Origin of the sequence: Paenibacillus sp. FSL R7-0340, assembly GCF_038002205.1 — a bacterium.
GTDB classification, from domain to species: Bacteria; Bacillota; Bacilli; order Paenibacillales; family Paenibacillaceae; genus Paenibacillus; species Paenibacillus polymyxa_B.
Map to the genome: position 1 here is coordinate 346027 of NZ_JBBOBY010000002.1, position 57671 is coordinate 403697.

General features: G+C 45.3%; 54 protein-coding genes (1 of these 54 running past the window's edge). 37 read left to right on the forward strand and 17 right to left on the reverse strand.

Annotation, left to right across the window (positions count from 1 at the left end; all coding sequences use genetic code 11):
• Nucleotides 1–545: the 3' end of a helix-turn-helix domain-containing protein gene (locus MKX59_RS24420; protein ID WP_049828369.1), read on the forward strand. The gene continues 850 nt to the left of window position 1, outside the view; 545 of the gene's 1395 nt are visible here — the last part of the coding sequence; the start codon falls outside the window, past its left edge; its stop codon occupies nt 543–545.
• Nucleotides 546–1010: 465 nt separating this feature from the next.
• A complete protein-coding gene (locus MKX59_RS24425) occupies nt 1011–1319 on the forward strand; it encodes a DUF2500 family protein (protein ID WP_028541043.1) in 309 nt (102 codons plus the stop codon).
• Between the two features lie 503 nt (nt 1320–1822).
• Here MKX59_RS24425 and MKX59_RS24430 read toward each other — a convergent pair.
• Nucleotides 1823–2257, reverse strand: coding sequence for a hypothetical protein (locus tag MKX59_RS24430; protein ID WP_254349252.1), 435 nt, complete (start codon nt 2255–2257; stop codon nt 1823–1825).
• A gap of 173 nt (nt 2258–2430) precedes the next feature.
• Here MKX59_RS24430 and MKX59_RS24435 point away from each other — a divergent pair, with 173 nt between their 5' ends.
• Nucleotides 2431–3477, forward strand: coding sequence for a hypothetical protein (locus MKX59_RS24435; RefSeq protein ID WP_028541041.1), 1047 nt, complete (start codon nt 2431–2433; stop codon nt 3475–3477).
• 277 nt (nt 3478–3754) lie between these two features.
• On the opposite strand, the gene MKX59_RS24440 is transcribed toward MKX59_RS24435, so the two are convergent.
• Nucleotides 3755–7054: a DUF5695 domain-containing protein gene (locus MKX59_RS24440; protein ID WP_340859158.1), complete on the reverse strand. Its 3300-nt coding sequence runs from the start codon at nt 7052–7054 to the stop codon at nt 3755–3757.
• A gap of 151 nt (nt 7055–7205) precedes the next feature.
• On the opposite strand from MKX59_RS24440, the gene MKX59_RS24445 reads away from it, so the two are divergent.
• Nucleotides 7206–7844, forward strand: coding sequence for a pentapeptide repeat-containing protein (locus MKX59_RS24445; protein ID WP_053324610.1), 639 nt, complete (start codon nt 7206–7208; stop codon nt 7842–7844).
• Nucleotides 7845–7853: 9 nt separating this feature from the next.
• On the opposite strand, the gene pdxR is transcribed toward MKX59_RS24445, so the two are convergent.
• Complete coding sequence (gene pdxR / locus MKX59_RS24450) at nt 7854–9368, reverse strand: MocR-like pyridoxine biosynthesis transcription factor PdxR (RefSeq protein ID WP_340859160.1); 1515 nt, start codon at nt 9366–9368, stop codon at nt 7854–7856.
• 115 nt (nt 9369–9483) lie between these two features.
• On the opposite strand from pdxR, the gene MKX59_RS24455 reads away from it, so the two are divergent.
• The 7 genes from MKX59_RS24455 to MKX59_RS24485 all read left to right on the forward strand — a co-directional run bounded on the left by MKX59_RS24455 (nt 9484) and on the right by MKX59_RS24485 (nt 15116).
• Nucleotides 9484–10095, forward strand: coding sequence for a pyridoxamine 5'-phosphate oxidase family protein (locus MKX59_RS24455; RefSeq protein WP_023986938.1), 612 nt, complete (start codon nt 9484–9486; stop codon nt 10093–10095).
• A gap of 254 nt (nt 10096–10349) precedes the next feature.
• The gene (locus tag MKX59_RS24460; RefSeq protein WP_023986940.1) at nt 10350–10934 is read left to right on the forward strand and encodes a TetR/AcrR family transcriptional regulator; all 585 of its coding nucleotides are present in this window, start codon (nt 10350–10352) and stop codon (nt 10932–10934) included.
• Between the two features lie 113 nt (nt 10935–11047).
• On the forward strand, nt 11048–11149 hold the full coding sequence (locus MKX59_RS24465; RefSeq protein ID WP_023986941.1) for a hypothetical protein: 102 nt from the start codon (nt 11048–11050) through the stop codon (nt 11147–11149).
• 342 nt (nt 11150–11491) lie between these two features.
• Nucleotides 11492–11947 (forward strand): MerR family transcriptional regulator, encoded by a 456-nt coding sequence (locus MKX59_RS24470; protein WP_023986943.1) that lies wholly within the window; start codon nt 11492–11494, stop codon nt 11945–11947.
• A 40-nt stretch (nt 11948–11987) separates the two neighbouring features.
• Entirely contained in the window at nt 11988–13199 is a 1212-nt protein-coding gene (locus tag MKX59_RS24475; protein WP_023986944.1) for an MFS transporter, read from the forward strand.
• Between the two features lie 27 nt (nt 13200–13226).
• Nucleotides 13227–13655, forward strand: a complete 429-nt coding sequence (locus MKX59_RS24480; protein WP_023986945.1) for a universal stress protein — start codon at nt 13227–13229, stop codon at nt 13653–13655.
• A 42-nt stretch (nt 13656–13697) separates the two neighbouring features.
• Entirely contained in the window at nt 13698–15116 is a 1419-nt protein-coding gene (locus MKX59_RS24485) for an aldehyde dehydrogenase family protein (protein WP_340859165.1), read from the forward strand.
• A gap of 112 nt (nt 15117–15228) precedes the next feature.
• Here the strand turns inward: MKX59_RS24485 and MKX59_RS24490 are convergent, their stop codons facing one another.
• The 3 genes from MKX59_RS24490 to MKX59_RS24500 all read right to left on the reverse strand — a co-directional run bounded on the left by MKX59_RS24490 (nt 15229) and on the right by MKX59_RS24500 (nt 17536).
• Entirely contained in the window at nt 15229–16023 is a 795-nt protein-coding gene (locus MKX59_RS24490) for an SDR family oxidoreductase (RefSeq protein WP_340859167.1), read from the reverse strand.
• A 162-nt stretch (nt 16024–16185) separates the two neighbouring features.
• Complete coding sequence (locus tag MKX59_RS24495) at nt 16186–16536, reverse strand: nuclear transport factor 2 family protein (protein WP_023986948.1); 351 nt, start codon at nt 16534–16536, stop codon at nt 16186–16188.
• Between the two features lie 88 nt (nt 16537–16624).
• A complete protein-coding gene (locus MKX59_RS24500) occupies nt 16625–17536 on the reverse strand; it encodes a helix-turn-helix transcriptional regulator (RefSeq protein ID WP_023986949.1) in 912 nt (303 codons plus the stop codon).
• A 423-nt stretch (nt 17537–17959) separates the two neighbouring features.
• Between MKX59_RS24500 and MKX59_RS24505 the strand changes: the two genes are divergently transcribed.
• A complete protein-coding gene (locus MKX59_RS24505; RefSeq protein WP_028541035.1) occupies nt 17960–18526 on the forward strand; it encodes an NAD(P)H-dependent oxidoreductase in 567 nt (188 codons plus the stop codon).
• Nucleotides 18527–18704: 178 nt separating this feature from the next.
• On the opposite strand, the gene MKX59_RS24510 is transcribed toward MKX59_RS24505, so the two are convergent.
• From MKX59_RS24510 to MKX59_RS24520, 3 genes are all read right to left on the reverse strand, one after another.
• Entirely contained in the window at nt 18705–19223 is a 519-nt protein-coding gene (locus MKX59_RS24510; RefSeq protein ID WP_076265261.1) for a hypothetical protein, read from the reverse strand.
• 219 nt (nt 19224–19442) lie between these two features.
• The gene (locus MKX59_RS24515) at nt 19443–19949 is read right to left on the reverse strand and encodes a hypothetical protein (protein ID WP_076265262.1); all 507 of its coding nucleotides are present in this window, start codon (nt 19947–19949) and stop codon (nt 19443–19445) included.
• A 420-nt stretch (nt 19950–20369) separates the two neighbouring features.
• A complete protein-coding gene (locus MKX59_RS24520; RefSeq protein WP_023986953.1) occupies nt 20370–20834 on the reverse strand; it encodes an AbrB/MazE/SpoVT family DNA-binding domain-containing protein in 465 nt (154 codons plus the stop codon).
• Between the two features lie 321 nt (nt 20835–21155).
• Here MKX59_RS24520 and MKX59_RS24525 point away from each other — a divergent pair, with 321 nt between their 5' ends.
• Together MKX59_RS24525 and MKX59_RS24530 are read left to right on the forward strand one after the other, a co-directional pair.
• Entirely contained in the window at nt 21156–21731 is a 576-nt protein-coding gene (locus MKX59_RS24525; RefSeq protein ID WP_023986954.1) for a hypothetical protein, read from the forward strand.
• A gap of 115 nt (nt 21732–21846) precedes the next feature.
• The gene (locus tag MKX59_RS24530; protein ID WP_076265263.1) at nt 21847–22218 is read left to right on the forward strand and encodes a MerR family transcriptional regulator; all 372 of its coding nucleotides are present in this window, start codon (nt 21847–21849) and stop codon (nt 22216–22218) included.
• Nucleotides 22219–22294: 76 nt separating this feature from the next.
• Here MKX59_RS24530 and MKX59_RS24535 read toward each other — a convergent pair whose 3' ends face one another.
• Nucleotides 22295–24295, reverse strand: a complete 2001-nt coding sequence (locus MKX59_RS24535; protein ID WP_053324616.1) for an oxidoreductase — start codon at nt 24293–24295, stop codon at nt 22295–22297.
• 207 nt (nt 24296–24502) lie between these two features.
• On the opposite strand from MKX59_RS24535, the gene MKX59_RS24540 reads away from it, so the two are divergent.
• Nucleotides 24503–25096, forward strand: coding sequence for a TetR/AcrR family transcriptional regulator (locus MKX59_RS24540; protein WP_340859179.1), 594 nt, complete (start codon nt 24503–24505; stop codon nt 25094–25096).
• Between the two features lie 133 nt (nt 25097–25229).
• On the forward strand, nt 25230–25994 hold the full coding sequence (locus tag MKX59_RS24545; RefSeq protein ID WP_023986957.1) for a MerR family transcriptional regulator: 765 nt from the start codon (nt 25230–25232) through the stop codon (nt 25992–25994).
• 98 nt (nt 25995–26092) lie between these two features.
• Here the strand turns inward: MKX59_RS24545 and MKX59_RS24550 are convergent, their stop codons facing one another.
• The gene (locus tag MKX59_RS24550) at nt 26093–26569 is read right to left on the reverse strand and encodes a hypothetical protein (RefSeq protein ID WP_023986958.1); all 477 of its coding nucleotides are present in this window, start codon (nt 26567–26569) and stop codon (nt 26093–26095) included.
• A gap of 89 nt (nt 26570–26658) precedes the next feature.
• Nucleotides 26659–27138, reverse strand: a complete 480-nt coding sequence (locus MKX59_RS24555; protein WP_023986959.1) for a GAF domain-containing protein — start codon at nt 27136–27138, stop codon at nt 26659–26661.
• 341 nt (nt 27139–27479) lie between these two features.
• On the opposite strand from MKX59_RS24555, the gene MKX59_RS24560 reads away from it, so the two are divergent.
• The 8 genes from MKX59_RS24560 (at nt 27480) to MKX59_RS24595 (ending at nt 37201) form a co-directional block, all read left to right on the forward strand.
• On the forward strand, nt 27480–27785 hold the full coding sequence (locus MKX59_RS24560; RefSeq protein WP_028541032.1) for a hypothetical protein: 306 nt from the start codon (nt 27480–27482) through the stop codon (nt 27783–27785).
• Between the two features lie 218 nt (nt 27786–28003).
• On the forward strand, nt 28004–28600 hold the full coding sequence (locus MKX59_RS24565) for a GNAT family N-acetyltransferase (RefSeq protein WP_023986961.1): 597 nt from the start codon (nt 28004–28006) through the stop codon (nt 28598–28600).
• On the forward strand, nt 28584–29342 hold the full coding sequence (locus MKX59_RS24570; protein WP_023986962.1) for an energy-coupling factor transporter transmembrane component T family protein: 759 nt from the start codon (nt 28584–28586) through the stop codon (nt 29340–29342). The genes MKX59_RS24565 and MKX59_RS24570 overlap by 17 nt, the downstream gene beginning before the upstream one ends.
• 157 nt (nt 29343–29499) lie before the next feature.
• Nucleotides 29500–30087: an ECF transporter S component gene (locus MKX59_RS24575; RefSeq protein ID WP_023986963.1), complete on the forward strand. Its 588-nt coding sequence runs from the start codon at nt 29500–29502 to the stop codon at nt 30085–30087.
• Nucleotides 30088–30143: 56 nt separating this feature from the next.
• On the forward strand, nt 30144–31703 hold the full coding sequence (locus tag MKX59_RS24580) for an ABC transporter ATP-binding protein (RefSeq protein WP_340859185.1): 1560 nt from the start codon (nt 30144–30146) through the stop codon (nt 31701–31703).
• A gap of 175 nt (nt 31704–31878) precedes the next feature.
• Complete coding sequence (locus MKX59_RS24585) at nt 31879–33393, forward strand: MDR family MFS transporter (RefSeq protein ID WP_023986965.1); 1515 nt, start codon at nt 31879–31881, stop codon at nt 33391–33393.
• Between the two features lie 609 nt (nt 33394–34002).
• A complete protein-coding gene (locus MKX59_RS24590) occupies nt 34003–35502 on the forward strand; it encodes a glycoside hydrolase family 68 protein (RefSeq protein ID WP_023986966.1) in 1500 nt (499 codons plus the stop codon).
• Between the two features lie 106 nt (nt 35503–35608).
• Nucleotides 35609–37201: a glycoside hydrolase family 32 protein gene (locus tag MKX59_RS24595; RefSeq protein WP_068941392.1), complete on the forward strand. Its 1593-nt coding sequence runs from the start codon at nt 35609–35611 to the stop codon at nt 37199–37201.
• Between the two features lie 175 nt (nt 37202–37376).
• On the opposite strand, the gene MKX59_RS24600 is transcribed toward MKX59_RS24595, so the two are convergent.
• Nucleotides 37377–37841 (reverse strand): MarR family winged helix-turn-helix transcriptional regulator, encoded by a 465-nt coding sequence (locus tag MKX59_RS24600; RefSeq protein WP_013369372.1) that lies wholly within the window; start codon nt 37839–37841, stop codon nt 37377–37379.
• Between the two features lie 290 nt (nt 37842–38131).
• On the opposite strand from MKX59_RS24600, the gene MKX59_RS24605 reads away from it, so the two are divergent.
• Together MKX59_RS24605 and MKX59_RS24610 are read left to right on the forward strand one after the other, a co-directional pair.
• Nucleotides 38132–38566 carry a hypothetical protein gene (locus MKX59_RS24605; RefSeq protein ID WP_023986968.1) on the forward strand — a complete coding sequence of 145 codons (435 nt, stop codon included), beginning with the start codon at nt 38132–38134 and terminating at the stop codon, nt 38564–38566.
• Nucleotides 38567–38772: 206 nt separating this feature from the next.
• Nucleotides 38773–40110: an amino acid permease gene (locus MKX59_RS24610; protein ID WP_340859191.1), complete on the forward strand. Its 1338-nt coding sequence runs from the start codon at nt 38773–38775 to the stop codon at nt 40108–40110.
• 20 nt (nt 40111–40130) lie between these two features.
• On the opposite strand, the gene MKX59_RS24615 is transcribed toward MKX59_RS24610, so the two are convergent.
• Nucleotides 40131–40763: a LysE family transporter gene (locus MKX59_RS24615; protein ID WP_023986970.1), complete on the reverse strand. Its 633-nt coding sequence runs from the start codon at nt 40761–40763 to the stop codon at nt 40131–40133.
• Between the two features lie 317 nt (nt 40764–41080).
• Here MKX59_RS24615 and MKX59_RS24620 point away from each other — a divergent pair, with 317 nt between their 5' ends.
• From MKX59_RS24620 to MKX59_RS24645, 6 genes are all read left to right on the forward strand, one after another.
• Entirely contained in the window at nt 41081–42049 is a 969-nt protein-coding gene (locus MKX59_RS24620; RefSeq protein WP_053324625.1) for an SIS domain-containing protein, read from the forward strand.
• Nucleotides 42050–42077: 28 nt separating this feature from the next.
• Entirely contained in the window at nt 42078–42890 is an 813-nt protein-coding gene (locus tag MKX59_RS24625; protein ID WP_028541027.1) for a PfkB family carbohydrate kinase, read from the forward strand.
• A gap of 96 nt (nt 42891–42986) precedes the next feature.
• On the forward strand, nt 42987–43700 hold the full coding sequence (locus tag MKX59_RS24630) for a GntR family transcriptional regulator (RefSeq protein WP_028541026.1): 714 nt from the start codon (nt 42987–42989) through the stop codon (nt 43698–43700).
• Between the two features lie 135 nt (nt 43701–43835).
• Nucleotides 43836–45419, forward strand: a complete 1584-nt coding sequence (locus MKX59_RS24635) for an amidohydrolase (protein ID WP_053324626.1) — start codon at nt 43836–43838, stop codon at nt 45417–45419.
• Nucleotides 45420–45421: 2 nt separating this feature from the next.
• Nucleotides 45422–46852 (forward strand): YfcC family protein, encoded by a 1431-nt coding sequence (locus tag MKX59_RS24640; protein WP_340859195.1) that lies wholly within the window; start codon nt 45422–45424, stop codon nt 46850–46852.
• A 112-nt stretch (nt 46853–46964) separates the two neighbouring features.
• The gene (locus tag MKX59_RS24645) at nt 46965–48635 is read left to right on the forward strand and encodes a ribonuclease J (RefSeq protein ID WP_028541023.1); all 1671 of its coding nucleotides are present in this window, start codon (nt 46965–46967) and stop codon (nt 48633–48635) included.
• Nucleotides 48636–48847: 212 nt separating this feature from the next.
• Here MKX59_RS24645 and MKX59_RS24650 read toward each other — a convergent pair whose 3' ends face one another.
• Nucleotides 48848–50107, reverse strand: coding sequence for a BaiN/RdsA family NAD(P)/FAD-dependent oxidoreductase (locus MKX59_RS24650; protein ID WP_340859197.1), 1260 nt, complete (start codon nt 50105–50107; stop codon nt 48848–48850).
• A 290-nt stretch (nt 50108–50397) separates the two neighbouring features.
• Between MKX59_RS24650 and MKX59_RS24655 the strand changes: the two genes are divergently transcribed.
• The 3 genes from MKX59_RS24655 (at nt 50398) to nadE (ending at nt 53624) form a co-directional block, all read left to right on the forward strand.
• Entirely contained in the window at nt 50398–52137 is a 1740-nt protein-coding gene (locus MKX59_RS24655) for a two-component system sensor histidine kinase NtrB (protein WP_028541021.1), read from the forward strand.
• A 141-nt stretch (nt 52138–52278) separates the two neighbouring features.
• A complete protein-coding gene (locus tag MKX59_RS24660) occupies nt 52279–52713 on the forward strand; it encodes a BrxA/BrxB family bacilliredoxin (RefSeq protein WP_023986978.1) in 435 nt (144 codons plus the stop codon).
• Nucleotides 52714–52814: 101 nt separating this feature from the next.
• Complete coding sequence (gene nadE, locus MKX59_RS24665; RefSeq protein ID WP_025722646.1) at nt 52815–53624, forward strand: ammonia-dependent NAD(+) synthetase; 810 nt, start codon at nt 52815–52817, stop codon at nt 53622–53624.
• A gap of 211 nt (nt 53625–53835) precedes the next feature.
• Here the strand turns inward: nadE and MKX59_RS24670 are convergent, their stop codons facing one another.
• Entirely contained in the window at nt 53836–54663 is an 828-nt protein-coding gene (locus MKX59_RS24670; protein ID WP_069080781.1) for an alpha/beta hydrolase family protein, read from the reverse strand.
• Nucleotides 54664–54847: 184 nt separating this feature from the next.
• On the opposite strand from MKX59_RS24670, the gene acpS reads away from it, so the two are divergent.
• Both acpS and mutY read left to right on the forward strand, forming a co-directional pair.
• Nucleotides 54848–55252, forward strand: a complete 405-nt coding sequence (gene acpS / locus MKX59_RS24675) for a holo-ACP synthase (RefSeq protein ID WP_023986981.1) — start codon at nt 54848–54850, stop codon at nt 55250–55252.
• 4 nt (nt 55253–55256) lie between these two features.
• Entirely contained in the window at nt 55257–56489 is a 1233-nt protein-coding gene (mutY, locus tag MKX59_RS24680) for an A/G-specific adenine glycosylase (protein ID WP_340859204.1), read from the forward strand.
• A 250-nt stretch (nt 56490–56739) separates the two neighbouring features.
• Here mutY and MKX59_RS24685 read toward each other — a convergent pair whose 3' ends face one another.
• Nucleotides 56740–57633, reverse strand: a complete 894-nt coding sequence (locus tag MKX59_RS24685; protein ID WP_029515796.1) for a TetR/AcrR family transcriptional regulator — start codon at nt 57631–57633, stop codon at nt 56740–56742.
• Nucleotides 57634–57671 lie beyond the last annotated feature (38 nt).

Below are 57671 nucleotides of genomic sequence, written 5' to 3' on the forward strand. Positions count from 1 at the left end.
TTTTGGAGAAGGACGAGGACACCCAATACTGGATGGGCTTGTTCCAAAACTGGGCAGAAGGTAACACGTACGTATATAAGCTTTTATCTGGAGATGTAAGCGTGCTAAACGATTATGTTCAATATATTATTGCATCAAGTGATAAAGTCGATAAGGAAATGATCGTAAAGCTTTTGAACGTAATGTTTGCAGCTAACCGATTTCAGTTAGACGTGAATGATATACTTAAACGGTTTGAAATGATTATTGATTCTTTTGTACAACAGCCATCATCGGATATGTATACCTATCAGGTAGTACCAGAGCAAACAACACGTTTTAAATATGAACTTGCTAAATACTACTTGAACAGAGGCAATTACTCTTATGGCTTCAGATACCTGCTAGACGTTTTATCTAAATCATTAGCCAATAACAAAGAATCCTTCTTCATTAGATGCATAAGATTATTTGAGCAGTTTAAACAATTTGCTGACGTTAGAACTTTTATAAAGTATGAAAGTTTAGTTAGTGTAGGGCAAAGAGAAAGATTATTTTACTATTAATATTTATGCCCTCTATTTTAGAATGAATGGTTAGACAATGTTAAAAAAATGGTACTGCTAATGATTGCAGCTAGTTTTTTGTTTATTGTTACTGTACCTGCCCAGACGCATGATATACAGCCTCATGTACAGCATGGAGGTGCTTAAGCGTAAGCAAACAAATCACCGCCATCCAGTGGTTGGCGGTGATTTGTTATTTTGGAGGAATTAACACATCAATCACCGAATACCTATCTTGAGGTGATCAGCATGAACCATACATATTGTATTTACAAATTTATCCAAACCAATCGTATTGATAAAACGAATACGGAAGTACTGTTGTGCAATCCGAAAGCATCGGTGACACCCTACTGGCTAAGCTGGTGGGGTGTTTTTATATTCATTTTTCAATCGATATCAAAATAAACAGTTGAAAAGCCGATATCATAATTACCAACTAATGAATACTTAGGAGGATTATAGATGGTCTTTTGGATTCTTTTACTTATAGTCGTGGGACTTATTCTTTCAGCGTTTATAGGCGGTTCTCGGATTGCGAGCAATAATCGTAAACAACCGAGAATAGAACGTATAGGTGAGGTGGTTGATAAGCGGGTAGATTGGACTGAAGGATCGTCTTCAAAAACATTTTATATAACTTGCGAGTTCGAAAGCAATGAGCGCAAAGAAATTTCAGTTAGTAACGATAAATATGGCCTTTTTGTCGTAGGGGATAAAATCAAAGTAACAAGCCAAGGTACTTGGAACTGGGTAGAACGTGTCATAATATGAGGGGATCAGCTTAATCTATATATTTATTTACATAATCACCCAAACGTTATATACTTCCCATATAAATCCGAAAGCATCGGTAGCACCCTGCTGGCATACGCTGGTGGGGTGTTTTAATAAGTTGGGAATTTAAATATGCTACGTAATATAAAAAGCCTTCCATTAATGGAGGGCTTTTGTTAGACGCTGAGTATGAGAATCATAAATCAATGTGGCTTATTACGCCTTTTCAAAAGTTTTATAACAAGTAGTATGCAGAAAAATACTGCAAAAGCAATCACAATCCACCACTGAGTATCAATTATATACAACACGACTCCGATAAGCAGGACTGTTATTATTGTAATTCTCACTTTCAACATCGTACCTTTGTCCACTCTTGTTTCCAATATTGGCATCTTTATAAGGATGATTGCAGTCAGTGCCGGAAAGAATATGGAGGTAAATGAATTATAGATAATACCAACTCCTTGATCTAATTACTCACCCCGGATTGTTCGGATTTAATGTATAAAACAACAACCTCCGCTAAGACAACTTTCACTTCGAGAAAATGCTGATAATAAAAATAAAAGTGAAATGATGATCAAAAATAGATATATACTGGAAATCCGTTTTCCGATTGTAGCTCCAAACTCCTTAGGATTTTTATATCCAATGATTAAACTGGGAATAAAAAAAATACTGGATAGAAAAATGGTGTAGTGAAACCTAGTATTATCAACACTGTTAGACCAGGCGGGCAATCCTAAAAAGGAAAGCAACTGGTCTCCCAATATGTAATTGCCAAATTCGAAAGAAACAGCCATACCAAGAAGAGATAAAAGCAGTGAAAGTGATCCCCAGCCTATTTTTTTTCTGTTATTTCTCAACAATTCAAAGATAATCAGTAAAATTACAATTGCTTGTATGCTATATGTCAACATGATTGAAAACATAAAGTACCTCCTTGAACACCAGAATCAAATGATAAGATGTCAATTTCGGAAATGAGTATACCATTTTTTGGAATGTTTTCATATGCCTTTCAATACAGCGATCGTATGATCAAATGGAACGCGAAGCGGCCTTAGCCATACAATATTTCATCTGAATGTAAAAGGAGATGATTATGTTGGCTACCTTCTCGGCCGCGCTTCAGGTGAAAAAGCGGATGGCCAAGCGAGTTTTAAAAATGTCCGGTGTCCACGGCATTGGCGTAGGGTACAGGGACCCTGCTCATCCCAAAAGAGGAGCCGCTGTCATTGTGTACACGGACCGTTTAGCGTCGGCCTCTACTGGACTCCTGTCGGCCACCGCATTAGGAAAGAAAACGAACGTTCCAGTCCGAATTGTAAAGACTGGAAAGATCAGAGCCAATGCCACGGACTACAAAGTGCGCATACGCCCGGTCATCGCCGGCTACAGTGTCGGGACGATTGAAGGCTCCGGTTCAACCGGACTCATCGTTGCCCCAACTGGAGCGCCGGCGACACGTTATCTTTTTAGCAATAACCATGTCCTCAATCCCTCCAATACAGACAATCGAGAGGCTACAATTCAGCCAGGCGGAGCCGATGGGGGGACGGTTGCCCAGGATCGTATAGGACGGCTTTATCGTTACGTACGCTTGAATCCCACCGGAACGAACCTGATTGATGCGGCGCTTTCGCTTCCGACCCGTAACAACTTGCTCAATCCGCGTTATGCTACAGTAGGAGCGATTCCGGGTCATGTGACCGCTTATCGCATAGGGGAAAGATTGAAGAAGGTAGGGCGTACGACCGGGCGGGTCAATGGCACGGTAGAGTCCGTCTATACGGACTTGCAAATCAATTATGGTGGAGAGTTGGGCTTACTGACCTTCGAAGATCAGACGGTTATTAGAGGTACGACTCCCGTATCACTACCTGGGGATTCCGGCTCTGTATGGCTCAGACAGTCAGATAATTATGCAGCTGCGGTCAACTATGCAGGCACGGCAGATGGTCGCTTATCCATAGCCTTTCCGGTGCAGTGGGCCATGCAGGTATTCAACACACGGGTAGCCCGCCCCAACGGGGCAGGCAGGGTGCTCAGGGTAGATACAGGATCTTCCCCTCGCTCTTATACTAGGCAGCTCACCAGTGAGGAACTGGTTCGCCTAAGACCAAGGACGACACGCATTAGACGGAGCTAAACGCCCTCCAGATGGAAAAGTTGCCGCTGATCGTCCCGGTAAGGCGGTCGCTTTAAATGCTTTCCATAGGGTGGCTCGCTCCGAAGCATCATCTCCCCGGATTTCTTCCCTGATTACAGACTTAACTTAAGAAATCCGGGGGTAGAGCTAATATAAGCAAGAATCATTCACGATACCAATCATTTACGACGCAAATGATTCACGACACAAATGATTCACAGTACAAATCATTCACAATCTAAAACGTTAACGGCATGAATGAATGCGTAAATGTATTCTAATCTGCTCCTTCGGCATATGAACGGGCTCCCTCATCATGGGCTGTAATGGTGCTGCTTGCCGAGGCCAAGCCCCGGATTTCCTGAGCGGTCAGGGCTCTGTTGTAAATGATCAGTTCATCCACTGCACCGTTCAGATAGGGATCATCAAACTGGGATTTCCCAATATAGTTCCGGTCTGTCAGTCCAAGGCTAGAAGGCTTCAGCGTCATGTTGGTGTTACGCGTCGCCTCTACACCGTCCACATACATCATTCCAGTATTGCCTGACAAAGTCACGGCGACATGCTTCCAAACCCCAGTTGCCAGCTCTGGCGCATTCAACTGTTGTTCCTCTCCGTTCCCCGAGACGGTGATAGCAAAGCGCATGCCAGTTCCCTCGGCCTTGGGTGTCAAAAACATATACCGATCCGTGCCTGCTCCAAAATCAAACAGGCGTGCCCAGCCGTTATGCGTGTTCACCCGTACCCACGCGGCAATCGTAAAGTCATTTATGCTGCTAACGATACCACCGGGCAGGCTAGCATAGGCGTCTGTACCGTTAAAGTGCAGGGCATTACCTTTTCGTCCGGCGCCCCACGCGCCTCCACTTACACTGGCCTGCTGTCCATAACCTGACGAATCGGCTGCGGTAGATCCGGCCGTTTCGTCAAATTCATAACGGGCTACAATGTCTCCGGCGGGAGACGGGTTGTCTGTACTCGACTGGATACGGATATCATAGTTGGCTGCCGTACCAATATTCAGTCTGACCGTGGTCGCAGAGCTGTTAGTAGCCGTGACTGACCCGGTTTTTGTGCCATCTACAAGCACGTCATACGTACCTGCCGCGAGTCCGGTCAAGCTCATAACGGTGGTATGAGTCGTGCCTGGAGTCATATTTTTCAGTGTCAGACGGATGTTGTTCTTGGACTTGGACACGATGGCCAAGCTATATTGATCCCGATTCAGCTCCAAACTCAGCTTTTGGGTGATCAGATGCAGTCGTTGGAATACACCGTCCTTTGGAGTAATCGCGTAGCTGTTACTGCTTTCTGTAACGTCACAGCCATAGCCGAACAAGCCGAATATTGGATCTACAGCAACATCCGAGCTTAGGATTTTGATGGCTCCAAACAGTCCCAGATCGGCTTCCCCGGACATGCCGCGCCATCCGTTAAAGAGAGGGCCACCGTCCAGACCGAGTGCGCCGTAATTGCCCTTGCCCGCCTGATATGTCCACGATACCGCCCCGATGTTGGCAGGATCAGAGCTGATCTGTCCCGAGTTAATCGCTCCGATGTTCGCCAGCTTGGCGGCATAGGATAGACGCTGATCCACTTCGGGCTTGGACGAATGCCGACGTGTCCAGTCATCCATCGCATAGCCGGCAAGTGAGGTGGTGTACTGGAAGTTCCACCAATTCTCTCCGGTGATGGTGACCGGATCGGCGTAATAGTACCAGACAGGCATATGACCGCGTGCAGCACGCGTTTTGGCGTTGATTTTGCTCATCATCGTCGTGTTGTTGTTCATTTTGGCGAGTGTATATACGGCTTCTTCGCCTGTATTGTCATAGTTATACTCAGAGCCATAAGGATAGGTGGTGTTTTTGAAATTGTTGTACTTGGTAGCCATTTTGCCAATCAGGTCGTTAGCCTCGGTGGTCAAGCCTTCTTCCTGAAGCGCTTTAATCATATCAGGTGCAGTTAGCTCACCCATGAGTCCCGTGTTCCAGTTATAAGCAACAGGGCCTTCATACAACGCTTTAAAAATACGATAAGCACGTAGCAAATATGTGTTTTTGCTATTGCGATAGCTGATCAGGTTGGGATACAGCTTGGCAATTTTATACATGCTAAAAAACGTATTATAAATGTGCGGATAGGCATAGCCACGGTACGTTGGTGTCGTGTTAGGCTGCGGCATCAGGAAATCAGGGACCAGATAATCGGTATGATGGCCTTCCATCAAATTCGTCCAGATGGCTACTTCCAAATAATCATCGACTGCCTTGATCTCAGATGCCACGGGCTTCTGAACGTTTTTCTCCGCCAGAAACTGGCCGTGAGTTAGTCCCCAATCATCACCCCAGCCCCAGTAACCAGCAAAGCTGTTGCGTCTAGCCTTGTACTGCATCATCCAGTCATCAAAGACCTTGTCCCTCAGGTCGCCCGGCACGTTCCATTGGGTGCTGTTGACCATGAAGGTAGAGTGACGCTGAAGTGCAGCTTCGACTGGCTCGATGGCATAGAACTGGAGAACGGTTTTTTCGCCGTTACCATAGTTTACAGTAATATTGTTATGTCCCAGTCGTCCCAGTGTGAGTTCATATATTTTATGGTTTGTAGGGGCTGTTTCCAGATAGCTGATGGTCGTTTCAGACGGATATTGCGCTGTGACAGAGGTAATGGATTTGCTGGTATGCAGATCGAATTTGGCCTTGAGATTCGTCGGGAAAATCATACCCGGAACCACGGTCACATCCACATGTCCCTCACTGTACAGCCTGTCCTTTACAGCCTGCTCGTCCGCTACCTTGTAAAATTTAAAGGCATACGTTTTGCTTTCACCAGGAGCCAGCGACAGACTGGTGCTTCCAAGATAGCCACGGTTGGTGCTCTTGATGACATTGGAATGGATATAGAACACATTCAGTCCTTCGGACCAGCCACCTTGCTCCATAGCCCATGTGCTGCCGGGATGCTCCTCAGTTCTCCAATGGTCCTGATATTCGAGACCAGCACCCGTTGAGGCATCAGGGATCAGCAGTACATACGGTCCGATGCCGCTAGGTCGTCCAGCGGTAATAAAGGAGCTGTTATGGCCTACAAAGGAGTGTGAGAGTACTCTGGTTTCATAAATTTGTTCATTATTGCCGCCGGACCAGTACTCGTTAAACGGAAGCGGCAGTCCCCAATCTCCGATCTCCAGTGTTTGATTAGAGGTGTTCGTTACTTTCATTTGCCAATGCAAATAATCGTTAACCAACGAATAAGTTTCATGTAAAATGAAATTACGTATTCCCTGATTGTTTGATGAATTCTGATAGGCTACCTGGACACTGTTTCCAGAAGAGGTGATCTGGCGCGCATCAGCAGAATTACTTGTCCATGCCCGAGTCCACGCTCCGTTGCCGAGACGATAGGTGAACATCAGTTCACCCAGCCACTGATGATCCGACGTATTCTGTTTAGGTGCGTTGGAGCTGTTCATGACATAGTTGGTATTAAAAGTGTCCCCTACCAGCCGTAAGGAAGAGAGATCGCCGTAATCTCCGACAGAGATGGAGAACACTTGATTAGATAGTTGTACTGCCATGCTATCAACCTCCTAACAAAGGTTCGTGAGCGTGCTCACTACGTTAATATATGTGTGAGAAATACTTTTGCTACCCTATGTATGAGAATTGATAGAAAATAGATTCATATAGATGTCCTAGAGGGCTCTCAATCGTGGAGGTAGAGTTATTATGAAAATTAAAATGGAGTTGCCGAAAATTCCTGCGGACTTGCCCGTACTAAACGAAGAAATGTATTCCTTACGGTCCAAAGGCGAATATAGTATGGGGTCTGTAGAAGATATGATTTTGGATAATGTGGAAGCGGTTAAGGTTTCATTAGAGAAGATGACTTTTAAAAATGTAACGATCATGGAATCGTCATTACCGGAAAGTGAATGGACAGACGTCATTTTTGATAAATGCGATCTGTCTAATGTTCATTTTTCCGGTTCCTTTATCCATCGGGTAGAGTTCAAAAACTGCAAATTGCTTGGAACAGACTTTTCCAGAAGCAGGCTCCAAAACGTTCGTTTTTCGGATTGCTTAGCGGATTATTCGATGTTCCGTTTTGCTAATTTTAAGCAAGTTGGTTTTGAGGATTGTTCTTTAATAAGTGCCGATCTGTATCATTTAACACTACAAAAAACCTTTTTTAACCGTTGCAATCTGGATCAAGCGATGCTATCGGGGTCCAAGCTCAACGGGATTGATCTGAGCGATTGTGAATTTGATGGGTTACAGGTGGATATAGAAGATTTGAATGGCTGCATCATCTCACCGCATCAAGCTTCATCATTTGTAGGGCTGTTGGGGCTAGTGATTAAATAAGGGAACTCCTCATTGATTTTTAATATGGTCCCAAGTCTGGCGCAGACGGTTAAACCCTTCAACAATTTGTTGCTCCGTTAAATGGGCAAAGATAAAGCAGGCTGATGGAGGTCCCGGTGTCAGTTGGTAATCGGCGGCATCACGCCATGTGACTCCGTAAAATTGTGCTGTCTGCATCAAATGATGGTACTGGGCAGACTCCTGCTTCCAGATGGCATAGGCATGTAGTCCACAATCGTTCTGATGCCAGTGAAATAGTTCACTTAACTGCTGTATTCCACGCTGGAACACGTCGTAGCGTGATCTGTATATTCGAGTCATCCGACGCACATGGCGAACGTAGTCGCCGCGCATCATAAAACGTGCCAGTGCGCGCTGTTCCAAGCGGGCAGGCGGCAGGGGATCGTATAGTCGTTTGGCAGCTGTCAGCGCTTGGGCTAATTCAACGGGCAAGATTGCAAACCCGAGTCGAAGGCTGCTGAACATGCTTTTGGAAAAGGAGCCGACATAGATGACACATTCTGTGCGATCCAGTGCTTTTAATGGTTCAATGGGTCGTCCTGCCCAACGGAATTCACTGTCATAATCGTCCTCAATGATCCACGCTCCCTTGGATGCTGCCCATTGCAAAATATGTTGACGGCGTGTTAATGGCAACACTGCACCGGTTGGAAACTGTCGTCCAGGTGTAACAAATAGGAGTTTGGAATCCCAATCCTGTGGGACAATTCCATGTTGATCCATCTCAGCAGCATGTATCTGTCCGCCTGAGGCAGTAACTGCACGGTAGATGCCGGAATAACAGGGGTTTTCTAATACAATTCGATCTTGTTCATGAATAAGCAACTGACTTAATAACGTGATCACTTCCATGGAACCACTGCATAATACGACTTGATCCGGAGTGGCTGTAATTCCGCGTGTTCTGCCAACATGATGGCAAATCGCTTCACGCAGCCATTCATCACCGCTCACTGGTGCAGTCGTCGCGTCAGCCGAGGGCTTTTGCAGATCTTTTCCAGCGGCAGTCATTGCGCTTTTCCATGCGATCTGTGAACTGCCCTCCAATACAACTTCTCCTGCCTGAAAAGAAATCAAAGGCTGTTGCGCACTGTCTCTATTTGTAGCAGAAGCAGGAGACGGCTGTAAGTTTCGTTCCCTTTCGATCTGCATGATTCGTTGTCCCCAAGCTGATAGAGCAGGGGCTTTTTGTTTTACAACAGGTGAATTTTGGTTCTGCTGGTTGATTAAAGATTTGTCGGGCAGCACCGCTGTCTGTTCCATAACAAAGGTTCCTCTGCCTACTGCCGAATCTATATATCCTTCTGCCAACAGCATATCATATGCCTCTTTAACGCTCCCTCGTGAAATTCCATACATCACAGCCAGATCACGAGTGGAAGGCAGACGCGTACCACTGGCAAGGGAACCATTGAGGATTCCCTCACGAAGAGCATGATACAATGCCAAATATTTTAAATGATATTTTTGAAGCGCACGCTGATAAGCAATCGTAATATCCATACTCTTCTCCTTCGATTGGGCCACTCATTTTCGTTCATATTGGATCTTTTTATGAATCCATTTTCAACATAATCTGAAATGTATCATTGGTCAATAGATGGAAGGAGAATTCCCTATGAGAAGAAAAGAATTTACGGTGGCAGAACTAGAGGAAATAGAGCAGTTTCTAAGCGAGGTCAGTTTCGGATTTTTAGGCATGAACAGCGAGGATGGTTTTCCGCGTGTGGTTCCCTTGAATTTCGCTTATGGAAATGGCGTTTTTTATATTCATGGCAGCCGTGCTGGAGAAAAGATGGAACGGATGAAAGAAGATAATCGAGTTACTTTTTCAGCCGCCAAAGAATATGCGCTCATTCCGTCTTATTTTACGGATGAACATATGGCATGTCCGGCGACTTCATTTTTTAAAAGTATTACCGTGCGTGGTCATGCGGAGCATGTAGTGGATTTGGAAGAAAAAGCATCGGCCTTTTCCATTTTTATGAGTAAGCTGCAACCGGAAGGCGGGTATGACACGATTGATGCCAGCGATTCTCGGTATGCTTCACGTTTAAAAGGGGTCGCTCTGATCAAAATTGTACCGGAGGAATGGACTGCCAAGTTTAAATTCGGTCAAAATGTTAAAGATCAGGAACGTCAGCAAATTATCGACGGCTTGCAACAACGGGGGTTGGATGATGATCTGACAACGATTGAGATGATGCGCAAATATTGTCCTCATCACTGATATATATCGAAAGTCAGGGTTGTGCAAAATCCTCAAGTATAAATATTTGAATTCGGCTTAATAATTCCTGCTCGCTCACCGTCAGATTGGTTAATTATACCTTGTAGGGAGATGCCCTTGATTTTCCAAAACGTTCAGTCCTTCTGTATTAGGACTTTTGAAGGACAGGTATATATCATCCTCAAGCCCGTTGTTCTTACTGCAAAGGAACTTTATAATACGATAGATTTGTGGCGTAAGGGGGCAAGACCGTGATGAGAGCAGGAGTCAGAAGTCGGGAGAGTCGACGGTTGTTACTGGAAGCGGGGGCTGAAGAGTTTGCTCAGACGGGGTTTTATCAGACAAAGGTAAGTTCGATCGCGGCACGTGCAGGATTGACGCAGCCGGATTTTTATATTCATTTTGAAAGCAAGGAACAGTTATACGAGGAGCTTGTGGAGAGCTTCGGTACTTTGGTGAATGATACGGTACAAAGCATGAAGATAGGCCCAGACCTAAGCGAGGCTGAAATTTTGAGACGGGGACAGGTGTTTCTAGAAGCTATTTTTCGTGTGTTGTCTAATAATCCGGCGATCACTCGTGTCGGTTTTTACCAGGCGACAGACTCGGTGCGTATTAAGGCGGAAATGGCTGAGCATATCAAAAAACATCTGCTGGCGGCGCAACGATGGGGCTCCTGCCGTGAGGAACTGGACCCTGAACTGACAGCAGAATGCGTGATCGGCTTGATTGAACGACTGACGTTAACTAAATTGCTGCCTGGACGTGAAAGTCCGTCTGTGCTTGCCAAGCAGGCACGAAACCTCCTGTATCACGGCATGCTCGGGTCCGAAGAATAACAGGACAGTACAACCCCAACCTAGATTTGGGCGGCAGGCGCGGCATTTGTCCCTATCATGGATGATGGCATAAGCATAAGATGCTCTTGTAAACCATGAAGGGAGGAATCACCATGTCTGGAGTAGGCGCTGGTTATGGAGCTTTTACATCTACAGGAGCGATTCTGGTACTTTTCATTCTGCTCGTTATTATTTCCAAAGCATTTATCATCTAATTCGTAGCTCAAGGATTTAAAATTCGGGAGATTTGCTGGAATCAGTAGGGAGGAGGAATACGAAATGGGTGAAGTAGATAGAGGTTGTGGCGGTTGTAACATGTTCACCTCCACTGGTGTTATTCTGGTTCTCTTCATTTTACTGGTTATCATCACTCGTACTTGTTTCATCTAAAGCTATATTCATGGGCTTGAGCACCGATGCTCGGGTCTATGACCGTACTAGTCAAAATAGGAACCGTCTCCAATTAGAGGCGGTTTTTTTTATATTGAAGTTTACGTTGACGTTAACGTTATAGAGGCGTAGTATTTATATATAATCTTTTTCATAAGGTGGGTGTCATGGTTACGTATAAAATTGATGAGGTCGCCAAACAAAGCGGATTAACCAAGCGAACCATTCGTTATTATGAGGAAATCGGCTTATTGCCCTCTCCGCAGCGCAGTGAAGGAAATATGCGCCTGTATACGCAGGAGGATGTGGACTTACTAAAAAAAATAGTGAGTGCCAAGGAAGTACTTGGATTCTCCTTGCAAGAGCTTCAGCGTTACATGTCCGCAGCGGAAATGCTTAAGGGTCAGCGGGAGGAATATCGCGAGCGAACGGAGCATTTGCAACCGAACGAGCGACGGGCCATGTTGGAGGATATGGAAAGTACATTGAACGAGCAGTTGGAATTAATGGAGGGAAAAATCAACAGCATCCGTATGCTCCAGACTGAGTTGGAGGAGTTACGGGTTAGGGTGCGTGAACGCAAGGTTCTTCTGGATGATGAACTTGATCACGACCCGTCATAACAAGAACATTTACATTCAGATGTGGAGGTAACATCATAATATGAGTTCACAACATGCATTACCTGAAGAGTTAAAAGAACGCTCAGGCTTGCTGTCTCAACCTAAAGCGGTCTGGGCAGTCGCCTTTGCTTGTGTTATTTCATTTATGGGTCTGGGATTGGTCGATCCGATTCTTCCGGCCATTGCTGATCAGCTTCATGCTACGAAAAGCCAAGTGTCATTGCTGTTCACCAGCTATAATCTGGTAACAGGCGTTGCGATGCTGATTACAGGCGTTGTATCTAGTCGATTGGGTGTCAAATGGACACTACTAACCGGGATTTTATTTATTATTGTGTTTGCTGGACTGGGCGGCACAGCCAGTACAGTTGGCGGAATTGTGGGCTACCGGGCAGGCTGGGGTTTGGGGAACGCTTTGTTTATCGCAACAGCGTTGTCTGCGATTGTAGGTCTGTCCACTTCTGGAACAGCTAAAGCAATTATTTTGTATGAAGCGGCATTGGGCCTCGGGATTTCAGTGGGTCCGTTGCTGGGCGGTGAGTTAGGTTCCATTTCCTGGCGCGGTCCGTTTTTCGGTGTAGCCGGACTGATGGTAGTGGGATTTTTGTTCATTACGTTTATGCTGCCTTCCATTCCAAAGCCCAAAAAACGCGGTTCCATTGCCGATCCGTTCAAAGCGCTCAGTTATCCGGCTTTGCTCACGCTCGGTATTGTAGCGTTGTTATATAACTTTGGATTTTTTACGTTGATGGCGTATTCTCCATATGTAATGAATCTGGACGAGCATGGTTTGGGTTATGTGTTTTTTGGCTGGGGAATTATGCTGGCCTTTACCTCGGTGTTTGTAGCACCGAAGATTCAAGCACGCTTGAGCGTGGTATCTTCCATTAGTATCATGCTGACGCTGTTTGCCATTGATTTAGGTGTTATGGCGATCGGGACGGTAGCTGGTTCACCAACGACTGTCATTGTCGCCGTCATTGTGGCTGGTATTTTTCTGGGGATTAACAATACATTGATTACAACTGCTGTTATGCAGGCTGCTCCAGTGGAGCGCTCGACAGCATCTGCGGCCTACAGCTTCATGCGGTTTTTGGGCGGGGCAATTTCGCCGTGGCTTGCAGGGAAGCTGTCAGAGTGGTACTCAGCAGAAACCCCATTTTATTTTGGAGCATTGATGGTACTGATTGGCGTAGCTGTGCTGATCGTACGTCGTCGACATATGCAGGATATTCAGGTGGATGCACACTAAGATCGAACTTCTGAGGAGGAAAAGAGTATGAGCGAATACAAACATATTCTGGTCGCGATTGATGGTTCGGAACATGCTATGAATGCGTTGCAGACAGCCAAAACGTTGTCTAAGCAGCTTCAGGGGAATCCACATCTGACTGTATTACATGTAAACCCAGCTTTATCCATGAATGAGCCCCCGGTTGGGGTTGATGTGGATGAGCGAATCGAAGAGGAAGGTCGTCATATCTTGGAACCAGCATCCGACTATTTGAAGGACGAGGGTATTTCTTACCGTATGCTGGCGGGTCACGGTGATCCGGCGAGTGTCATTTGCGAAAGTGCAAAGCAGGAAAAGACGGATTTGATCATTATGGGAACGCGGGGCAAAGGACTTGTTTCTGAAATGATACTGGGTAGCGTGAGCCATCAGGTGATTCAGCATGCACCTTGTCCGGTGTTGACGGTAAAATAGATGGTAAAAGGAACGTTGATATCAAGAGAAGGAGGAAAAAGCATGCAGCAGCATTTATTTATCGGTGGAGAATGGAAAGCAGCTTCATCGTACACGACGTTGAAATCACCGTATTCCGGGGAAATCATTGCTGAGGTGGCAGAGGCCACAGCAAAGGATGCCAAGGCTGCTATTCAGGCGGCCTCTGATGCACGCTCGGAGATGCGGACCATGCCAGCGCACCAGCGGTCAGCCATTTTGGAGAAGCTGGCTGACCTGCTGGAAGAGCGGCGTGAGGATGCAGCGCGCATCATTGCACGTGAAGCATCCAAACCATGGAAGGCTGCGCTGGCGGAGGTTGACCGGACGGTGCAAACCTACAAGTTCGCAGCTGAAGAAGCCAAACGGATTCACGGGGAAACCATTCCGCTGGATGCCGCACCGGGCGGCGAGGGCCGTATGGCCTACACGCTCAAAGAACCTGTAGGGGTAGTAGGAGCTATCACACCATTTAACTTCCCGATGAATCTGGTTGCTCATAAAGTGGGTCCCGCGCTGGCAGCAGGCAATACGGTCGTATTGAAGCCTGCGGAGCAGACGCCGTTGTCGGCTTACTTGATTGCGGAGCTGCTGGAGCAGGCTGGATTGCCTGCGGGCGCTCTTAACGTGATCAGCGGCGATGGTAAAACCATTGGCGACATACTTGTCACTGATCCACGCGTCAGCTATATCACTTTTACCGGTAGCCCGGCGGTCGGTACAGAAATTCGCTCCAAGGCTGGCTTGAAGCGGGTCACGCTGGAGCTGGGTTCCAACGCAGCCGTTATTATCGACCGTGATACGGATGTAGACGCGGTCATCGACCGTTGTGTGAGTGGAGCCTTTGCCAATCAGGGGCAGGTATGTATCTCAGTTCAACGTATTTACGTTGTCGATGAACTGTATGATACCTTTGTATCCCGATTTATAGAAGCAACTCAACGTTTAAAAATTGGAGATCCGCTAGAGGCGGACACGGATGTATCCGCGCTTATTTCAGCCAAGGATGTCGAACGTGTCCGTGAATGGCTGGAAGAAGCGGTTCAAGCAGGCGCAAGGATCGCTCTGGGTGGCCAAGCCAAGGGAGGTATTCTGGAGCCGACGGTTTTGCTTAATGTGGACCCGACCTCCAAGGTGTCCTGTCGTGAAGTGTTTGCCCCGCTTGTGCTGATTCATTCTGTTAGCTCTATAGATGAAGCCGTAAACCATGTAAATGATTCGATCTATGGCCTGCAGGCGGGAATTTACACTCGTAATATCACGACCGCGCTGGATGCAGCGGACAAGCTTGAGGTGGGCGGCGTGATGATCAATGACATTCCAAGCTTCCGTGTTGATCATATGCCGTATGGTGGTGTGAAGCAAAGTGGCACGGGACGCGAAGGTGTAAAGTATGCCATGGAAGAAATGCTGGAAACAAAGCTTATCGTTATTAAACGGTAGTAGTTATATAAAAGCCTATCTGATGGACATAGATAATACGTTTTGCGTATGTCTGCTCATTAGATGGGCTTTTTTTTCACCTTTTGCGTGATTGTCAGATGAAAATAAAGTTTTAGACCGTTGGAACTGTTCCACCGTCAATATTATATTCACTTCCTGTAATTGAAGCGGCCCGGTCGGATACCAGAAAAGCAACAAGCTCAGCGACTTCTTCTGGTAGTCCTGGACGACCAATTGGAATTCCTCCCAACGAGTCCATCAGTTGCTTTAATGCACTTTCTCGGTCACCTGTCATCTCAGCAATTCGATCAATCAAACTTTGTGCTGCCTTCGTTTCGATAAAGCCTGGCGCAACTGTATTAATACGAATGCCTTGAGGTGAAAACTGCTTGGATAACCCTTTGCTGTAAGTAGTTAAAGCTGCTTTGGCCGCAGCATAAGCCAATGTTGCATCATATAGCGGCAAGCGACGTTGAATGGATGAAATATGAATAATAACACCGGAACCCTTTTCCACCATAGCCGGCAGCAGTCCACGGTCTAAACGGACGGCAGCAAACAGATTGGCGTTAAAAGTTTGCTGCCAATGCTCGTCTGTCAAGATAAGAGCTCCCCCGGATGGGGCTGACGAGCCTCCAACATTGTTGACAAGAATATCTACACCGCCTAGGCGCTCAAGAACACTGTTTACTACTTTATCTACACCTTCAGGCGTACTAATATCGGCTGGAATAAACAGGTCTGGATTTTCTAAATTAACTGGAGTCGTTCGAGCCGTAGTTATTACGGTAGCACCTGCAGCCGTAAGTCTCTTAGCAATAGCCTCTCCCATTCCTTTGGTACCGCCTGTGACCAAGGCTCTTTTGCCTTTAAACTCACTTAATATGCTTTCTAATTGAAAACTCATGCGAATAATTCCTCCTAAATTTTACAATGTGGTTGAGGAATACCTCTAGGTATCTCCACTCCGAGAATAGAGTTGGAGTTCAGTTTGATCGGTACTCTGTTCACGTATAAAAACAACATAAGCAGGCATATTCGTTTTCCCTTTCTTATTTTTTAAATTCCTTTATGGAAGTGTAATAATCAGTTCTTTAATTTTATTGTTGTTTACTAGAAATTGATGTTTAAGGAGGAGTGGGTCGGGAAGATTCGATTTATCAAAGTCTCCGTCTACTTTCGCAATTACGACGATGGTATTATTACTGTCATCCATATCCACGATCTCGAAGGTGACATTCGGCTCCAATATTTCTGCTTCACACCATGATTTTATGGCTTCCATACCTTTGATTTCGCGATGATTATCCAAGATCAACGCATCTTTATCGAAAGCGGAAGTAAATACTTCAAGCTGGGATTTGTTCGCTGATGTAAAGTAAGTTTCTACTGCCGGTGGCATGGTTTTATGTGGATTCATTAATCCTTCAACCTCCTATGGTGAGTATGTTGTGAGCGATAACTTCAAACTCATCATAGCAGTAATAATATGACTACATGGTGTCATATTATAGAGGATCATTTAAATTTCTTTTCATCGTTTCTAAATGAGACAATATTCTTGTACGTACTTGTTCGGGGCTAACCTCTATAAGGAGGGGACCAAAGGACAGCAGATAACTGTCCAGCCAATTGCCTACAGGAAATTGTGCCGTGACGGTATAAGAGCCGTCTTCCTTCTGAGTAATTGTTTTCTCGGCAAATTCATCGTATACGCGGTAAGCTCCTTGAGCAGAAATGTGAAGAGTTACTTCAATGGTATGAAGCAAGTCGTTCATCTTTGTATCTGTAGATGCTACGACCGTTCTTGGCTCATAACTAATTTCGGTAACTGCAATCTCTTTCATTCGGCTAATCTTAAATACACGATGACTTTCGGTATTTAAACAGTAACCTTCCACATACCAGGATTTATCTTTAAACAAGAGCTTGGCAGGTTCGACGCTACGATAACTCTGTTCCCCGGCGACGTTATAATAGCGGAACTTTATAACACGGTTTGTGATTATTGCGTTGCGTATAAGAGTGAATAGCTGTCTCTGGCTGTTTTGGCTTCCCCATGGCGAAAAATCTACTTCGATCCAGTTTCCCATGTCTTTTTTAAAAAGCCTACTCAACTTGTTTAGCACTTCTTCTACCTGTGGGATGGTAGCTGTAGCCACACTCTGAAGGGCCATTAAGATATCATCTTGTTCCTGCTCGGACAGTAAAGAGGTGTTAAAGACATAACCCTCCATCAATGATATTCCGCCACCCTTGCCTCTACTGCTGTAGATGGGAATCCCAGCTGCGCTTAAGGCATCTATGTCCCGATAAATCGTTCGTGTGGAAACCTCAAAATGCTCTGCCAATTCATCAGCAGTCACTTTTTTCTTATGGAGTAACATATAAACGATTTCAAAATGTCTGCTTAACGGCATACGCTTCACCTCTCTCAGTAGCATACAACTTATAATATGACATTATAAAGTCATATTAAGTGATTGCTTGACATCACACCATGATGGACATCAATCTGTTTAAAACCAACTGGGGGACTTAATTTACTTTGAACAGCGATAATAACACTGTTTTGGGATCAGACCTTTTTACAATCTTTTATATAAAGTTGAACAAAAAGCACTTGTAAAGTAAAAAGGAATATACTATACTGAGGCCAATCATTAGTAATTGATCAATCACTAACTAAGCAACGGAGGTGATATTCATGAGCAGGATACCGCTAAAGTTTACTCAAACGTATCTTTATCCGAACTATGGATTGAGCATATTCAGTTGATTGAAGGAGTACGTAGTTAAGTAATTGATCAATCACTTATTTTAAAGTAAATGGAGGAGAGAACATGAAGCATCTTATTATTTACGCACATCCATCCGAGGGAAGCTTTAATCATGCAATTTTGACCACAGCAGTCGAGGGGCTAAAGCAAAAAGGACATGATGTGGTTGTTCGTGATCTATATGCAATCAACTTTCAACCTGTGATTAGCAGCAGCGAGGTCATTGAAGGAATCGGAGAAGATGTTGTACGGGAACAGGAATTTTTGCAATGGGCAGAGGTAATCACCTTTATTTATCCTATTTGGTGGACGGGGATGCCAGCTATTATGAAGGGGTATATTGACCGTGTATTCTCTTATGGATTTGCTTATAAATATGTAAATGGAGTGCAGATGGGAATGCTCAAGGGAAAGAAAGCTATTATCCTCAATACGCAAGGAAAATCACATGCGGAATATGCTAGCAATGGCATGGATCAAGCACTTCGCTTGACGTCCGACAAAGGTATATTTGAATACTGTGGGCTTGACGTCATGTATCATCTGTTCTTCGAGTCGGTACCCCAATCCGATGAGGATACACGTAAAGTGTGGCTTCGCCAGATTGCAGACATGGCCAGCAAAGCCTAATGGAAATATGTTTAGGAGCAGAGGATTAAGAATTAGGGGAATCGAAGTAGCCAGTGGCTAATCCAAAAGGCATCGCGTGCATTTGCAGGCGACGCCTTTTTGTTTGGTCCAATATTGAATGTGTTCCAATCGACACTCGCTCATGGCAAACGGCAATTGCTACAATAAGGGTTGGGTATTAGTTTTTCCGATTGGCGCTACGAGATCCACCGGAAGGCCACTGTGATCCACCACCTTGACCATGTTGAGGCCACCACTGTGATCCACCACCCTGACCGCCACCTTGACCATGTTGAGGCCACCACTGCGACCCACCGCCCTGACCGCCGCCTTGACCATGTTGAGGCCACCACTGCGACCCACCGCCCTGACCACCGCCTTGACCGTGAGGAGGCCAAGGCGATCCACCGCCTTGATGACCGCCCTGACCACTGCTTTGTCCTGGAATAGAAGGCATACTTGGATAAGGGCCTTGTGCCTGACTGATTTGAGTTACATCAATATATGATTGTGTACCATTAGGATATAGCACTAACATTGATTTGTTAGCGGGATCTACGCTTTTTACAAAAGCAACGATCTGTTGACCATTCACAGTAAATATTCCCCATAAATTAACAAAATTGCTCACTTCAGTAGTGGTCGCGAAATGTGGTTGTAACGGCCCCATCGAACGATGAGAAGAATGTTTAGACAAGGTGTGTATCTCTCCTTTAGATTGAATTTTGTGACATCATATGTGCAAACGTACTTGTTGGAATGGGCAATGTTGCTACAAGATATTTTTTTGGAAAAATTCATTGTCCCAAAAAAGTGTGCTTTTAGCGACTACTAAAAACATACCTTTACGAATGAAAAGCATTTGGTTTATAGCATCATGGATGAAATCGAGATAAATGCATCTTAGAGAATTTAGTTAATCAATTGAAACAATTTTCCATGCACCATCTTTATCTTTTTCTAAATAGAAGGTATATCGTATATCGGGTGAATATCCTTCTTCATTATTCAGCCGTTCCCCTACAATGGGTATCAATATCCGATTATTTTCTTTCATAGCTTCAGCAATACCAGTAAACTTCACCGGATGATCGAAGAGGTAATCGTGACCTGTTCCAACGTCTGGACCGAGCGCAGCATGGAATTGATCCAAATCTTTTGACACGAAGGCAGCTATTGCTGCTTTGAGTTTTGCTATCATGGCATCCTCAATTAGAGGGTCTTTAACATCATTCCATTTGATCTCGTCCAAGTTTTGCAGGGCGGCTGGTTGATCTGTTTCTTCTTTTACTACCGTTTCTGAGGTTGTTGGTATTGTTCCATTGGTAGATGTATCCGTTGTTTCCTGCTTTCCACAACCAGCAAACACACTTACACTTACGGAAAATATAAGAATAGAAATAATTTGAGCAGGTCTGTTCATATTAGATTCACCCATCCTTATTTACAACCATATGTAAAAACAGTTTTACTTTTTTTGTGATAAATCATAGTTGTAAAATTTTTTTTTACATTATTGGGGTTAAAGTGGATTAATTGAAAAATAACATTAGAAGTGTGTGGTGGTTTACTATAGAAAAATGAATAAATAAATGAAATGACCTTCTCTAATTAAAGAAGGTCATTTTTTAATTCAGGAACCATTATTAAATGTAGCACAGCCTTCTGCTTATAGGCGTTCTCGCTTGCAAGTCATTCACTAGTTCTTTATACCTAGTGTGGAATTTTCGTATGGACGTTCATGCGTTTTGTCGGTTAGCTATGATGCTGCGTATCACGGTTCAAAAGTAGCTGCACATGATGAAATCTCTGGTGTATATCTATGTAGGGTATCAAGCTGTAGTTAGAGCATTTTTTTGAGCTGGGATATACGGGCTTGGGAAACCTCAAGTATTTTGGCATATTCGTGCTGTGCTGCATTGGGGTGTTTTTGCATTAATTCTTTTAGACTTTCGATCATCTGTTGTGTCGATCGCCGCAGACGTTTGGACTCTTTATTAGATCGTTGTGAGTTGGATAAAGCTGACTTGGCTGGTCTTAGGATAGGGCTAAAATGTATTCCCTTTTTTAAACTTTCAATACATTCCCCGCAAATAAAGCTGTCTCTAAAATAAGTTAATTGTTCTGTTGAACCACACATTTTACACGTCACCCCAGTATATTTTCGAAAGGCGAGAATACCAGTTTCCTCATCTGCAAAAATCTCAACAGGATCACCCACATTATAATCCATGGAAATTCGCATTTCTTTGGGGATAACGATACGGCCTAACGCATCTAGGGGACGTGTCATACCTGTACTTTTCAAATGATAACCTCCTTTTTTATATCCTTATAATACTAAATAGTTATGATAAAAAAGAATAGGCTTAGAGAAGCAATCGCATATATTTAGTAAACTGTTGAAAAGTATACAAGTAATTTCCAAAATATGTTTTGTTATTGGGGGAAACGTGTTGAGGAGATTATAAAGAATTTCCGATATATATTCATAAAGAATATTCTAGTTGGCAATGAAATTGTTAGTAACACGGGATAAGGAGCTGTGAATTACATATGAGAATATTTCAGTTTTGGAAGAAGAATAAGAAAGCTGTAGTGGCAATCGATTTGGATACTGCTATTCGGTGTGTACGATTGGACGCAGTATAAGGCGGTGCGAATACTAACTCGATTAGCACGTGAAGGTCTTCAGACCGACCAGATTGTGGACGATATTATCAGCCATGTCGACGATTTTCGTTATGAGGCACAGATGCCCACGTTCTATTTTCTGTCTGGACTGACGGGCAATAAGAAGGTTGCTTCGCTGCTGCAAAGGCATTTCCTTGAGAATCTGGAATACGATCCGATTGATGCCTTTGATATTTTCGAGAATTTGTACCGTTGTTCGCCGGATGTTGCCATGAGGCATGCCGATTTTCTCAAAGCAATTGCCCGCGGTGAAGGCCTAGAAGGCCGTTCTCCCTTGCTGGATGGAGCTATAGGGACTACCGATGAGAATGGCAAGCAAGAGTACCACTGGCCCGACGATGAACCTGTCGAGGAGCATCACCAATTACGAGCTGCCATATTTTATTATCGGCTGCACCCTCTGGATGAGGAGGTTAATCGGCTGTTGGATCATTGGGAAGTGAACCATCCGGAGGAGAATGTTAGGAGTTGTATTGGGAAATTGAGAGAAGAAGGACAGGGAGAGGGCTAGCTTTTCTGCTAGACGAATATCGGAATCTTAATTTTGCACTCTTTACTATGAAAACTTATACTTATCGTTAAAGCTGACTTGAAGAGAAAATAAAAGAACGAGGAGGGGAATAACCATGTACTCCATTAAAGAAGTTCAAATCAAGAGCGGATTGCCCGCATCCACCCTTCGTTATTATGAAAAAGAAGGCATATTACCTGATGTCGGTCGGGATGAAGGTGGAAGAAGGGTATATACCGAAAAACAAATCGATTGGATTAGGTTCCTTATGGCTATGAAAGATACAGGGATGACTATTGAAGAAATTAAGGCATACCTTGAGCTAAATGTAAAAGGAGAAGCCACAATCCAAGAGAGAAGAGATTTCCTTGTAGCCCACAAAAAGAAAGTGGAAGCACATGTGGCACAAACGCAGCACAATTTGGAGAAAATTATTCAAAAGATAGCTTTTTATGATCATGTGGTTATGGGGAAAAACCTCTCTTAACTAAGCAATTGCTGCAAAGGTAAAAAAGCCAAAGCCGCCTGCTTACATAGTAAACGGCTTTGGAGGTAGCGGGGTACTATATATTTCTAGTAACCTCATAGGCGTCCCAGACAGCATACATAATATTTTGTACTTGCTTGGCATCGCCGATTAAGTAGGACTCGGAAACCTCATTTTGAATGTCTTCATAAAGCGATTGCTGAGGAGTATATCCTACAGCCAGAATCGCTGAATCTGCGTTTAGAATCGTTTCTTCACCATCTTTATTTTGAAGAACGAATTCTTGATCGTTGGCATCGACAATTTTGGCGTTGGTCAGGAGATGGATATCCTTGTATGCAACAAGGTCACGCAGCATATCTTCATTTGCATGGCATAGGGGGCCGCCGACGGTTAAAATATCTTCTTGCATTTCCACCAGCGTTACTTTTTTACCTTGATCAGCAAGCCAAAGTGCAGTTTCGCATCCCACAAGCCCACCTCCGACAATTACGGTGGAAGCACCGGGATCTTTTTTCCCAAGCAAAACTTCTTCTGCGGAATACACCTTAGTAGATGTACCAATGGAGAAGGTTTTGGGAGAGGAGCCGGTAGCAAAAATAACAACATCTGCTGCATATTCATTTACGGTAGTCCGATTAACCTCGGTATTCAATTGGACGTCAACTTTTAAATCCTTTAGCTCCCCTTCATACCAGGTCGCAAGTAAATGATCGTCTTCTTTGAAGTCTGGAATTCCACCCGGGATCAGATTACCTCCCAATCGGTTATTTTTATCGAATAAGGTAACGTGGTGTCCGCGAATAGCAGCTACACGGGCAGCTTCACATCCTGCGGGTCCTCCACCGATCACCAAGACTTTTTTGGACTGATCTGCTTTTCCGAGTGCATAGTCTTTTTCTCTGCCGCAAGCCGGATTAACGGCACATGAAATCGTTGCAAAAGATGCCAATCGACCCATGCAGCCCTCCTGGCAGGAGAGGCAAGGACGAATCTTTTCTATTTTCCCGGCCTTGATTTTGTTGGGGATGTCAGCATCAGCCAACAATGGCCGACCCAGTGCAATCATATCGGTTTTTCCTTCACGTATAGCCTTGCTGGCCAAGTCTGGATTATCCAATCTGCCAGCAGTAATGACAGGTACCTTTAGAATGGTTTTTAAAATTTTGTTATAAGGAAGATAGAGTCCTTTTTCCTGATACATTGGTGGATGTGCCCAATACCATGAATCGTACGAACCAACATCACCATTAAAAGCATCATATCCAGCTTCCTCTAATATTTTGGCCGCTTCAATTCCTTCTTCAATATCCCGTCCCTGTTCCTGAAACTCTTCGCCTGGCAATCCACCCTGACGCCAATCTTTAATAAAGCTTTTGATGCTGTATCGAAGAGATACCGGGAAATCCTGTCCACATTCGGCTTTGATGGCTTGGACGATCTCTATGGCAAATCTTAAGCGGTTTCTCAGATTTCCGCCGTATTGGTCTTTCCGATGGTTAAAGAAAGAAATCGCAAATTGATCCAGTAAATAGCCTTCATGAACCGCATGGATTTCAATACCGTCAAAGCCTGCCTTTTTGGCAATAGCCGCAGATTCCGCAAATTTTCTGACGTAGGTGTGAATTTCATCGATAGTTAGCTCACGACAGATTACATCGGGAAGCCAGCGATGAGGGATAGGAGAGGGAGCGACAGCCGTTTTACCTACAATTGAAGGGATGCTTACCCGTCCAAAGCCTGCGGATAATTGTAGAAATATTTTTGTGCCGTATGCATGAATCCGCTCCGTCATCATTTTACCCGTTTTAACAAAATTTAAGGGGTTTAGAGTAGGGCAGGGCATTGATGGCAGGGCACATTTCTCAATTTCATTCTCAACCATCGTTACACCTGTAATGAGCAGTCCTGTCCCGCCTTTTGCCCGTTCAACATAATATTCGACGCCGCGCTCATTAAAGGTGCCATCGGCATCACAAAGCCCACCAGGGCCCATGGGAGCCATGACAAACCGATTTTTAATTTCTAGTTTTCCAATTTTCATAGGCTCAAATAAAATTCGATGCTCTTCTTTCATAACAATGCCTCCTAATTATGAATCGACCATTTCAATGAATCCATTCAGTGAATGAATTCATTGAATGGATTCAGTATAGGACGGTAGCGGACATTATTATGTGATTGTTTTCACAATTAAACAAAATAGCATTTCTTATTATAATTAAGTAACATGGACAAGGCATCGAGGATAGGAATGTTTAGAATAGAAAGGAAGAGTAGGTAAATGCCAAACCAACAATTGAGTGGACGAAAGCTGCAAAGCCTGCAGACTAAAAAAAATATATATAACAGTACATTAGAGCTAATGTATGAAAAGAGTCTGGAAAAAATTAGAATTGAGGATATCTGCCGGAGGGCCGGAGTGTCTGTGGGCTCATTTTATAATCATTTCAAGACTAAAAGTGATATTTTGGTGGAGATGTATGCACAGGCCGATGACTACTTTGAATTGAAATTTAAGAATGAACCACCTTCAGAAAGTATTGTGCAGGATATTATTCAATATTTTGAAGTTTATGCGGAATATAATCAGAATATTGGTTTAGAGACGGTGAAACAGTTATATACAACTAATAACAAGCTTTTCATTACTAAGGGTCGTGATATGCAAAATATACTTCAACAGATTATAGAGAGAGGACAAGCTGCAGGAGAGTTGGATCAAAGCATGACATCCGAAGAGATGACAGACTACTTATTTATTGCAGCTCGTGGGGTCATGTACAACTGGTGTCTTCATGATGGCGACTCGAATTTAATTGTAAATATGCGTGAATATATGAGTCGTCTGATCACGATCTTTAAACAAAAGAATTGATTGTATCCTTGTCACAGGGACGGTTCATCACACGCTTAACGGGTAAAAGTGTAGTACCAAGGTGGGCAAGTGGGGGTGTTGACTCTCACGCCACGTGAGACACTAGACTGTCAAGCAAGGGAGGTGAAGCGGAATGGCCTATACGGTAAAGGAAGTATCTAATCTGTCGGGAATCAGCGTACGAACTTTGCATTATTATGATGAAATCGGATTGCTGAAACCGCATCATATTGGAAATAATGGATATCGCTATTACGAACAGGAACAACTTTTGAGGCTTCAGCAAATCATGGTGTACAGGGAACTGGATTTGCCTTTATCTGAAATTGGAAAGGTGCTGGAGCAAACCAAGGAACAAAAAGCCGAGGTTTTACAGGAGCATCGAGCCAAGGTCGAGGCCAAAGTCTTCCGCTTGCATACTCTCCTACAGACCATCGACGAAACGGTGGCTCATTTGAAAGGGGAACAAGCAATGAAACCAGAGCACATGTACCAAGGGTTTAACCCGGAAAAGCAGGAAATGTACGAACGTGATTTGACAGACCGTTATGGTCAAGAGGCTCAGGAAACAATTCAGGAAAGCAAGACGGCGACAAAGAACTGGAGCAAAGAGGATTATTTGGATTCACAGGCAGAGGCTGATCAGATTCATCGGCAGCTGGCTGAAGCCATGAATAAAGGATTGAAGCATAATAGTGAAGAAGTACAGGCGCTGATCCGCCGTCATCTTCAATGGGTAAGCCGATTCTATACTCCTACAGCAGAAATTTATAGCGGGCTGGGAGACTTGTATGTGGAGCATGAGGATTTCAGTAAAATGTATGAAGGCTATCGCCCCGGACTAGCTGAGTATTTGCGAGACGGGATGAAGGTTCTAGCCAAACGGGAATTAAATTAACAAAGCGGGGAAGAAGGGCTGTAAAAGGTCTGAAAAAGAGGTGAACAACAAGCCAATTCCGATGGCCTGCTGTTCACCCTTTTTGTGTGTAGAGCAGTTTACATGCTGCTTTGTGTCGCTCTCATGCCTTGCTGGCTGTTGTTACCGTACTGCTGCATGCCACTACCGCTTACATAATGCTGTCCAGTCGTCCCCATGTGTTGCGGGAAGCTGTGATTCATGTGGCTTCCTGCATTATAGGAGGATGGTTGCATACTGCGTGAGGCGTAGCTATCGCCAAATCCGGGCTGAGTCATTTGACTGCTGGAACGGATGGAGTTTTCCAACTGACTACACAGTTGAATAACTTGCTGGTACTGCTGCATAGCCTGCTGGTGATGCTGAATTGCAGTTTGGATCATTTGAGCTGCACTTCGTTCACGTTGCACCAGGCTTTCAAGACTGGATGCATTTTGTTGTTCCTGTTGCAGCAACTGCTGATACATGGCAGTTCCTTGCTGTGTTTGTTGTACCAATTGCTGCATGATTTGTTCACATTGATGAAGTTGTTGTTGTGGAGCCATGTTGTTGTACATGAATCATCAATCTCCTTCGCCGCATAATTTTGGGTTTCAGACCCTCATTTATTGTGGCGAAGGGAGACCATATATATGCACAATTTTGGTTACAAGCTAGACACCAGAATAGCCGTAAATTCCTCTAGGAATACACGATCTTCGTGATCAAAGCGGCCTTTTAGCGGGCTGTCAATGTCCAGCACTCCAATCAGTTCCCCATTCTTGACAAGGGGAATAACGATTTCACTATTGGAAGCAGCGTCACAGGCGATATGTCCTGGAAACGCATGCACATCATCTACAACAAGTGTTCGTTGCTCAGCTGCTGCGGTACCGCATACGCCACGTCCCAATGGAATCCGTATACATGCAGGTAAGCCCTGGAAAGGACCAAGTACAAGCTCAGTACCATCATAAAGATAGAAGCCGCTCCAGTTAATATCTGGAAGGAAATGACCAAGTAGTGCTGAAGCATTCGCCAGATTGGCAATGGTATTGGATTCATCATGAATAAGTGCCCGGAGTTGTCCGAGAACCGATTCGAATTGTTCATGACGTGTGCCCTCGTAAGGTATGGTTTGAAACATGTAGAGTTCACGCTCCTAACATTAAATTTTTACATTAACTGTTGTATATATCGTCAAAAATAGGTAATTATGCAATTCGCTTTTACCATTGGTTAATTAATTTAAGATATAACGATTGTATATATTCAGTCAAGTGAAAAATCACTCTGTAACCTTTTGGTATCTCCGTACTCTAACCTCTGTACAGAATCATTTTGGGAAGGGGATAAGCTATACGTTTTAGCGGGGCAAACAGTATAGAAAGTAATCCAGCAAGGGTTGCCCTCATCTGTTTCCAGCTTATCCTCTATGGGTAAAAACAGTGTAACATGGTTGGCCTAGGCCAGGGAGGAGTTGCAATTATGCATGCAGATGTTCAGAACTTGTTTATCCGTATACAGATGCTTTCTTATGCACATCAGAACGATCTCACGGTAAGAGATATTCAACCTGTGTTGGAAGAACGCGGTTACCGTGTAGGAGAACGTGAGGTCAAGCAGGAGCTTGAAAACTTGACGCAGGAAAACTTTCTGACACCGCATGATGATATGTTTAGCATTACCGGTGCAGGGATCGATGAATTACAGGAAATTCAGTCGATGCTAGGCGTACTGTACAAGGATGTTGTGAAGAAACCGACTCGCACCAATACCCGAGTCTCTTCTTAAAGGCTTAGAGGCTCGATAATTTTGATTTGGAAGACAAGCTCGCACAGTTTAATCTCTTATAATATAGAAGATGCCCTTCTAATTCCTAATCCTAGGAACAGGAGGGCTATTTATATATTTAAGCTTCTCAGCTTTAAATAAGGTTGTGTTTGTTAAAGGTGTATGCTTAAATGTAGCGTATATTTATTGTCATTTTAATGTTGGAAGGATGATTGAACATGTGTGCATATGCATGTAAGGGGCATATACCACCGCTGGAAAGTCCGCGTCTTCGGCTGCGAAGGATGGAAAGCGGGGATGCGGCTACGATGTTCGCTTGCTGGTCTGACCCGGAGGTTCACCGTTATATGAACCTTTCTGGTATGTCAGGACGTGAGGATGCAGAGGATATGATTGAGTTGTTGAATGAGCTGGCGAAGACGGAGGATGCGCTGCGCTGGGGAATAGAACTGAAGGAGAATGGGAAGTTGATTGGAAGCTGTGGGTTTAATTATTGGCAGACGGAGGGAGCTTATAAAGCCGAGATTGGTTATGAGATAGCCAAGCCTTATTGGCGTCAGGGTTACATGACCGAGGCGCTACGCTTGGTGCTGTCATTCGGGTATAACACGATTCGGTTGAATCGGATCGAAGCGCTGGTGGACCCGCGTAATACAGGCTCGCAAGCCCTGCTGTCCTCGATGGGCTGGACACAGGAAGGACTGTTGCGGCAGGTACAGCATACATCTACAGGCTTTAAGGATATGCTGATGTATTCTTTACTGCATGAAGAATGGCTCAGACTGGAGGCACAACGAAATGCTGTTTCAGTATAACGGCGGTTCGTCGCCGCTGCACAGGCTAGGGCCGTTAAGTAAGCTAATATGGGTGGGGTGCTTTAGCCTCCTGTCAATGGCTTGGGATTCGACGCTGCGGGAAGCAGCACTCTTGGCTGTACTGATTGCTGTGGCTGGCTTGGGCGCACGTTTGACCTTAGCACGCCAACTTCGGGCTATGTCGTTCCTGATTGGTTTAGGTATCCCGTATTTTATACTGTCTATCCTAGCGATTCGAGAAGGACATACCGTGGCTTCATGGGGACCCATTGTCATTACAGCAGAGGGACTGGATATCGCAGGGGCGTTAACGTTGCGGATTTTTGTGTTGTTTTTGGCATCTTATATCTATCTCTCGACGACGGATCCCCGAGATTTTGTGCAGGCATTGAATCTGCGCTTGCGTGTTCCTTATCGGTTTGCGTTCGGTATTTCAGTGGCACTGACGTTTCTCCCCTTATTGGAAGAAGAAGGGCGAACAATTATGGCAGCACGGCGTGTTCGTGGACAGGAACCACCACGAGGGTGGGGCAATCGGTTATCATGGTGGAGCGGGTATGCGGCTGCCGTGTTGGTGAATGCTGTAAGACGGGTTCAGCAGACGGCGCTGGCTATGGAGGGCAAAGGTTTCGGCGCTTATGCAGAACGGACATATCTTCGTACACTGAACAATGGGCGTGTAGGCAACTTATGTGCTGTGACTGCTGTATTAACTACGGCTGTTTTATGGTGGAGCTTATAAAGTGAAGCCTCTTATTTTTGTTCTTATTGTCAACCTGTAAAATATAATTAGGTTGACAATAAGGCTGCAAATGAATACATTTATACAGTAGCAGCTTGTACAAGGATCAGAGCTGTAATCTTATAGATTAGATAGGGAGAGGAGTCAAGAAATACATATGAAGGAATCTCGTATGTTTGCAAAGTTTACAACGCTGGATATCGTACTCATGGCGATGCTGGCCACGTTGAACGGCGTCATGACCGTGTATTTGTCGCTCATTAACAAAACATTAAACAGTCTGGGAGGGCCTATCGCAACTTCCGCTATTGTCGGGCTGTACATGATATACGGCTTGTTGGCCTATTATATTATTCGTAAGCCGGGTACGGCGGTTATTGCTTATGCATTTGGCGCGGTAGTGCAGTCTTTTATGGGCTCCGCCTATGGAATTGCTTCTATTATCGCGGCGGCTGTCTGCTATATGATTGCGGCTGAGTTGGTATTTGCCTTGTTGCGGTATCGGCGCTGGAACGCAGTTTCGCTGATGCTAGTGGGTGGGGCTATGGTTCCGCTGTGGTTTATTGTCGCAGCCAATATGTTTGGCTATATGCATTGGGGGTGGAAGGTGCTGACGATTGCACTGGTCGTTCGTATCCTGAGCGGCATTGTCCTGTGCGGTCTGCTGACGAAAGTGCTGGGCGATGCCTTAAATCGTACGGGACTGTTAAAACGGTTTGAACTGGGACGCGCTTCACGTGCATAGCCGTGGCTATGCATGTGGTTATATCTTCAACAATGGGGATCGAGGATATTTCAGTTATGATTGAACATAGCGATTATAATTCTAGCCGTAAAATAGCCGTATCCTTGAAGAATTTTGGCTATCGGTATGATGATCAGGTAGAGCCAGCGTTACATGGTCTGACACTGGACATTGCGGTGGGTGAGCATGTAGCCATTGTCGGAGCTAGTGGAAGTGGAAAGTCTACGCTATGTCAGCTGCTTCATGGTGGATTGTCCCGTTCCGGTGAGGGCGAACGGACAGGGGAGCTGACCGTGTACGGGATGGACCCCGATATCGCTGATCTGGCTACTGTCGCCACCACTGTTGGCGTCGTGCTTCAGGACCCGGATGCCCAGCTGGTGCAGGGAATCGTCGAAGATGAGATTGCTTTTGGGCCGGAGAACCTGCGCGTGCCTCCGGCAGAAATAGCGCAGCGCATTGCTGCTGCGCTGGAGGCCGTCGGCCTAGCTCCCGAGCGCGACTCCTTCGTGCGGCGCCTCTCGGGAGGCCAGCGCCAACGCACCGCGATTGCTGCGGTACTGGCGTTGGAAGCGCCGCTGGTCGTGTTCGACGACGCAGCTGCGCAGTTGGACCCGCCGGCTGTATGCGACTTCGTAGAGTTATGTCGGCGGCTCCATGCGGCAGGCCGGACGGTGGTTACCGCGTCCGGCCGCATAGACGATGGCGTGCGGGCAGCGCAGCGCGTCATCGTCTTGAAGGGCGGGACCGTACAACTACAGGGTCCGCCCGAAACGCTGCTGCGCGAGCATGGTGCGCAGCTGGTCGCCTTGGGGCTGCTCCCCTCTCCCGCAGGGAGGGGAGACATGCCGGGTGAGCCGGAGGTGAATCCCGGCTCAGCGGCAGACCGCGCTGGGCAGCCATTGTTGGAGGTGAAGGGATTGACCTTCACCTATCCCGGTAGCCAGCGGACAGCGCTAAAGGGCGTGAGCCTAGCTCTTGCGCCCGGTGAACGAGCCGTGCTGCTGGGTGAGAACGGCTCGGGTAAAACCACGCTCGGCAAGCTGCTCATGGGCCTACTCCCTGCACCGGAGGGGTGCATGCGGTGGGAGGGGCAGGATATGGCGAAGCTGCCAATTCACCAGCTGGCTGCCGGAATCGGCTATGTGTTCCAGCAGCCAGAGCACCAGTTTGCAGCTGCAACGGTGTGGGAGGAGTGTTTATACAGCGTGTGCGCCAAGCTTGGTTTACGGACCGGGGAGCCGGTTCCCGCCGCATATGTGGAACGGGCGCAGCGCTTACTGGCCGCCGCCAGGCTGGAGCACAGACTGGATGCCTCCCCGTACCTACTAAGTGGAGGCGAAAAAAGACTGTTGAGCGTTGCGGCACAGTTCATCTTGCCCAAAAAGCTATACATTCTGGATGAGCCTACCGCAGGAACGGATTACGAAGGGGCGAGAATTCTGCTCCGTATGTGCACAGAGCAGTCTGCCGAAGGTGCGGCTTTTCTGGTCATCACCCACGATATGCAGGTGGCTGAAAGCTTTGCCAGCGATGTTCTGTGCATGGAAGAGGGTCATCTCTATAAAGTGGAAAATAGTGAGATTTATCATACGATTACAGTTGACAAAAATTAACGACATGTAGACAATAATATATATACATCGTACAAAACAGGCGGCCTATATAGGCCGCCTGTTTACGATTATGCAGTGCGGGTAATAATCCAATCTGGAAAGGCAAACCGCGCACAGATACAACACAGTTTTTATAAGGGAAGGATTTGTGATTTGCTTGGCAAACGATAAACCCATGAAGCGCGGACTCGTGCTGACAGGTGTTCTATTGGCCACTTTTCTGGCCGCAATTGAAGGAACGGTTATCGGTCCGGCGGGACCGACGATTGTTAGCGAGCTGGGCAGCGTGAATTTGCTCAGTTGGATTTTTACGGCATATTTGCTGACTATGGCTGTGACCACACCCATTTTTGGCAAGCTTAGCGATTTGTTTGGCCGAAAACCCATATTTTTAATCGGCTGTTCGTTGTTTGTACTTGGCTCTTTGCTTTGTATGCTGGCTGGTAGTATGGAGCAACTTATTATCTACCGGGCCATTCAGGGTATTGGTGCGGGTGGTGTCATTCCCGTTACTTTTACCATCATCGGTGATATATACAAAATGGAGGAACGCGGCAAAGTCCAAGGCATGATTAGCTCCGTATGGGGGATTTCTTCCCTGATCGGGCCTCTCTTGGGTGGTTATGTGGTTACCTATTTTGGCTGGGAGTGGATTTTCGGTTTTAACGTTCCCTTTGGATTGCTGGCTATGTTCTTCATCGCCCGTTACTTGCGGGAACAGGTAAGCAAGCGTACTGCGCGTATCGACGTGCCGGGAGCGGTTACCTTTACCATCGGGATGACAGCCCTCTTGCTCGTATTGGCACTGGGCGGGCAGTATATCGGCTGGGCTTCTCCTGAATTGTTGGCCTTGGCTGCCGTAGCCATTTTGTTCCTGATTCTGTTTTTGGTTATCGAAAAACGCGCTCAGGAACCGATGGTGCCACTAAAGCTATTTCGGATACGGGATATCGCTTTTTCCTGTGCCGCAGCACTGCTAGTCAGCACCCTGCTGATCGGACTGACTAGCTATCTTCCACTATGGATTCAAGGTGTACACGGTGGAGATGCCGCTTCATCTGGTCTCGCGCTGGCTCCAATGTCCGTAGGCTGGCTATTTGGCTCCATGATCGGAGGACGCATTTTGCTGACCCTGGGCTCACGTCGAACCTCTTTGATTGGGCTGACCCTGATTGTTTTGGGGGCTTTCGTCATGACCTTGATGGGCCAAACGGCTCCGATCTGGCTGCTGTTCCTGTCTACATTGTTGTATGGACTGGGGTTTGGCTTCTCGATGACTGTGTTTACGATTATTGCCCAGTCCTCGGTCGGGTTCCAGTTGCGTGGCGCGTCTACAGCTTTGAATACATTCCTGCGCACGTTGGGGCAAACGATCGGGGTTGCAGCCTTCGGTTCATGGCTGAATTATCGCATTGCTGCCCAGACAGCAGACGGACAGCTTACACAGCAAGGGGTAACGCAGGAGGATATTAACGGTCTGCTTGCACCTCATGCTTCACAGAGTCTAAGTGACAAGGTTGCTGGATTACTTCGTTCTGTATTGGAAAACAGTCTGCATTCTCTGTTCGTTATCATGGTCGTTATTGCGGTTATTAGCTGGTTTGTCGTCCTCGGACTGCGGAACCGTCCGCCGGGCACTGAAGAAGAGGCAGATCAGCGCGTAAAGACACCACAAAGAGAACATGCATAAAAAATAATATTAATCTTTCATGATAAAGAGACAGTCCGGTACACCAAATAAGGGTCCGGGCTGTCTCTTTATGCAATGGTCTCTCCTCCTACTGATTCAGCAAAATAGCCACCTCGTATAGGACCGATAAATTCCCCAGCATACAAAAAGGAGATGAAAACCCCCTAGAGTTGCTATATATTCATAGGGTATAGGTAACAAAATGGTAAAAAAGTCTTAAGAAATTGTAACAAAAAATATGTTTCTGAATTGAGCTGTAGGGTACTAAGGAACCATTTTTTTGAACCCGCTTACAAATCGGGCTTTGTATGATTTATTTTAGAACGATTTTGCATGTGAATGAAGCAACCAACCTAGCAAAATGGGACACGGAAAAAAATCAAGTAGCAAATTTTTCTGAATGTAATAAAAATGAAAAATATAGGAATTTTCAGAAAATTACTAGGAAAATATGAGGATGAAATTCAAGAGGCACCTGTTTGCTTACCTCACATAATAGGGCTTTTCAGTCTATATCAATCGTTTGACATACCATATAAAATGGCCCTACCAACCAAAAAGTTGGGTTTCAAATCTAGAAGCATAATTAGATTAAGGGAGATGGAGTACTTGAAGTTTAACAAATGGTTCAGTAAAGCAGCCACTGCAACAGTAGCAACTACCTTGCTGTTAGGAGGCGGCGTTCAGGCTTTTGCCGAGGAAAATGATGCATCTGATCTCAAAACAGACAATGCATTTACCCAAATTACGCGTAATGACATGCTGAATATTTTCAAACAGCAAGGCAAAGAAAAATATGAGGTTCCGTCCTTCGATGCGTCTACAATTAAGAATATTCCTTCTGCTATTGGTCGCGACAGCTCAGGCAAGCTAATTGATTTCGATGTCTGGGACTCTTGGCCGTTACAAAATGCCGATGGCACAGTAGCCAATTACAAAGGGTATAATATCGTTTTTGGATTGGCAGGCGATCCTAAAAGAGGCGAGGATACATTCATATACCTGTTCTATCAAAAAGCGGGCAATACTTCACTGAGCGGCTGGAAAAATGCCGGCAGAGTATTTAAAGACAATGATAAATTGCTTGCCAACGATCCGATTCTAAAAAATCAGTCAGAAGAATGGTCAGGTTCAGCTACCTTAACCTCTGATGGACAAGTACGTTTATTTTATACCAGCAGACAGCCCTATGATCCGAATAACAAATTATACGGCAAGCAAACCTTGAGCACGGCTCAAATTAATGTCTCTCAGCCTGACGATAAGACACTGAAAGTAGATGGAGTCGAGGATTTGAAATCGATCTATGACGGTGGAGATGGGAAAACCTATCAAAATGTGCAGCAAAGCGTCGGAGTGGATATGGATAACCATACGTTTAGAGACCCTCACTATGTCGAGGATCAAGGCCACAAATATATTATATTTGAAGCCAATACAGGGACAGAGACAGGCTACCAAGGCGAAGATTCGCTTCAAAACTCAGCTTATTATGGCGGCAATAAGAAATTCTTCAGGGAAGAGCTTTCTAATCTGCAGCAAAGTCCTAAGAAAAAAGGAGCTGAGCTGGCGAACGGCGCACTGGGCATCGTTGAATTGAATGATGATTATACGTTGAAAAATGTAATGCCTCCTTTGATTGCTTCCAATCTGGTAACAGATGAAATTGAACGGGCGAATGTGTTCAAAATGAACGGTTTGTGGTATTTATTTACGAGTACGAGAGGTTCCAAGGTGACTGTAGATGCGATCGGAGACGATGATATTTACATGCTGGGTTATGTTTCTACTTCCTTGACAGGGCCTTATAAACCGTTGAATGGAACCGGTCTCGTTCTTCATCAGGATCTGGATCGTGATGATATTACCTGGACGTATGCCCATTTTGCTATCCCGCAAGGCAAAGGCAATAACGTAGTCGTTTCGAGTTATATGACTAATCGAGGGCTTTTCCCGGATCACAAATCTACTTTCGCGCCAAGCTTCCTGCTGAATATTAAAGGCTCGAAAACGTCTGTTGTGAAAAACGGTATTTTGGAGCAAGGGCAAATCACGGTTGATCCAACGAATGACAAAAAAGAATCTCCAAATGAGTATGGGAAGAAATAAGTAGGTATATGCAGTATGTCCGAAGGCGGCGGTTTGGTAGCTTACCGATCTGCCGTCCGTCGGACGATACATAACAATGCAATGAGAGGTAAGGAGGATCGTCATAATGAGAAAAAAAGCTCCCAAGAGCATTTGGATACGATCCGTTGTAATCATCACAGGCTTAACTATATTTATAGCTATGGGATGGAGTATGTACCAAAAGGATGCAGCCAAACCCCAAAAACCTGCTGCAATTCCCAAAAATCAAGCTAATCAAAGTAAGCATACAACACCGACCTATCGGGCATCCTATCATTTTACTGTTCCGGATAAGTGGAAGAATGATCCTCAACGGCCCATTTATTTTGATGGAAAATATCATTATTACTATTTATATAATCGTGACTATCCCAAAAAGAACGGTACAGAATGGCGACATGCCACATCAACCGACCTGGTACATTGGAAAGATGAAGGGGTGGCGATTCCCAAATATACGAACCCGAATGGAGATCCTTGGTCCGGTTCGGTCGTGATCGATGTTAATAATACCGCGGGTTTTGGAAAAGGCACTCTAGTAGCCATTGTGACGCAGCCCTCCGCAGATGGCGGAAAGCAGGAACAATTTTTGTGGTACAGTAAGGACAAAGGCAAGACGTTTACTTCTTACCGCAACAAGCCTGTGATGTCCAACCCCGGTACAAAGGACTTCAGAGATCCCAAAATCATCCGAGATACTCAACGTAATCAATGGGTGATGGTCATGGCAGAGGGAACAAAGATTGGCTTTTATGAGTCTGATAATTTAAAGAATTGGCGGTATACGAGTGGCTTTCAAACGGAAAATATCGGGCTTGTGGAGTGTCCTGACCTTTACCGGATGCGTGCGGATGATGGAACCTATCAATGGATTCTAGGCGTGAGCGCCAATAGCAAATCAACAGGCGGGCCCAACACGTATGCCTATTGGACGGGAGATTTTAATGGAGAAGCATTTCTCCCTGATCACAGTGAACCTGAGTGGCTGGATTATGGGTTTGACTGGTATGGTGCAGTTACGTTCGAGGAAGGAAAAGACAAAGATAAATATAGTCACCGTTATGCTCTGGCCTGGATGAACAATTGGGATTATGCCAATAACACGCCTACCCTAAAGGAAGGCTTTAATGGAATGGATTCGATTGTTCGCCAAATTCGACTGAAACATACGGCAGATGCTGGATATCGATTGGTTTCACAGCCGGTACCCAATTTGGAGCGATTCCAAACATCCAAAAAATCATTAGGAACGATTAAAGTAGAGGGTACTCACCGGCTTCCGGTAGCAGGCGATGCCTATCAGCTAGAGGCGGATGTCTCTTGGTCCACGTTAAAAAATGTAGGATTGAGGCTTCGAGAGTCGACAGATGGCAAGCGTCATGTCGATGTGGGTGTCTCAGTGGACGGTCAATACTCTTACGTAAACAGAGCGAACACGGGGCAGCCGGATCAGAGTGGAAAATATGTAGAGAGCAAGGCGCCTTTTGATCCCGATAAGAAAAAGGTCCACCTGAACATTCTCGTCGATAAAACCAGTATTGAAGTGTTTGTCGATGGTGGAGAAGTAGCTTATTCCTCTTTAATATTTCCACGGTTAGAGGATCAGAAAATCACTCTGTTTTCCGATGGCGGTCCAGCAATTTTTAATAATGTAGTGGTCAAACATTTTAGTCGATAGCAGGTACTTATGCTGCTCGTAAGCTTGGGCATATTTCGCTCTATTCAGGTATATGAAAAGTCCACCCATGAATATAAGGGTGGACTTTTCTGTGTAAATCTAAATTTTTGTTTAGCACAGCTATAAGATTGTTCGTTTATTCACAAACGATCAGTTGCTAAAATTACTATTCGTTCTATTTGTGATAAGGTGACAGGTTATCAGCGCTACGGCCCAATTTTTTGAGCAAGCCGATGAGTTGATCTCTTTCGGTTTCACTGATTCCGCTAAAGGCACGTTCAATCTGACGTGTATAATCAGGATAAATTTCGTCCATGACACGTTGTCCTTCGTCCGTCAATTCTGCATATATAATCCGACGATCTTGGTCGCACGGGTGACGGTGCAAATAACCGCGGCTTTCCAGCTTGTCAATAACATAAGTGACATTTCCGCTTTGCAGAAGCAGCTTTGCTCCAATTTGTTGGATTGGCTGCGCGCCCTTGTGATATAAAACTTCCATCACGGCGAAGGCCGTTGGGTTGAAGCCCACCGTTTTGATGCCAGCAACCGCATGTTCGTTTACACTTTTGAATGACTTGGCAAACACGCTATACAAATGCATGGATTGCTGTGTCACCAATGTTCGGTAATCTATCATCTTCATTCCGCCTTTATGTATGGATTTGGGCATCCTTTGACCGCTCGGCTCGGATGACCGGGCAACCATACCCTTGTTACTAGCATAAAGGGATTTACGTAGCGAAAACATGCGATTTGTCACAGTAGCTGCTTTTTTAACTATTTAATTTCAAAGCTTTAAAGTAAATTTTTGAAAAATAAAGGTTTTGAATGTAAAAATACTGTTCCGGTTGGTTATATTAAAAATAACATACCTAACCTAATGAACCCCAATTAACAAAATAAGCTACTTCAGAGGAGATGAAACACATGGATACGGGTTCTTTCCGTTTTCAATTTCGTGATCCGCAGCAAGCCACCCAAGCCTGTGAAACATTAAAGGAAATTGGATACTCCGCCAGCACAAATGGTGACACAGGTCTCAGTGTTCATATTGAGAACCAGGATGTGTTGTCTGCATTGGAGATTTGCCAAGCCTATGAAGGAAGTATGATTGAGGTAGGAACTCTTTTCTCTAGACCGGATGCAATTCCCGATCTGCAAGGAAATGTCGGTGTACAAAATCCAGGTTATAGCCCGGAGGACTGGATTATCCCGGCGCACACGATCAACGAGGATTGGAGTGAAGCGTATAAAAACGGTTCCTCTCGAACGTACAGCAACACAACTGGGGAGCACAACGTCAGCTCTGATCAACAACCGGAAGACGAAGTGGATGGATTTTCTGGAAGCATCCATATTTGACCCAAATGATGACGCTATGTCGATTAGGCGTTGTTTATGTTCCAAATGTTTTGTGAAGTAAAAAGCACCAGTAAACCTTGAGCGGGTTAGCTGGTGCTTTTTTATTGATAAAGAAGAGTCATTCATTCACATGAAATATATTGGAGAGGGCAATCTAAATAATGGAGAGATCTGTCTCAAAATTCAGGAGTAGGGTGATTTTTTAAATGGACAAACCGTCTGATATGCAAAAAGAACAAAAACTAAAATGGTGGCAACTTAGCTTGTTAGGAGTTGCAGGTACTATCGGTACAGGATATTTTCTGGGGTCCGGCTTAGCGATTTCTATTGGCGGTCCAGCCGTACTGATTGCATACTTTTTGGCAGCGGTTGGAACATATGTAGTGTTTGATGCTCTTTCGCGAATGACGGCAGATCATCCTGAACAGGGTTCCTTCCGTTCCTATGCCCAAAAAGCATTTGGAAGTTGGGCAGGATTCGGCAGTGGCTGGGTATATTGGTTTTCGGAACTCCTTATTAATGGGAGCCAGTTAACTGCGTTGTCTATATTCTCACGTTTTTGGTTTCCTCAGGTACCGATGTGGATCTTTGCGGCAGGCTTCGGGATTTTAGGGCTTGTGATTGTTTTTTTTGGCAATAAGGGTTTTGATCGAGTTGAAAATGTATTGGCCATCATTAAGATGGCAGCTATTGTTATGTTTCTGGTCTTGGCCGTTGCTCTTTTGGCAGGCTGGATCGGAGGAGGAAAATATAATCCAAAGTTCCCCATCAGTTACAAAGAGTTTTTCCCTACCGGCGGTATAGGATTGTGGTCATCTTTTATTTTTGCCTTTTATGCATACGGAGGTATTGAAGTGCTCGGAATTATGTCAAATCGGCTTCAAAAACCGGAGGATGCACCTAAAGCAGGAAAAGTAATGCTGGTTACACTGGTTGCAGTGTATGTGCTTTCGATTGGTCTGGCTGTGTCTATGGTGCCATTAAGTGCCTTTAACCCGAAAGAAAGTCCTTTTGTGCTTGCGCTCAGCAGCGATCATCTGGTTTTTATGCCTCATTTATTTAATGGAGTGCTTATTATTGCAGGGTTCTCAACAATGACAGCATCCCTATATGCAGAAACATCTATGATGATTACGCTCGCACAGGAAGGAGATGCCCCCACATTATTTTCACAGAAGTGGAAGGGTAAATATCCTCTTTATGCACTTAGTTTGATCTCCGTTGGATTAATCTCAGCCATCGTAATGTCGTTGCTACTACCGGGAAAAGTATATGAATATATCACTACTGCAGCGGGTTTAATGCTGTTGTATAATTGGTGCTTTATTTTGCTGTCTTCAGGTAAGCTACTGGAATCGAGTAGATCAAACCATATTAAACGTTGGATTGGATTATTGTTGATAGCTATGGCTGTGGTCGGATCATTTTTTCATAAGCTTAGCCGCCCGGGAGTTTACATCAGCTTATTGCTTGTCTTGTTAATTGCAATATGTGACCTTATCGTACAATGGGTTCGCCGAAAACACACGAAGGTATCTCGGTAATTTTGCCAAGAAGCCAAGAGTTAGCGTAAAAAAAGTAATTGAAATGCTTGTACACCAAAATAAAAGCCAAAACCGATAAGAGATAATCCAGACATCCAAGAGATGGTTTTAAGCAATCCGGTTTTTAGAAACCTACGGAAAATACTTGAAGCGGCTGCCATAGTCACATCCCAGAGTAACACACCTAATACAATCGCTCCGCTAAAGATCATTAGCTGTTGTACTGGATATGAATTAGCGACGTTTGCGAGTATGGACCCGTAAATCCCAAGCCAGAACAGGATGGAGAGGGGATTGAATAATGACATCAGGAAACCCGCTAGAAATGAGTTGGTTAGGGTATTACCATTTCCCCTTAATTCAGATTCTGAAATCACGCCAGCATTTTTAATACTTTCAAGACCTGTATACACAAGCACGAAAAAACCAAACATCCATAAAAAAGCTTTGACAAACGGGGCATTAAGAAGGTGGATCATTCCCAAATAGACAAGCAACATATAGATTATATCTGCGGTTATTGCACCAAGCCCAATAAACCAGGCATGCCAAAACCCATTCTTAATACCTCGATCCAACTGTGCGGCATTAATCGGTCCAATGGGAGCGGAAAGTGACAAACCAAGAAAAATATAACTGATAAAAGTATTAATGTCCTTTTTCCTCCTTGAGTAATATTGGATGTTATGTATTTGTCTATTTAAGTTTATTCGGACAAACTCATCTGTAAGACCATTTTTTTGTACGTATATTGCAGGAGTAGCCTCGTTATTGCCAACCACTATCAATGAATTAAAACTAAAAAAGGAGCTCTAATCCCTTACATAAAAGGATTAGAGCTTTTTTAATGACAGGTTATAAAAAAAGTCTATTTGATCGAATAATTGGGCTTGACACTTTTATTGAAAGCGCTTATATTTATCTCGTAAACAATACGTTATATAACGTTATATAAAAGGGAGAGATAACAATGAATGTACATCAGACGGTTCAAACGATTTATGAACAAGCGAGTGGGAAGATTTCAGAGGTTTATTTAGTAGCCTGCGGGGGCTCATTAGTCGATATGTATCCCTCAAAATATTTTCTGGATAGTGAAGCAAAGAAGCTGGTAGCAGGCATGTATACGGCGAATGAGTTTGTGCACGCGCTGCCAAAACGTTTAGGTAAAAACGCAGTAGTCATCGTTTGCTCCCATGGTGGAAACACGCCGGAATCGGTTGCGGCTGCTAAATCAGCCAAAGAGAAAGGCGCTTACACCATCGGCTTAACCCACAATAGTGAAGCGACACTGCTCAATTATTCCGATTATTCATTCCTCTACGAATGGGGAGATGAGAGCGATGTCAAAAATAACCCGATGGCTATTATTTTGGAGCTTACTGTTGAGCTGCTTCAGATCGCTGAAGGCTATGTGCATTATCAAGCTTTCCAGAACGGCTTGGGAGCAATCAATGGAATTATTAACCGGGCAAAAATACAAGTTGAACCCCGTGCCAGTGTATTTGCTGACAAATATCGCAATGAAGACCTTTTCTATATCCTGACCAGCGGAGCTTCTTATGGACATGCCTACGGATTTGCTATCTGTTCTCTGATGGAAATGCAATGGCTCCATGCGGCTTCAATCCATTCCGGTGAATTTTTCCACGGTCCGTTTGAAGTAACGGATAAAGAAACTCCATTTATTCTGATGATCAACGAAGGACGCACACGGGCACTGGATGAGCGGGCACGGACTTTCCTAAGTCAATATGCCGAGAAAGTGGAAGTGATCGATGCGAAGGAGCTTGGAATCGGAACCATTGCCGACGAGGTCGTCGAGTTTTTTAACCCGGTTTTATTTTACAGCATTGTATGTGTTTATCGTGAAGCACTCGCAAATGTACGCAATCACCCACTGGAAACTCGCCGTTATATGGGCAAAGTAGCTTACTAAGCGCTCTTACCAACAGGAGGAAACCATCATGAAAGTTCTAGGCATTGGCGATAATGTGGTAGATAAATATGTTCATCTGCACATGATGTATCCTGGCGGCAATGCGCTTAATTTCAGTGTATTTGCCAAAAAAGCGGGAGTAGATGCAGCCTTTATAGGAGTATTCGGAGATGATAACGAAGCGCAGCATGTAGAACACATTCTCCGTGAGCTGGAAATTGACATTTCACGGTGCAGATATCACAGCGGTGAGAACGGCTGCGCACGTGTAACCCTGGAAGACGGAGACAGAGTATTTCTGGGCAGCAATGAGGGAGGAGTTACACGTCTCCATCCGCTGGAGCTGAGTGAAGAAGACAAGGCCTATGTTGGCGGGTTCGACCTTATACACACCGGCTTGTACAGTCATACAGGGCACTTGCTGCCTGAATTGGAGACACTGGGAATCCCTCTTTCTTTTGACTTTTCGGATGATTTCGTAGATGCACAAGTGGAGAAATATATTGCGTATGCCGATTTCGCTTTCTTCTCTTGCAGCCATATGACGGATGAAGAGACACAGAACTATATCCGCTCCAATCGAAAAAAAGAGGGGCAAATCCTGGTAGCCACACGCGGCGGAGATAGATCTATTGCCTATGATGGTACTAAGTTCTATTTTCAAATGCCTGATTCCGTTGACGCTGTGGATACGATGGGGGCAGGAGACTCTTATATAACCGCCTTTTTACTGAGTTTTTTAAAAAATAGCAACATTCAGGACGCTATGGCAGAAGGCTCGAGGGTTGCCGCCCAGAGCTGTCTGGTAGAAGGTTCTTTCGGATACGGCGTCCGCTACTAATAAAATATTTTCAAATATCTTCACTTGTAAGAATATGTAACATTTGATACTCTAAGTGGGAGTAATATAACGTTATATGACAAGTGAGGGCACATTATGTTGAATTCAGACCAAGCAGAGCCATTATATATTCAATTACAAAAAGCAGTCAAAACCGCTATTCATAATGGAACATTTACGCAGGGAAGTCGTATACCTACCGAAACTGAGCTAAGCGAGACCTACAATGTAAGTCGAATTACCGTAAGAAAAGCAATTGCCGAATTGGTTCATGAAGGTTATCTGACCAAACGTCAAGGAAAAGGTACCTTTGTCAATGTACCCAAAATTGGGCGGAAGATTGAACATATCATCAGCTTTACAGCTGCCTGCAAATCCAACGGCCTCTCTTCACACAGTGTGGTCACAGAACGTGAAATCATAGAAGCAGATGAGGAAATTGCACATCAGTTGCAGCTGCCACAAGGAGAAAAAGTGTTATTTATTCAGCGCAAGAGATACGCCGGTGATCGACCGCTAATGCTGGAGAATAATCTTTATCCTTATGACCGATTTTCTTTTCTAATGGAAGAACAGTTGGAGGGCTCTGTATACGAACTGCTGCGTCATAAATACAGCATCGATCCTAACCAACCGGGAGAGACGATATTACAAATCGCTTTGGCGGATGAATACCAAGCAAAGCTGCTGGAGACGGCCATCGGACAGGCGTTGTTCTACATGCACACGATTATTTATGATCAGCATGGAAGCCCCGTTCATGTAGGTAAGCAGTACATCATTGGAGACCGTTATCAATTCTCAATATAAATCCGTTGCCTGTTAGGTAATGTTATTCAGGTACGGCGCAGCTTCTGCTTCCACTTCATAAGAGAAGCAGAAGCAATATTATAACGTTATATTACGTTATGTTATAGGACGGATAAATAATGAGGGGGTGAAATTGTGCAAGGGAAGAATGACACATTAGCGGACAAAGTTTTACTGTCAAATGCTATTTTTAATGGCTTAGAAAATGAAGCCTCGCCTGGGTTTATTGCACTGCGAGGAGAATGTATTGCAGCAGTGGGGCGTCCCGAGGAAGCACAAGCTTGGATAGGAGCGGGAACGGTTGTCTGTGATTTGGGTGATGCTTTTATCATGCCAGGAGTTCATGACAACCATGTATTTTTTACCGGATATATGTCGATGCATCGGGGCGTGGATTTGACTCATGCAGCCTCGATTGAAGAAGCAGTGGAATCAATGCTACAAGCGGCAAACAATCTTCTGCCAGGGAAAGATGTAACCGCTTACGGTTGGAGCGAGGAAGGATGGGGCAAGCTGCCTGAGCAAAGCTTGTTGGACGAGCTGTTCCCTGATCGGGCGGTAATTGCCATTAACCTAAATAAAAGCTACTGCTGGATGAACCGACTGGCTCAGGAGAAATATCAATTTTTGCCGGATCAATGCAGTGCTGAGGCACGCGCTTTGCTGCTCCAAGCTATGATGCAGGACCACAGTCTTGTCAAACAAGAGTTTATGGAGTTTTGCCGCATACTAGCTGCACGAGGAGTTACTTCCATAAAAGATATTGGCTTTGACCGGCATAGCGAGTTGCTGCCGATTCTAGAAGAATTGAAAGAAACAGGGGAACTGCCACTCCGATTTCATTTCTCGCTTGAACCCGTTGTTGAATCGCTTGATATTGCCACCGGTATGAAGTATAAAGCACTTTATAATGGAGACCTTATTCGTTTCCAAGGATACAAGCTGATGCTTGACGGTGTCGTAGCAGATCATACGGGGGACATGCTGGAACCTTACGCAGATATGCCCGGAGTAACGACTTTGAGGACGGTTGACTACAAAAAGATTGAAGCCTCTGTGCTGGAAGCAGACAGCCAAGGTATCAAATGTTGTCTAACTGCAGAAGGTGATGCTGCGATTCGCCAAGCGGTATCCATGATTGAAAAATGCCGCGAACAACAAGGTAATAACCTTATCAGACATTCTATCAGTGATCTAGAGTATCCTCATCCAGATGATCTGATCAGAATGGGCGAAAACGAAATTTTTGCCGAAGTCTACGCTCAAATCCTGCTACTGAATCCAACCTATGAAGAGGCCTATATGCCTGTTGTGGTAGGCAAAGGTAATGAAAATCGGTTTTATAATTATAAATCTATGCTGGAGGCTAATGTGCCAATAACCATTGGGACTGATCTGCCCTTATTTATCACGAGTGTTCCCGATTCACTGTACTCAGCTTCTCATCGGTTATTTCCGGACGGATCACCTGCTGGAGGCTGGTATCCCGATCGGGGGATGCCGCCATCCGAAGTTTTAAAGGCATGGACCATTAATGGAGCCAAACATTGTTATATGGAAGAGGTTACAGGCACGCTAGAGGCTGGAAAATATGCTGACATCGCCGTTTTTGATCGCGACCTCCTTAACGCATCCGCTGGTGACATCAGGGACGCCCAAGTGATATTGACCATTATGGGAGGGAAGGTTACGTATAACCATTCTTGGAATGAGGGATAAACATGAACATCAAGAATATGAAATGGAAATTATCCTTGCCCCATAGCTATACTTTAATATTTTTGATTATTATTACAGTCGCCGCATTGACATGGATTGTGCCCAGCGGACAATTTGAGCGTCATGAAGTGACAGTAAACGGCGTGACCAAAACGGCGATCGTTTCGGGAACCTATCACACTGTACCCAAAACTGGTGAGAACGGTGATTTAAGACAAGGACTCCCTCAAATCCTAAGCGCTCCTATTGAGGGGATTATCAATGCCGCGGATGTCGTCTCTTTTGTCCTTATTGTGGGCGGCTCCTTCGGGATTATACTGCAGACGGGAGCCATCGATCGTGCCCTGACAGCTCTTGCCAGACGGCTGAAGAATAAGGGGATTCTGCTTATTCCAATTGCCATGGTTATATTCAGTCTCGGAGGCTCTACCTTTGGGATGAGCGAAGAAATTATTCCGCTTTATGCGATTTTTATTCCGTTAATGTTTGCCCTAGGCTTCGATTCTATGACTGCTATTCTCATTCTATTTCTGGGAACGCAAATTGGCTATGTTGGTTCGACTGTTAATCCATTTTCAGTATTGATTGCCCAGGGGATCGCAGGAGTGGAGGGGAATCCTCAGCTCTGGCTGAGATTTATTGAATGGCTTGTATTTACTATGATTTCTATTGCCTTTACGATGTGGTATGCGCATCGTGTTAAGAGAAATCCGCAGAAATCCATTGTTTTTCAGAGTGATATTATAAATCGTGAGCAATTTATAAAAGAAAATACAGGTGAGGACGTCGTCTTCACGTTTCGAGACAAATTAATAATAGGTGGATTTATTGTAACGCTTGGAGCAATTGTCTGGGGAATTTTGGCTAAAGGTTGGTATATGACTGAAATTGGTGCCCTTTTCTTCGCACTCGGTCTTTTTGTCGGGGTAGTTACTAAAATGAGCCAGAAGGAAATAGCTGAGAATTTTGTAAAAGGGTGTGGAGAATTCATCTACGCTGCAGTGATCATAGGTCTCGCCCGCGGAATTCTGATCATCGCCGAGCAGGGTATGATCATCGATACCGTATTGAATGCACTCGCAAGCATTCTGGAAGGATTGCCAAGTTACTTGTTCACTACCATTATGTTGGTTGCACATAATATTATTACTTTCCTGGTCCCATCTTCTTCGGGGGAAGCAGCACTAACCATGCCTGTACTTGCACCACTTGGCGATCTTGTAGGTATCAATCGTGAAGCAGTAGTCACAGCGTACCAATTCGGTAACGGGTTAACCAATCTAATTTCACCGACAGGCGGAGTACTGCTGGCGGGATTGGCCATTGCCCGGATCAGCTTTGGACAGTGGCTGAAGGTAATCTTCAAGCTATTCCCGATCCTGTGGTTAGTTGCTGCTATTTTTGCTGCTATTTCGGCTGCGGTGGGTATCTAATAAATCAAGTGAGAGCCCCTGTCTTTTAGAGACAAGGGTTTCTTTTTGTGCATAAGTTTACGTGGAAAATGAATAATATGGATAGCATTTTCCTAAGGAGGAAATAAAATTGATGCATGCTGATAATAGATTACTCATTGCTGCTCTAGGCGGTGTTAATGAAATCGGGAAAAACATGTATTTTATCCAATACGATCAGGATATTGTCGTTATCGATTGTGGTTCCAAGTTTCCTGATGAGAACTTGCCTGGTATTGACCTCATTGTGCCGGATGTCACCTATCTGCTGGAAAATCAGGATAAAGTCAGAGCGCTCATTGTGACTCATGGGCATGAGGATCACATCGGAGGTATTCCCTATCTGCTGAAGCAGATTAATATGCCCGTTTATGGAACAAAGCTCACCATCGAATTAATTAAAATTAAGTTAAGGGAGCACAACCTTTTACGTGATGCTGAGCTTCATCTTATAGATGCGGATTCAACCGTTCAAGCGGGAACGATTCAGGCATCCTTTTTCACTACCGTCCACAGTATCCCGGATTGCCTGGGTGTCTTTTTTCAGACACCGGAAGGAAATGTGGTCCATACCGGGGATTTCAAATTCGATATGTCTCCCGTCAGTGGACCTTTCCCCGATCTTCATCGCATGGCTGAAATAGGAAAGAAGGGGGTAAAAGTGCTGCTCTCCGAAAGTACAAATGCCGAAAGGCCAGGATTTACTCCTTCAGAGCGTTTGGTTGGCGGACATATTTTGGATGCTTTTGCCAGAGCCAAACAGCAAGTATTTATTTCTACGTTTGCATCCAATGTGAACCGTGTCCAACAAGTCATTGACGCGGCTGTAGAAACAGGCAGAAAACTCGTTCTACTGGGTCGCAGCATGATAAATGTGGTGTCAGTGGCTAAGGAGCTGGGTTTCTTGCACATGCCTGAGGACTTGTTGATTGAGGCGGGAGAAACAGAACGGTTTCCTGCAGAAGAAATTGCTATTTTATGTACAGGAAGTCAGGGTGAGCCAATGGCTGCACTGTCCCGTCTAGCCAATTCCCTGCATCCCAGAATCGAAATTTTGCCTGGTGATACTGTAATCATTGCTGCAGGAGCCATACCCGGGAATGAACGGAATCTTTCCCAGGTCATTGATAACCTGTACGTACTGGGCGCCAACGTTATTTATGGATCAGGCAGCACCACAGGGATGCACGTGTCCGGTCATGGCAGCCAGGAAGAATTAAAATTAATGATGACCCTGATGAAACCCGAGTTTTTAATTCCCATACACGGCGAATTCAGGATGTTGTATCAGCATCGTCAGCTAGCGGAGTCTGTGGGGATTCCGATGGAGAATGTATTTATCGTCCATAACGGTGACACTGTTCAAATCGAAGAGGGAAGGGCATCCCTAGGCCCCAAAGTAGCAGCAGGCAATAGCTTGGTAGACGGGTTGGTCACAGGGGACGTAGGTAATATTGTACTGCGAGACCGTAAAAAGCTTTCATCAGACGGAATGCTGATTATTGTGATGACGTTGAGCAAAAACGAGAAGCAAATGCTCGCAACACCAGAGGTCATATCAAGAGGGTTTGTATATGTTAAGGATTCCGAAGAGCTCATGAGCCAGATCCACGACACGATTATGTCCACAGTGAACGAGTTAACCGAAATCGAAATGAGTCAGTGGGGACTGATTAAGCAGATGTTAAAAGATGATGTTGGCCGGTTTATTTACAGTCAGACGAAGAGAAGACCCATGATTTTACCTATCATTATTGAGGTTTAAATAGCGGCAAATGTCAAAACAAGATGGAGCTTGTTCTTTACGCCATTTTAAAAAAAAGGCTTAAATCAGTAACATGACTGATTTAAGCCTTTTTGATTTCCTTCCTACTTTTCCTATAAGAATGCGGATGTAATGGCGGTTTGCAGCGCAGCGGAGGATTTGAATCTGGAGAAGCGACAGCGTTCGTAAGATCAAATCCTACGCGCAGCGTCTTAATCGCTTACGGCCGCTTGGGTTCCTGCTGTATGCCCTGTCGTAAACGCCGCTGTAATATTATAACCTCCAGTGTAACCGTGAATATCGAGAATCTCACCGCAGAAGAACAATCCAGGCATCAGTTTGGACTCCATTGTTTTCGGATTAATTTCCTTCAAATTCACACCGCCCCCGGTAACAAATGCTTCCTTCAGAGAGAGCGTACCGTTCACACGGATTGGAAACGCCTTAATGCGATGAGCAAGTTCTTGCCACTGCTGCTTAGGAATATGATCATAGGTCAAGTCCTCACGCAGTTCGGCTTGCTGGAGCAACAATGGAATCAAGCGTTCCGGTAAATAAGGCTTAAGCACGTTTTTGATCGCTTTTTTAGCATCGACCGATGCCAATTCCAGCGTCTCACGGTAGACTTCATCGGCATGTTTGTGAGGCTGCAAATCGAGAGTCAACAACACCGTGTTCACCTTATCCTTTTTCATTCCCTTGACGACAAACTGACTGCACCGCAAAGCAGTCGGGCCAGATAGACCAAAATGTGTAAAAATCATATCTCCTTCATGGACGACAACTTTCTTTTGCTTCGCATTCCATACGGTCAGACTGATGTCGCGTAAGGATAGTCCCTGAAGCTCTTTCGTCTGGATAAACGTCTCGCCTGAGGTCAACGGCACCTCTGTTGGATATAGCTCCGTAATGGTATGCCCTGCTTGTTCTGCCCATGCATAGCCGTCACCTTCCGAGCCTGTATGCGGGACGGATTTGCCACCAACGGCTACAATGACATTACGGCTATGTAGGATTTTACCGGAACGCAGTCGCACCCCAGCTGTATGACCTTCAGTGTAAATAACCTCTTGAACAGGACTGCTTGTCCGAATCTCGACTCCTTGAGAGCGTACCTTGTTGATCAAAGCATCGACAACTGTTTTGGCTTTGTCCGTCACTGGAAACATACGCCCGTTGTCTTCTTCCTTTAAGGCTATACCCAACTGTTCAAAAAAGGCGATGATATCCCGATTGCCGAAAGCCGCCAGTGCACTGTGCAGAAATCGGCCATTGCCGGGAATGTGCCGAATGAGTTCGTCCAGCTCTTTGGCATTCGTGACATTGCAACGGCCTCCACCAGAGATCCCCAGCTTACGCCCGAGTTTATTTCCCTTTTCCAGCAAAATCACCTTGGCACCTTCACCGCTGGCAGCAGCAGCAGCCATTAATCCGGCTGAGCCGCCTCCGATCACAATAACGTCGTAAGTCATTAACCTCTTCCTTTTCGTCGACAAATTTTCAAAATCATTCAGAACGGCGTAACCGATTGTTCATCATAACGTAATACCGTCACTTTAGATAGTTTTCGAGTACAGTAACGCGTATATCTTTCAATTGTAGGGATATGGATTGCGTAAAAACGCTCCTCTTATAAACATCTAGTATTTAGCAAATTTTGTCGTTCTACACCGGGATTTTAACACATATATTGTAATATATTGTAGCCTGTGCTTTAATTCAACTAACGGCGTCAAGGAAAGATGATGAGGGGGAGAAGTCCTTGTTAATTGCGTTGAAGGAAAGTGTGCTCCAAGTTCTCCTTGCCGTTATATCGGCGGGTTTTTTCTCTATATTAACGGATTATGGGGATAAGAAAAAGGTTTGGGGTGGCAATCTGCTTCCTGGACCCAATCAAGGAATACTGTATTTGTGTTGCTTGCCAGCCATATTGCTATGTACACTCTTTCAATATCAGTCTCCATATGGTCTACCTTCCAATCTCGGTATTATTCCCCTTGCAGTTGGCATCATGTACGGTAGACGTCGCACTGCCTTCGTGCTCGCCGCTTCCGCACTGATGGGAGTCCTAATTATAGCCCAGTCGACAGAAATGTCCCCGATGTATGTGGGCACGGGTTTTATCCTTTTTCCTTTTATGCTCCTGCATGTCAAGTTTTTTCAAAGAGGAACAATGTTGGACAAAAAGCTCCTGATCTCCGCATATGTTGTGGCTGATATGCTGTTTAAGGCGATATTTCCGCTACTGTGGGGCAAACAGGATATTGCGGTATACATTCCTGACTTACTTACAACGTTTTGGAATATTGGTGCAGGGGTACTGGCAAGTTTTACGGTCGTGAGCCTGATGCATAATGCCTTTGAGAAGCTGGCGTTACGGCGTGATGTGACTGAGTTTACGAGCAAATATTTAATTGAAGTGGATAAGCTGCGTCAAGTTATGGATTTGATGCCGTTATCTCTTGTTACTTTGGACAGCGAAGAACGAGTTATACATATGAACAAAACGATGCTGGAACTCTATCGGGACTACGATCCCTACATTACGCTGCCTGAGGTAGTAGGTCGTCCATTCACCTCGTTATATGGTTTTAGCGCTTTGCCTGCGGTTAACGAACGAGTTGCGAAAGCGTTGGAAGGAGAGGCGGGGGCTGATTTTATAAATGTTACCCCAAAAGTATTCTTCTCAAGTTTCCTTCCTATTCGGGATAAACATGCAAACCAAACGACAGGTGTCATTATCGCCTTGCAAGATATTACAGAGCTGGAGACGCTGCGTAGTGAGCTAGGCAATTTTGAAAGGCTCAGTCTGGTTGGACAGATGGCAGCAGGCATTACTCATGAAATACGTAATCCGATGGCGGTTGTGCGTGGTTTTTTACAGCTTATGCGTGAGAAAAGCCCAGAATCCCTCAACCATTATTACCGCATTGTGATGGAGGAACTTGACCGGGCGAACGGGATTATTAACGATTTTCTTTCACTGGCCCAGAATCGAATTGTTGAGAAGGAGCAATGTCATCTGCATGATATTATTCGCGAACTGACGCCTTTATTGTGGGCAGATGCGAATCTGAGGGGACAGACGATTGAGCTAAAGTTAGAGGATCATGTGACGATGCTGCATTTGAACCCTAAGGAAATGAAGCAATTGCTGCTTAATTTATCGCGTAATGCGATGGAAGCTATGGGGGAAAAGGGAGTGCTGACCATTTCGACTCATGAGGAAGGGGATTTCGTGGAAATGGAAGTAAAGGATACAGGTCCGGGAATTCCGCAAAAGCAGCTTGAAAAGCTGTTCCAACCTTTTTACACGACCAAAACGAAAGGTACAGGTCTGGGTCTGGCCTTATGTCAAAGTATAGTGGAGCGTCATCACGGTACAATTGCCGTAGATTCGGTGGAGGGAATGGGCACGCAGTTTAAAGTTCGATTGCGTAGAACCGTTCCGACTTACCGGGATCATTCTGAGTTTCCTGTCATGAATTCGATACAGAAATAATCGTGCAAATATATAGCCGGATTTTTGCAAATTACGTGAAAAAGATTGTATAATGAAGTTTAGATGTCCATGCCTTTACTACGGCAAAGGATGAAATTAGAAACGTAGTATACATGATTTTTGGAAAAGGAGTGAAAGAATATGTCTATGTCTTTCGATCAATATATGAGAGATTCAGTTCAGCCAATGCGTGATGAACTGACGAATCTTGGGATTCAGGAACTGCGTACTTCTGAAGATGTGGAGGCCAAGCTGCCTAATGCTAAAGGTACAGTGCTGGTTGTTGTGAACTCGGTATGTGGTTGTGCCGCAGGCCAATGCCGCCCAGGTGTTGCTGAAGCACTGAAGCATGATCTTACGCCAGATCATCTGTATTCGGTTTTTGCCGGACAGGACAAGGAAGCAACAGCAAAGGCTCGCGAATTTTTCGCGCCTTACCCACCGTCTTCCCCTTCTATCGCGCTGTTGAAAGACGGCGAGCTGGTTCACTTCATCGAGCGTCATCAGGTGGAGGATCGTTCGGCAGATCAGATCGCTGCTGATTTGACCAGTGCATTTGATCGTTTTTGCCGGTAAGACTGCTCAAGCTATGCCCCGCATTTTTCGCCTGCGAAACTTGCCGGGGCTTTTGCATGTTGGCTTGTGAAGGAAATTCCTAAAAAAGAGGTGCTTATCTGATGAGTTTGCAGGAACAGATTATTGCTGAATTGGGAGTACAACCTACGATTAACGTAGAAGCGGAGGTCCGCAAGCGTGTGGATTTCCTCAAGTCGTATGTAACGAAAACGGGAAGCAAAGGGCTGTTGATCGCCATCAGTGGCGGGATTGACAGTGCCGTAGCAGCCGCTTTGTGCAAGCGGGCTACAGATGAATTGACGCAGGAGCAAGGGGACGAATACAAAACGCTGGGTGTATTCCAGCCATATGGCCAACAGGAAGATATCGAGCATAGCTACGCGGTAGCCAAAGCGTTCGACCTGAAATATGCTGGGGAAACGAACATTAAGGAAGCCGTGGACAAGGTTGCCGTGGAAGTGGAGCATACGTTAAAGGATATCGGTCTGGAGCGTTCCATTACTCCGCAAGTGAGAGGGAATGTAAAGGCAAGAACACGTATGGTGGTTCAGTACGCACTCGCGAATGAGCTGAATCTGCTCGTCGTTGGCACAGATCACGCTTCAGAAGCCATCACAGGCTTTTATACCAAATGGGGCGATGGAGCGGTCGATATTACGCCACTTAGCACGCTTAACAAACGTCAGGTGCGCTTGCTGGCCAGCTATCTCGGAGTTCCGCAGGCCATTTTGGACAAAGCGCCTACAGCAGGATTGTGGGAAGGCCAGACGGATGAAAAAGAACTGGGGATCTCCTACGAAGCAAACAGCGACTACCTAGAAGGCAAGGAAATTGACCCCGCGGCACGCGAAAAGCTGGAAAGCTTCTTTACACGTACAGCGCATAAGCGGACAAGCATCCCAGGAGTGTAAGCATTAATCATTATGGAATTGTAAAATGCTCAAGTGAGGATTTTGCAAAAATCCAATAAGCGATTTTCAATAAATAATATATAGATCGAAATGGTCTAGTTCGTCTATATATTGCACTTGGAGCGAATGGAATCGAATTTTGCAAAATCCTGAAGTAAATAAATGCGGCGATCCGCCCGGCGGATCGCCGTTTGTATTGAAGGGGCAATAATTAATTGGCGATCCACTCAATGAAGCGGCGAGTTTCGGTAATCGCTTGATCGAGTGGAAGACTGCCTCCCTGGAATGGATGAACGGTATTAAAGGTATGAGTGCCGCCTTGAATTTGTACCCATTCGATGTCGGGACGAACGGAAGTGAGCAGGGCAGAGCCTTCCCGTAGACGTTTGGAATCTTCGGTTCCCTGGATCAGTACAGCTGGGAGCTGGCTGTTGGCAAGTCTGTCTACAATGGCAAAACGCTGGCGATTTTGTTCCAGGTCTTCCAGAATGACAGCATCCAGCGGAAGCTGTTGTCCGGTTCTGGCGTTTTCCACATAGCTGCGCCCCTTGGCGCGCATTTCTTCTTTTTGCGGTAAAGTAAACAGATCAAGATCTGTCACGCCATTCCATGAAATGACGCCAGCAATCTCACCGGGATGATCTAGAGCATATACAAAGCAGCTCCCCGCGCCTCGGCTATGTCCTAACAGAAACAACGGCAATTCTCTGAACTCATGACGTGCTCTCAGATTGGATAGCAATAGTTCCAAATCCTCTTGTTCGCGGCTATAGGTGTTGCGTGCGAACTTTTCCAGCTCGGTAAAATTCTCTAGATCCTCACCTATGCCATTATGTGAAAAGTTGAAGGTCACAACATGGTTATCCGTACTCAATGCTTCTGCTATATAGGGGAACATGCCCCAATCCTTAAATCCTTTGTAGCCGTGAGCGATGATGAGCAGGCTTTTGGCTGTATTTTTAGCGGGAAACCAGGAAGCCCGGATCACCGCATCTGTTCCTGCTTCGGTACCTGCTTCAACAATAATGGTTTCTGACATCCAATCCTTCCTTTCTACGGGAATTTTTTTAAATGGGCATATCAGCTGAATTTCAAAACATTCACCTATAGCCTTTCTTATTTTAACATATTTTGGTGCCGGTTTTACGCCTTTGTGACTCGCCAGGGTGTGGACGCACTGTTACAATAGATCCAGTAAAGTAAAAAGGACGGGGAATACCCAAATGATCTACGGAATTGGACATGATGTGCTGGAAATAAACCGTATGGCTAATATTTTGGCAGGTAAATATGCAGATTCGTTTTTGAATCGGGTGCTGACCCCGGCAGAACGTGAGCTTGCTGTGGAACGCAAGGGTAGACTAACGGAGTTCGTAGCAGGGCGCTTTGCCGCCAAGGAAGCGATAACGAAAGCCTTCGGTTGTGGAATTGGGCAAATCATCGGGTTCGGCGATATGGATATTTTACCGGAACCTGGGGGGAAGCCAGTAGTTTATTTGTCTTCATCCGCGTGGGATAGACTGAGGTTGCCGTCTACAGGTGACTCGAATTACAGCATTCACTTGAGTATTACACATCAGCCTAACATTGCCTCTGCTTTTGTGATTGTCGAATATAAGGAGATGTGATGTGATGACTACAAATACATTGGAACAAAAGCGTTATTTCAGCTTTGAACTGTTGAATTGGTATACACGTAACAAACGCGATTTGCCGTGGCGCCGCCATCGGAATCCTTTTTATATCTGGATCTCGGAAATTATGCTTCAGCAGACGCGTGTGGATACGGTCATTCCGTATTTTAACCGCTTTATTGCACGTTTTCCTACAATTGAAGCGCTGGCGGAAGCACCCGAAGAGGATGTGCTTAAGCTGTGGGAAGGGCTGGGTTATTATTCGCGGGCCCGGAATTTGCAAACTGCGGCAAAACAAGTAGTTGAGCTTCACGGCGGGCAGGTACCGGATGATACACAAGCTGTCGCTGCACTGAAAGGAGTAGGCCCATATACGACGGGGGCGATTATGAGTATCGCCTTTAACCGACCAGAGCCTGCTGTGGACGGGAATGTGATGCGTGTGCTGTCGCGTTATTTTCTCATTGAAGAGGATATTATGAAGGGTAGCACGCGGGCGCATATGGAAAGTCTGGTACGGGAGCTGATTCCCGAAGGAAGAGCCTCTGATTTTAATCAGGCTCTGATGGAGCTGGGGGCGCTGGTCTGCACGCCGAAGTCGCCTCATTGTCTGACCTGCCCGGTCATGGAGCATTGCTCGGGCAGATTGGCAGGTCGCGAGGAGACACTGCCAGTCAAGACCAAGGCGAAGCCGCCGCGGCTGGAGCCGCGCTCCGTCGCTCTCATCGAGGGCAGCGGAGCGAACGCCGGCCGCCTGCTCGTACGGCAGCGCCCGGCCAAGGGCCTGTTGGCCCGCATGTGGGAGCTGCCGCATGAGCTTGCCGGGCCGGAGGGCTACAACGGCCCGGTGCCGGATGAGCCCGCCATGGACCATTTGGCGGCTCATTTGCTGGCAGAGGGCGTGCTTGCGCGCCCGGTGCGGTTTGTACGTGAGGCGGAGCACACGTTCAGCCACATTCACTGGAACCTACGTGTGTTCCAGTGTGAAGAGGTCGCCGCCCCTGCCGGGGAGGCGGGAGGACAACCGCTGGCTGCCGAGCAGCGGGCCAGCTACAGTACCGGAGCGAAGCCGGGGGCGTTGATTACGCTGGCAGAGCAGGCGGAGTACACGCGCAATGTGCTGCCAGCGGGGTACCGCTGGATCAGCGAGGCGGATATGGCCACCTTGGCATTTCCCAAGGTGTTCCTTGATCTGATCACCGAGTATTATGCGAATCAAAAAGAGAACTGATGTTAATTGAATAGCTGTCAGCAAAAAATAAAGTATTAGACTGAGCCTAGAAAATGGAAACAGTGACAACCAAGGACGAGAAAATAAAGTACGAGACTGTCGCTGTTTCCATTGAACTAACGTTTCCCGTTAGCGGAATGCTCGCTAACCGTAACAACATTAGACGTACCTTTCTCGCGTATTGTTCTCTCCCCCCCTAGAGTCTTCACTCTTGTCCCCGATGGGGTTAGATTTGATTTCACATAACAAGCTATCTCCCCCTACCTGAATAAATAATATTCCTTAACTGGATGACCTGACTTTTAAGCTCTTTCTCTCTCTCCAAAAAGTAGAGCGAAGCTTGCAGCAACGGGAAGTTCGGTTCCGCTTTACGAGTTTCGTTCTGGATAAAATGGTAAACCTCTTTCAACTCCGAACGATGTTTTGCGCCGGATGGAAGAACATTAAGGGCCGAATCCATCTCCCGGAACAGCTCGGTAAGGAACTGCTCTCTCTCCCCTTGGCGGTCCTCGAGCCCCCAGCTTAAATACCTCTCGAACGAAGCCTGTTTCAGCAGAGGCTTCAGGTTAGAGGCCATCATATGCTTAACGAGCACATTGAGCTTATCCAAAATGAACCTTGCCGTTTCCTCAAGCGATAGAGACTTTTCTTCATAAACGATCCAAAATAAGTACTCCTTCAGAATCGCACGATAGATGGAAACCAAATCCCACAGGAACGGATAAATTTCTTCGCCATAAACCTGTATCAAGCACTCTTTATGCCATCGGATGAGCCGCCCTCTAACCTTGTGTCTAAGCGGCTGGAACTTGGGATCCTGTTGGATGGGGAGCTCCGTGAATTCGACCAGAATATGCTTGTATTCCATAAAATAACGGAATCGCAGAATGATCTGCTGCAGAAACTGCTCTTCTGGCGAGAGTTCGGGAAAGCGTTTCAGTTCATCGACTTGATCAAAATAGGCGTTATGGCATTGATCAAACACCTCGCTGAAGAGGTCTTCCTTGGAAGGGAAATATTTATAGACTGATCCTTTGGCAATACCGCAATCCTCGGCAATATCCTGTATCGTCGTCGAAAGAAACCCATGTTCCTTAAAAAGCTTCATCGCCGATTTTAAAACCTCTTCCCTTGTCACACTCATAAGAAAAATCTCCCCCTTGACTATTCATGAATGATAGT

What these genes read in the sequence shown, in the direction of transcription:
- MKX59_RS24555 (WP_023986959.1), bottom strand. Translation starts at nt 27,138, where the DNA reads ATGTTTCAAACCATACCTTACGAGGGCACACGTCATGAACAATTCGAA.
- MKX59_RS24575 (WP_023986963.1), top strand. Translation starts at nt 29,500, where the DNA reads ATGAAGGAATCTCGTATGTTTGCAAAGTTTACAACGCTGGATATCGTA.
- MKX59_RS24425 (WP_028541043.1), top strand. Translation starts at nt 1,011, where the DNA reads ATGGTCTTTTGGATTCTTTTACTTATAGTCGTGGGACTTATTCTTTCA.
- MKX59_RS24485 (WP_340859165.1), top strand. Translation starts at nt 13,698, where the DNA reads ATGCAGCAGCATTTATTTATCGGTGGAGAATGGAAAGCAGCTTCATCG.
- MKX59_RS24475 (WP_023986944.1), top strand. Translation starts at nt 11,988, where the DNA reads ATGAGTTCACAACATGCATTACCTGAAGAGTTAAAAGAACGCTCAGGC.
- MKX59_RS24605 (WP_023986968.1), top strand. Translation starts at nt 38,132, where the DNA reads ATGGATACGGGTTCTTTCCGTTTTCAATTTCGTGATCCGCAGCAAGCC.
- MKX59_RS24580 (WP_340859185.1), top strand. Translation starts at nt 30,144, where the DNA reads ATGATTGAACATAGCGATTATAATTCTAGCCGTAAAATAGCCGTATCC.
- nadE (WP_025722646.1), top strand. Translation starts at nt 52,815, where the DNA reads ATGAGTTTGCAGGAACAGATTATTGCTGAATTGGGAGTACAACCTACG.
- MKX59_RS24630 (WP_028541026.1), top strand. Translation starts at nt 42,987, where the DNA reads ATGTTGAATTCAGACCAAGCAGAGCCATTATATATTCAATTACAAAAA.
- MKX59_RS24430 (WP_254349252.1), bottom strand. Translation starts at nt 2,257, where the DNA reads ATGTTTTCAATCATGTTGACATATAGCATACAAGCAATTGTAATTTTA.
- MKX59_RS24535 (WP_053324616.1), bottom strand. Translation starts at nt 24,295, where the DNA reads ATGAAAGAAGAGCATCGAATTTTATTTGAGCCTATGAAAATTGGAAAA.
- MKX59_RS24505 (WP_028541035.1), top strand. Translation starts at nt 17,960, where the DNA reads ATGAAGCATCTTATTATTTACGCACATCCATCCGAGGGAAGCTTTAAT.
- MKX59_RS24610 (WP_340859191.1), top strand. Translation starts at nt 38,773, where the DNA reads ATGGACAAACCGTCTGATATGCAAAAAGAACAAAAACTAAAATGGTGG.
- MKX59_RS24565 (WP_023986961.1), top strand. Translation starts at nt 28,004, where the DNA reads ATGTGTGCATATGCATGTAAGGGGCATATACCACCGCTGGAAAGTCCG.
- MKX59_RS24625 (WP_028541027.1), top strand. Translation starts at nt 42,078, where the DNA reads ATGAAAGTTCTAGGCATTGGCGATAATGTGGTAGATAAATATGTTCAT.
- MKX59_RS24600 (WP_013369372.1), bottom strand. Translation starts at nt 37,841, where the DNA reads ATGATAGATTACCGAACATTGGTGACACAGCAATCCATGCATTTGTAT.
- MKX59_RS24490 (WP_340859167.1), bottom strand. Translation starts at nt 16,023, where the DNA reads ATGAGTTTTCAATTAGAAAGCATATTAAGTGAGTTTAAAGGCAAAAGA.
- MKX59_RS24545 (WP_023986957.1), top strand. Translation starts at nt 25,230, where the DNA reads ATGGCCTATACGGTAAAGGAAGTATCTAATCTGTCGGGAATCAGCGTA.
- MKX59_RS24530 (WP_076265263.1), top strand. Translation starts at nt 21,847, where the DNA reads ATGTACTCCATTAAAGAAGTTCAAATCAAGAGCGGATTGCCCGCATCC.
- MKX59_RS24570 (WP_023986962.1), top strand. Translation starts at nt 28,584, where the DNA reads ATGCTGTTTCAGTATAACGGCGGTTCGTCGCCGCTGCACAGGCTAGGG.
- MKX59_RS24460 (WP_023986940.1), top strand. Translation starts at nt 10,350, where the DNA reads ATGAGAGCAGGAGTCAGAAGTCGGGAGAGTCGACGGTTGTTACTGGAA.
- MKX59_RS24455 (WP_023986938.1), top strand. Translation starts at nt 9,484, where the DNA reads ATGAGAAGAAAAGAATTTACGGTGGCAGAACTAGAGGAAATAGAGCAG.
- MKX59_RS24645 (WP_028541023.1), top strand. Translation starts at nt 46,965, where the DNA reads ATGCATGCTGATAATAGATTACTCATTGCTGCTCTAGGCGGTGTTAAT.
- MKX59_RS24540 (WP_340859179.1), top strand. Translation starts at nt 24,503, where the DNA reads ATGCCAAACCAACAATTGAGTGGACGAAAGCTGCAAAGCCTGCAGACT.
- MKX59_RS24515 (WP_076265262.1), bottom strand. Translation starts at nt 19,949, where the DNA reads ATGAACAGACCTGCTCAAATTATTTCTATTCTTATATTTTCCGTAAGT.
- MKX59_RS24640 (WP_340859195.1), top strand. Translation starts at nt 45,422, where the DNA reads ATGAACATCAAGAATATGAAATGGAAATTATCCTTGCCCCATAGCTAT.
- MKX59_RS24495 (WP_023986948.1), bottom strand. Translation starts at nt 16,536, where the DNA reads ATGAATCCACATAAAACCATGCCACCGGCAGTAGAAACTTACTTTACA.
- MKX59_RS24670 (WP_069080781.1), bottom strand. Translation starts at nt 54,663, where the DNA reads ATGTCAGAAACCATTATTGTTGAAGCAGGTACCGAAGCAGGAACAGAT.
- MKX59_RS24660 (WP_023986978.1), top strand. Translation starts at nt 52,279, where the DNA reads ATGTCTATGTCTTTCGATCAATATATGAGAGATTCAGTTCAGCCAATG.
- MKX59_RS24650 (WP_340859197.1), bottom strand. Translation starts at nt 50,107, where the DNA reads ATGACTTACGACGTTATTGTGATCGGAGGCGGCTCAGCCGGATTAATG.
- MKX59_RS24550 (WP_023986958.1), bottom strand. Translation starts at nt 26,569, where the DNA reads ATGTACAACAACATGGCTCCACAACAACAACTTCATCAATGTGAACAA.
- MKX59_RS24500 (WP_023986949.1), bottom strand. Translation starts at nt 17,536, where the DNA reads ATGCCGTTAAGCAGACATTTTGAAATCGTTTATATGTTACTCCATAAG.
- pdxR (WP_340859160.1), bottom strand. Translation starts at nt 9,368, where the DNA reads ATGGATATTACGATTGCTTATCAGCGTGCGCTTCAAAAATATCATTTA.
- MKX59_RS24465 (WP_023986941.1), top strand. Translation starts at nt 11,048, where the DNA reads ATGTCTGGAGTAGGCGCTGGTTATGGAGCTTTTACATCTACAGGAGCG.
- acpS (WP_023986981.1), top strand. Translation starts at nt 54,848, where the DNA reads ATGATCTACGGAATTGGACATGATGTGCTGGAAATAAACCGTATGGCT.
- MKX59_RS24560 (WP_028541032.1), top strand. Translation starts at nt 27,480, where the DNA reads ATGCATGCAGATGTTCAGAACTTGTTTATCCGTATACAGATGCTTTCT.
- mutY (WP_340859204.1), top strand. Translation starts at nt 55,257, where the DNA reads ATGACTACAAATACATTGGAACAAAAGCGTTATTTCAGCTTTGAACTG.
- MKX59_RS24620 (WP_053324625.1), top strand. Translation starts at nt 41,081, where the DNA reads ATGAATGTACATCAGACGGTTCAAACGATTTATGAACAAGCGAGTGGG.
- MKX59_RS24480 (WP_023986945.1), top strand. Translation starts at nt 13,227, where the DNA reads ATGAGCGAATACAAACATATTCTGGTCGCGATTGATGGTTCGGAACAT.
- MKX59_RS24470 (WP_023986943.1), top strand. Translation starts at nt 11,492, where the DNA reads ATGGTTACGTATAAAATTGATGAGGTCGCCAAACAAAGCGGATTAACC.
- MKX59_RS24440 (WP_340859158.1), bottom strand. Translation starts at nt 7,054, where the DNA reads ATGGCAGTACAACTATCTAATCAAGTGTTCTCCATCTCTGTCGGAGAT.
- MKX59_RS24445 (WP_053324610.1), top strand. Translation starts at nt 7,206, where the DNA reads ATGAAAATTAAAATGGAGTTGCCGAAAATTCCTGCGGACTTGCCCGTA.
- MKX59_RS24435 (WP_028541041.1), top strand. Translation starts at nt 2,431, where the DNA reads ATGTTGGCTACCTTCTCGGCCGCGCTTCAGGTGAAAAAGCGGATGGCC.
- MKX59_RS24585 (WP_023986965.1), top strand. Translation starts at nt 31,879, where the DNA reads ATGAAGCGCGGACTCGTGCTGACAGGTGTTCTATTGGCCACTTTTCTG.
- MKX59_RS24595 (WP_068941392.1), top strand. Translation starts at nt 35,609, where the DNA reads ATGAGAAAAAAAGCTCCCAAGAGCATTTGGATACGATCCGTTGTAATC.
- MKX59_RS24685 (WP_029515796.1), bottom strand. Translation starts at nt 57,633, where the DNA reads ATGAGTGTGACAAGGGAAGAGGTTTTAAAATCGGCGATGAAGCTTTTT.